A 56,304-nucleotide genomic window follows, 5' to 3' on the forward strand; every position below is an offset into this window, starting at 1 on the left:
ATATGTCCAACTCTCATCCAAGTTCCGTAATGAGCGTTCGCTTCATGTGGCTATCGATATGCTTCAACGCGCTCCAAAGCAGCTGAAGGCATTTCTTGATTATCTGGAACTTTCGGGGTGGGATAGGCCTGGCGAGCCTGATGTTCAGGCAGAATTGACTCGTGATGAGCTGCTGAATGAAGGACATAGTCTGCAGGTGATAAATGCTTTGGTGCAGCGTGGCATTCTGGAAACTTACGACAAAGAGGTGGGGCGCCTGAACTTTGGCGGTGATCCACATCCTGAAAACATAAAACCGCTGAGTCAGCCTCAGCAGGAGGCTTTCAATCAGATACAGTTCTCGTTTCTACAGAAGAACGTAACGCTTCTTCATGGCGTAACATCGAGTGGAAAAACTGAGATTTATATCCACCTGATACAGCAGGCATTAGATAAACATCAGCAAGTGCTATATCTGTTGCCCGAGATTGCCTTAACGGTACAGACAATGCAGCGATTGCAGCGCGTGTTTGGCAATCGTCTTGGCATCTATCATAGCAAATATTCTGATGCAGAGCGTGTGGAAATATGGCAGAAACAGCTCTCTAAGCATCCATACGATGTGATACTTGGAGCCCGTAGTGCAGTTTTGCTGCCTTTCCAGCATTTGGGACTGATTATCATCGACGAAGAACACGTTACCTCGTATAAGCAACAGGATCCTGCGCCACGATATCATGCCCGTTCAGCAGCTATCATGTTGGCGCAGATGTATGGAGCTAAGACGCTTCTGGGCACAGCAACCCCATCGCTCGAAACCTATCATAACGCTAAGACGGGTAAGTACGGACTGGTAGAGCTCTTTCAAAGATACAAAGGTATTGAGCTACCCGAGATTCAGGTGGTTGATATCAAGGACCTTCAACATCGAAAGATGATGAATGGACCTTTCTCTCCATTACTGCTAGCCAAGACTCGCGAGGCTTTAGAACGAGGCGAACAGGTTATCTTCTTTCAGAATCGCAGAGGTTACGCTCCTATGATAGAGTGTAAACAATGCGGATGGGTACCTCATTGCCAGCATTGCGATGTTTCGCTCACGTTTCATCGCAACATGAATCAGCTTACCTGTCACTATTGCGGATATACCTATCAGGTGCCAACAGAATGTCCAGCCTGTGGATGCCATGAGTTACAGACAAAAGGTTATGGCACAGAGAAAATTGAGGATCAGGTGCGTGATATCTTCCCAGAGGCAAGAATCGCTCGTATGGATCTTGATACGACTCGCACTCGTAATGCCTACGAACGTATCATTAGCGACTTTTCGTCTGGTCGCACCAATCTGCTCATTGGTACGCAGATGATTTCCAAAGGTCTCGATTTCGATAAGGTGTCTGTAGTTGGAATCCTGAATGCTGATAATTTGTTGAACTATCCCGACTTCCGTGCTTATGAGCATGCGTATATGATGATGGCTCAGGTGAGTGGACGTGCTGGGCGAAAAGGCAAACAAGGCTTGGTGATTTTGCAGACCAAATCGCCCAATATACCACTTATCCAACAGGTGGTTCAGAATGACTATACAGGTTTCTATCGCTCGCTAATAGCTGAACGACAGCAGTTTAACTATCCGCCATATTATCGTTTGATATATGTATACCTGAAGCATCGCTCAGATGCTGTGGTAGAGACTGCGGGTATCGAGATGAGTAGCAGATTGCGCCAATGGTTCTCATCAAGAGTGATAGGTCCCGACAAACCATCAATAGCCAAAGTAAAATCGTTGTCTATTCGTAAGGTCATTTTGAAACTCGAACTTGGTATCAATATGCCAGAGGTGCGAAAATATTTAGCGCTTGCCCAGCAGCAGATGCTACAAGACAAACGCTATTCATCGCTCCAGATCTACTACGATGTAGATCCGCTATAATCTAAACTTAGAATTTCAGTTCGCAACCTATGCCAAGTACGCGGTTGGTACGTGTGAAGTCATCACTAACGCCAGCCTGTGGGTAGTCGTTGCGCTTGTAGTGATCGTAATTGGTCTGGAAGTATGCAGCCTTCAAGGTAACCTTGTCTGAAGCCTTGTAGTTGAAACCAAAACCAAAACTATAGCTGTTAACAACAAACGACATATCGTTCATATAGGCATCTGTAAGCTGATAACGGGTGAGCTGAGTACCGCCGCTGATAGTCAGTTTGTCAGTAACATCCCACTCTACACCTGCCAGATACTCGTTTGTACCACCACCCAGCAGATCCTGGGTGTTGTTGTACCAGTTAACGTTGGTATCGAAGAAGTGGTGATAACCCAGGTTCAGACGTACATCGTCTGTCATATTCCACATAGCTCCAACTGCAAGCTGAGCAGGAGAGTCTTCATCAATCTTCTCGCCATCACGGAACTTGTTAACTGCAGGAATTTCGCTTGCCTCATTTACAGTCGACTCGTTCTTCATGTGAATCTGAGTTTTGAATTCATATTTAGCTGCAAAGTTGAATTTACCCACTTTATAGTCGATGCCAATAACTGGAGCTACTCCTACGCTCGACTGGTTGCAGAGCAGGTTTACTCCCTGAGAGTATTTCTGCAAAGAGTTGAGGCTCTTCTTAGTACCTTCCAGCTGAGCAAGTTGGTTTGTAAGAATTTCTGGAACAGGAGCACCTGCAGCCTCATATTGTGCAATACCTGCATTTATCTGGCTGATTCCTGCGTCAACTGTTGTTTCTGCTCCCTGAAGGAAACTACCGAAGTCTACGTAACCACCAGCTGTATTAACCATGATATTGCTAATCTTTGCTTTATAGGTAGCAGTACCATAAAGCAGACGCAAACCTCCATATACAGAAAGGTTTGAAATAACCTTGTATGCTGCACCAAGCTGGAATCCGAAGTAGTACTGGCGTCCCTGCATGTAGCCGTCCATATCGTAACCTGTAGCACCTAGAGGCTTAAGTTGGTTGGCTATGCTACCTACTACACTCTCGAATGATCCCAGACCATCGGCAAACTCACATGAGCCACCACCACCAGGTACTGAGAAGTTGAACTGAACGCTCCAATTACCTTTATTGTAGGCAGCCTGGATAGATGGGAGGAATGGTGCATCGGCAATACCTTCGAAGGTCTTAGTCTCAAGACCATCGTTCTTCTTGCCTAGTGCAAAAACGGGGTTGGTAGACTGAATAGTACGAGTCTGGTGAGCATACTGCCAGTTAATACCAAGGTAAAAACCTTCTGGCATGAAGGCTACACCTGCGGGGTTGCTGTATACTCCATCGAGACCAATAGCTGCATCTCGAGCTGGATTACGCAAAAAGTCGATACTCTGGTTGGTGTTGGTTAAGATGCCACCTGCTGTGGCTGTTGTTGTAGCTGCTGTCAGCATTATGCTAGCCAGCAATGCATTAATCTTTTTCATCTTTTAAACAATTTTTTAAAAATCGGCTGCAAAGGTATATGTATTGTTTTAAAATCTTATGTCTACGCACACAAAGTTAACGAAGTTTAACGAAAATTGCACAGAAACCTGCACAAATGTGCAAAAGTGTGCAGTTTTTTGCACACTTTTAGGGGTGTTTGTGCAGGTTTTGTTCTACTTTTTCAGTTCTGGGTAGCTCAAGCGAGTGTGATAGATGGTCTTGAGCTTCTCGATAAGTACGGTCTTAGCGTAAGCAATATCGCGGAATGTGATAGGACAATCTTTAAAGTATCCATCTGCCACCTGTCCGTCAATCAGTCGCTCTACCAGTTCACGAATAGACTTTTCAGTATAGTCGGGAAGCGAACGCGATGCGGCTTCAACCGTATCAGCCATCATCAGTATGGCTTGTTCTTTGGTAAACGGATTTGGGCCAGGATAGGTGAATAGCAGGTCATCAACATCTTCGTCGGGGTGGGCATTCTTGTATTGCACGTAGAAGTACTTGGTTTTGCCTTGTCCGTGGTGAGTAGTTATAAAGTCTTTGATAACATTGGGAAGGTTGTATTTGTCTGCCAGCTTCGTTCCTTCTGTTACATGACTGATAATCATCTGGGCACTATCTATGTTCTCCATCTTTTCATGAGGATTAACGCCCGATTGGTTTTCTGTAAAATAGATCGGGTTCGTCATCTTACCGATGTCGTGGTATAGTGCTCCTGTACGAACCAACTGGCTCTTGGCACCAATTTTGTTCGCTATCTCCGCTGCCAGATTTCCTACCTGTATTGAGTGCTGGAATGTGCCTGGTGCTACCTCACTCATTTTGCGTAGCAATTCTTTGTTCATATCCGATAACTCAATAAGCGTAATGTTTGATGTGAACCCAAATGCTTTCTCAATAACGTAGAGTAGTGGGTATGAGCAGAATAGCAGTACGCCGTTTATAGCCAAATAGTTATATTCGCTATAGCTTATTTTCGACAGGTCATTGATACGTATCCAGTCAAGTGCCAGATTGGTAAGTACTGAAGCGCCGGTAACTGATACGGCAGTCCAGAATAGTTGTGAACGACTTGACAGTTCGCGGAGTGAGAAAATAGCAACCAATCCGGCTACAAGCTCAACTGCCACAAATTCCAAAGGATACTGCAGAAAGCAAGCGCACGTAAGCACCATGGTGGCGTGTGCCATAAAGGCTGTTCTGGAGTCCATAAACACACGTATAAATATAGGCACCATAGCAAACGGAACTATATATACGTGTAGCACACTATGTACCACCATCATCGAGGCTATAATGGTAAATAGCACAATCAGCGCATATATCATGGCTGTAGACCTGACTTTCTCGAAATAGTCTTTTCTGAATAGTGTCAGGAATATGGTGAAGCAGGTAATCAATATAACTGTATACAGTATCTGTCCCATAATGTTCAGGCGTATCTTTTCCTGATCTACATTTTGGCGCTCCATCTCTTTCTTGAATGAAAGCAGCTTGTTATAGGTCTTTCCGTCAACGATATCGCCGCGATCAATAATCTTCTCTCCTCGTTGAACTAAACCACTGGCTAAGGGAATACTGTTTTGAAGGTCGTTCAGGCTGGCTTCACTTCGCTCTTTATCGTAAGTCAGATTAGGGGTGATATAGTCATTAAGATTACACTTTTGAAGTATTTCGCGATGAGTAGCCAGTACTTCATCCTGAAAAATCTGCTCGTAAGCCGATACCACAGAGTATACATTGTTTATTTGGATACTTGTGGCATGCTTACCGTTTACAACACGAATGAATCTCGTGGTGTCTTTGCTTATCTTTGCATAGTCAGAGTTACTCATGATACCCTGATCGTATAACCTGCGTATTCTATTGGATATGATACTCAAGTAGTCATTGTTCAGACCAGGAATTCCGTTTGAATAGTCTTTTGAGAACTGGCGCAGTTGTTTACCTACAATATCGCTGTTCATAATGTAGTAAGGCTCGTATTGCCTCATCAAACTGTCTCGTTCGGCTTTTACTGCTTCATCACTTTTGTAGATAGGGAAATCGAATGGAGCCTTGAGATCAGTATAGATCCAAGGACGTCCTTTTTCTATCTTGAAATTATTCTGACTGCTACGGGGCATCATCCAAACGATGATGGTAACAGTTATGATGACAAGCCCCAAACGGATAAGGAAATCGCGCCAAGTAAGGTCGTTTTTGATGTTAAAACTACTCATTTCTATGTAATTTATGCAATTATGGCGCAAAAATACAAAAAATTCTCAACTTTTTTGTACCTTTGCACACAAATTTAATAAAAGTATGTCAGAAAGAAGAGTAAGAGTACGTTTTGCACCAAGTCCAACGGGTGCATTGCACATCGGCGGCGTACGTACCGCCTTGTATAATTATCTGTTTGCCAAGCAGCATGGTGGCGACTTGGTATTTCGTATTGAGGATACCGATTCTAACCGTTTCGTGCCAGGTGCCGAGGAGTACATTATTGAGTCGTTTAAGTGGCTTGGCATTAAGTTCGACGAGGGTGTAAGCTTTGGTGGCGACAAAGGTCCTTATCGCCAGAGCGAACGTCGTGATATTTATAAGAAATATGTTCAGCAGTTGCTCGAAGCCGATAAGGCATATATCGCTTTTGATACTCCAGAGGAGTTGGAGGCAAAGCGTGCTGAGATTCAGAACTTCCAGTATGATTGTCATACCCGTGGTCAGATGCGCAACTCATTGACTCTCCCTAAGGAGGAGGTTGATAAGCTGATAGCTGAGGGTAAGCAGTATGTGGTTCGCTTCAAAATTGAGGCTGGACAGGAAGTGCTGGTTAACGACCTGATTCGTGGCGAGGTTCGTGTAAAGAGCGATATCCTTGATGATAAGGTGCTGTATAAGAGTGCCGACCAACTGCCAACATATCACTTGGCTAATATTGTAGATGACCATCTGATGGAGATCTCGCACGTGATTCGTGGTGAGGAGTGGTTGCCATCGGCTCCACTGCATGTATTGCTTTATCAGGCTTTTGGCTGGGCTGATACCATGCCTCAGTTTGCTCACTTGCCATTGCTGCTCAAGCCCGATGGTAAGGGTAAGCTTTCAAAGCGCGATGGTGATCGTCTTGGATTCCCGGTATTCCCACTTCTTTGGAAAGATCCTAAGAGTGGTGAGACCTCTCGTGGCTATCGTGAGGATGGCTACTTCCCCGAGGCTGTTATCAACTTCCTTGCTTTGCTGGGATGGAATCCTGGAACTGAGCAGGAGATATTCTCGCTCGATGAACTTGTTCCTCTGTTCGATATCTCTAAGTGTTCAAAGGCTGGTGCTAAGTTCGCTTTCGAGAAGGCTGTTTGGTTCAATCATGAGTATATCCTCAAGAAGTCGAACGAGGAGATTGCTGCTCTCTTTGAGCCTATCGTCAAGGAGCATTGTCCTAACGAGACCTCTGAGCGTGTGCTCAAGGTTACTGAGATGATGAAGGATCGCGTATCATTTGTTCATGAGTTGTGGCCACTTTGCTCATTCTTCTTCGAAGCTCCAACAGCTTACGATGAGAAGACTGCCAAGAAGCGCTGGAAGGAAGACTCAGCTCAGGTGATGACCGAGCTGATCGGTGTACTCGAGGGCATCAACGATTTCTCGCTCGAGAATCAGGAGCAGATTGTTCACGCTTGGGTTGAGCAGAAAGAGTATAAACTGGGTAATGTGATGAACGCTTGGCGACTCACTCTCGTAGGCGAGGGTAAGGGACCTGGCATGTTCGATATCTCAGCCTTCCTTGGTAAGGAGGAGACCATTACCAGAATGAAACGCGCTATTGAAGTATTAGGCTGATGATTTATAACCTGGTTATATATCTGTATCTTCTTGGAGTGGCTATTTATAGTCGCTTCAATGAGAAGGTGCGCAAGATGTGGCGTGGTGAGCGCGAAGTTTTCCGAATTCTCCGTGAGAAGGTGGATCCAAATGCTAAGTATGTTTGGTTCCATGCCGCCTCGTTGGGTGAGTTCGAACAGGGCCGACCGCTTATGGAACAGATGCGCAAGGATCATCCGGAATATAAGATTCTGCTCACGTTCTTCTCGCCATCAGGCTATGAGGTACGCAAAAACTACGAAGGTGCTGATATCATCACATATCTGCCACTAGACACAATTACCAATGCCCGCAGATTCCTGCGCACAGTTCGCCCTGTTATGGCGTTCTTTATTAAGTACGAGTTCTGGTACAACTATTTGCATATACTTAAGCATCGTAATATCCCTGTTTACAGCGTGTCAAGTATCTTCCGTCCAGACCAAGTATTCTTTAAGTGGTATGGTCGCCAGTATGGCAAGGTGCTCAATTGTTTCACCCATTTCTTTGTGCAGAATGACGTGAGCAAGGAACTCTTGGCAAAGATTGGCATCACCAATGTAGATGTGGTTGGCGATACCCGTTTCGACCGTGTGCTGCAGATTAAGGATGCTGCTAAGCAGTTGCCTGTTGTTGAGGCTTTCGTAAAAGATGCTCCTCAGGTGTTTGTGGCTGGTTCGTCATGGCCGCCCGATGAGGAAATTTTCATCAAGTATTTTAACCTTCATAAGAATTGGAAACTGATAATCGCTCCCCATGTTATTGGCGAGGATCATCTGAAGCAGATTGAGAAGTTGCTAGAAGGCCGAAAGGTTATTCGCTATACGGAGGCTACCAAAGAGAATGTACAGGATGCTGAGGTGCTGATTATCAACTGCTTCGGCTTGTTGTCAAGCATCTACCACTATGGCAATGTGGCTTATGTGGGTGGAGGCTTTGGTGTTGGTATCCATAATCTGCTTGAGGCTGCAGTATGGGATGTTCCTGTATTCTTTGGCCCCAATAATCAGAAGTTCCAGGAAGCTCAGGGACTCAAATCCTGTGGAGGTTTTGAAATCAGCAATTATGATGAGTTTGCTGTGCAGATGGATAAGTTCGCATCCGATGCTGAATATCTCCATGAGCAGGGACTTAAGGCTGGTCATTTTGTAAAGGGACAGTCTGGTGCTTCGCAGAAAGTACTTTCTGCTGTTTCTCTCTAACTACTATAATGAAATCTATGTGGATGTTGCTTATCTTATTATTGCCATTGGTGGCTCTAACCTATATTGCTTGGCATATTTGGGTTTTGCTGCCTCTGTCTGCATTGTGGAAATCGCTTATCATAGCGCTTGGCGTACTCTGTTTCGCCATGCTGTTTCTTAATTTCCGTCATGCGTTCGATAGAATGCCGCTTTTTGTGGCACAGATGGCTTACGAGGTTGGAACATCCTCGCTTTTTGTGCTATTATATCTGGTAATGATATTTCTTCTGCTCGATTTGGGCCGTCTGGTCCATCTCGTGTCGAAGAGTGTTCTATATCAAAATGGTTATACAGCCTTGGGCATCTTTGCTTTAGTGCTTGGAATCTTTGTTTATGGTAACCTGCATTATAAAAAAAAGGTACGCGTGCCGATAGAGTTGAAATCGCAGAAACCCTTGCCTCGTGAGTATAAGATAGTGATGGCTAGCGATTTGCATATTGGCTATCACAACCCACGCAAGGAGTTGGCACGTTGGGTGGATATGATCAATGCCGAGAATCCCGATTTTATTCTTATTGCAGGTGATATTATCGATGGAAGTATGCGTCCGATTATCGAAGAACGGATGGCAGAGGAGTTTCGTAGATTGAAGGCCCCAGTTTATGCATGTTTGGGTAACCATGAGTTCTATTCAGGTGTACCAGGAGCCAAACAGTTTTATAAGGATGCTGGTATCCACCTGTTGGTTGATGAGGTTGCTACTGTTGGGCCCGATAGTAGTATCGTTGTGATTGGTCGCGATGATCGTACCAATATGCGTCGCAAGCCTATTCAGGATCTGGTGACACCAGAAAGCCCTTACTCATCACTGCATACTCCTCACTTCTCATATAAGGATTTCTTTTATACTATAGTACTTGATCACCAGCCCTACAACTTAGATCGTGCTGAGGCTGCAGGAGTTGACTTTCAATTAAGTGGCCATACCCATCGAGGACAGGTATGGCCAATATCATGGATTACTGATCGTATTTACGAATGTTCGTGGGGTAGTCATCAGCGTGGCAAAACCCAGTTCTATGTGTCTTCGGGCTTAGGCATCTGGGGCGGTAAGTTCCGCATTGGCACCCAAAGCGAGTACGTTGTAGCTACGCTGAAATAAACTTAGAATTTTGTAGGTTCTGTTTCGCCTTCCTCCAGATAGAATTTGGAGTAAGCCACATAATGCTTGGCATTATCCGTCTGACCTGGACGTACGGGCTTGATGTATTTGGCTGGTACGCCGCCCCATATCTCGCCAGCAGGTATCTTGGTGTTCTGAAGAACCAAGGCTCCAGCTGCTACGATACTGCCTTCGCCCACCTCGCATCCATCGAGCAGGGTTGAGCCCATGCCTATCAGGGCATTATCATGGATGGTGCAGGCATGAACGGTAACATTATGTCCTATGGTTACGTAGTTGCCAATATGCGTAGGACCTGTTTCGTGGGTAACATGCACGCAACTACCATCCTGAATATTGGTGCAGTTACCGATAGTGATAGGAGCCACGTCGCCACGAACCACTGCGTTGAACCACACTGAGCATTCATCGCCCATAGTTACATCACCCACTATCGTGGCATTCTCAGAAAAATAGCAGTCTCGCCCCCATTTAGGAGCGAGACCGCGATATGATTTAATCAAAGCCATACCTAATTACAGGTTTGCATTGTCCTTACCCCAATCCTCAACGGCAGGGATGATACCGAGAGAGATAATCTCGTCGCGCATCTTCTGAAGGTGCTCGTAAGAAGCCTGCAGAGCAGCCATCTCCTCAGCAGTACCCTCAGGCTGAGTGAAGTGTACACCGTCCTTGTCGATAACGGTAGGCATAGCCATCATAACGTTTTTGAAACCATAGGCGTTAACATAGCAACCAGCAGGCCACTTGAATGGCTCACCACCCATAGCGCCCTCGATCATCTTAACAGCCTGATAAGCAGGGCTCTGGAATGAAGAACGACCACGGAGCTTGATGATGTTGCTACCACCCTGTGTAGTCATGTGCTTAATCTCGGCCCAACGCTCAGCAGAGAGTGAGAGCTCTGAGAGAGGCTTACCATCGATGAGAGCCTTGCTAGCGAATACTGCCATCTGCTCACCGTGACCACCGTAAGTGTAAGCGTTAGTAACCTTATCCTGCTGCACACCGAACTCCTGAGCCAACTGCTGCTGCAGACGGGTAGAGTCGAGAGCTGCCAGAGAGGTCAGCTGGTTGGGCTTCAAACCTGAGTGGATCAGAGCTGTAAGAGCTGTTACGTCAGCAGGGTTGAAGATAACTACTACGTGCTTTACGTCTGGGCAGTACTTCTTGATGTTCTCACCGAAGTCAGCTGCAATCTGGCAGTTGCCCTTCAGCAGATCCTCACGGGTCATACCCTCCTTACGAGGAGCACCACCTGAAGAGATGATGTACTTAGCACCTGTGAAAGCCTCCTTAGGATCTACAGTATAAGAAATGTTTGCACCTGGGAAAGCGCAGTGACACATCTCATCGTAAACACCATGAACACCTGGCTCATAGATATCATACAAACAAATGTTGGGAGTAAGACCCAGCATCAGCACACTCTGTACCATGTTAGAACCGATCATACCGCCGGCACCAACAATCACCAATTTCTCGTTAGTTAAAAAAGCCATAATTGTATTTTTTTATTATTTATCTAAAGTGCTGCAAAGTTACAAAAAAGAACTCATATAATGCAGGTTTTTATTATTAATCTGTGTTAATCGTATCATTTTCTGCTGGTTATTTTGTACCTTTGTAATCTCGAAATTACAAAATCAGATAAAGATGACTGTTACTCAACGAATTGAAGCCCTCCGCGAGGTTATGAAGCGCGAGCATCTTGCTGCGTTTATATTCCCAAGTACCGACCCTCATCAAGGTGAATACGTACCCGACCACTGGAAGGGGCGCGAGTTTATTTCTGGCTTTAACGGCTCGGCTGGAACCGCTGTCGTTACGCTAAACTCGGCAGCACTCTGGACCGACTCTAGATATTTCATTGCAGCCGAAGAACAACTAAAGGGTACAGAGTATCAGCTGATGAAGTTAAAGATGCCAGGAACACCTACCATAGCCGAGTGGATAGGCCAAGAATGTGGTGCCGGTGCAGAGGTGGCTGTAGATGGAATGGTTAACTCTGCAAGCTTCGTTAAGGAACTGATTGCCGAACTCCGTCAGCAAGGTGGAATCACACTCCGCACCAATCTCGATCCATTGGCTCAGATATGGACTAGCCGTCCACCCGTCCCAGAGAATCCTGTTGAGATTTATCCGCTGAAATATGCTGGCGAGAGCTGCAGCGACAAGATTTCCCGTATCCGCAAGGCTTTGCGCGAAAAACATGCTGACGGCATGCTGATGTCGGCTCTCGATGATATAGCATGGACTTTGAACCTTCGCGGCACAGATGTTCATTGCAATCCGGTGTTTGTGAGCTATCTGCTCATTTCGTCGAAAGATGTTACATTATATATAAATAAGGTGAAACTAACTCCTGAGGTGGAGGCATATCTTAAGGCCGAAGGAATAGCTGTGGCACCATACGAGGATGTGACCAAAGGATTGAAAGATTACTTTGAGTACAACATCCTGCTCGATCCTAACGAGGTTAACTACACGCTTTATAAGCAGGTGAGCCGCGAAATCATCGAAGCTGAGTCGCCTGTTAAGCGGATGAAGACCGTTAAGAATGCAACAGAAATAGCAGGATTCAAATCTGCGATGCTGAAAGATGGCATCGCGATGGTAAAATTCCTGTGTTGGCTACAAAAAGAACTCCACGCCCCTGTAGGGGAGAGGTCAGGGATGGGGCCTGTATCATTAACGGAAATTTCTGTAGATCAAAAACTTACATCGCTCAGAGCAGAACAACCAGACTTCCGCGATATCTCCTTCGATACCATCGCAGGTTATCAGACTCATGGCGCCATCGTTCACTACGAGGCTACACCAGAGACTGATATTCCTCTGAAACCAGAAGGATTCCTTCTGCTTGATAGTGGCGCTCAGTATCTCGACGGCACCACAGATATCACCCGCACCATCGCCTTGGGCCCATTAACAGAAGAACAAAAGAAGGTATATACCCTTGTGCTTAAAGGCCATATCCAGATAGAACTCTGCAAGTTCCCATCAGGTTCCAGCGGAACCCAGATTGATATTCTGGCTCGAAAGGACATGTGGCGTGAGGGATTGAACTATCTTCACGGCACAGGTCATGGTGTGGGTACCTATCTTAATGTGCACGAAGGTCCTCACCAGTTTCGTATGGAGTGGAAGCCCGCCCCATTGGTAGCAGGAATGACAATAACAGACGAACCTGGCATCTATCTCGAAGGCAAGTTTGGTGTCCGTATAGAAAACACTTTGTTGATAACTCCTTACAAAGAGACAGAGTTTGGTCAGTTCTTGCAGTTCGAGTCGCTTACCCTTTGTCCCATCGACAAGACTCCGATTGTCAAAGAAATGCTTCTGCAAGAAGAAATTGATTGGCTCAACGAGTACCACCAGCAGGTATTTGATATCCTCTCTCCTCATCTCGATGACGAAGAAAAAGCGTGGCTTCGTGAAGCCTGCGCTGCAATATAACAAGAAAAACTATCACCCTCCCGTCTTGCTTTGAAACCTGCTTAAATACAGGGGGTACAGCACGGGAGGGTACTTCTATTTGTCCTCCCGTCTAGCCTCCCGTTTACCCTCCCGTATCGGAATTACAGTCCTCTGCCTAGAGGACTGCAGTCTTTTAGTTAGAGGACTCCAGTCCTTTAGGCAAAGGACTAGGACTTTATGCTCTTGCTGTTGATGATTGAAAGGGGTATAACCATGAAAATGTATGTTTTTGAGTATCAGGAGGGTATGAAAATGCAAGAAATTGATAATTATTTAATAAAAATCGTGTAAAAACTTGGTAGATTTGTAAAAAAGCAGTAACTTTGCACCCGCTTTTCGAGGCGCGATGCCTGAAAGCATTAAGTTTAACATAAAATAATTAAAAGCAAAACAAATGATTATTGTACCAGTAAAAGAAGGCGAGAACATTGAGAAGGCTCTCAAGAAGTTCAAGAGAAAGTTCGAGAAGACAGGTGTTGTAAAGGAGCTGCGTCGTCGTCAGCAGTTTGACAAGCCATCTGTACTGAAGCGCCTTAAGATGGAGCATGCCGTTTACGTACAGCAGCTTCGTACAAACGAGGAATAAAAAAAGTTCCCCGAAAATTTGGTAGTTTCGAGAAATTTCCGTAAATTCGTAGCCGAAAACCTATTGGTCGCGATTTATGATGATTAACCAGTTTCTGGACTACTTGCGCTACGAGCGGAATGCATCTCCGCAGACGGTGCAGACATACGAGGAAAGCCTGAGGGCATTTGAATCGTATCTGACTTTTAGGGATAATGACCTCTCTATGGATTCGGTTGATACCGATCTGATCCGCGACTGGATGGAGAGTCTAATGGATAAAGGAAACTCTGCCTCAACAATTAACAAAAATTTGAGTGCACTGCGTTCCTTTTACCGCTTTGCCCTAAGAAGAGAACTGGTTAAGAAGGATCCCGCCCATGCAGTGACGGGACCTAAGAAGTCAAAACCACTGCCGCAATTCCTTCGCGAAGGAGAAATGGATCGATTGCTCGACGGGCTGGAGTGGGATAGCTCTTTTAATAATGTACGCGCACGTACCATATTATTACTATTTTATGAGGCTGGGTTGAGACGTTCGGAATTAATAGGTCTGGATGATAAAGACATCGATTTCGAGGCGGCACAATTAAAGGTTACGGGAAAAAGAAACAAGCAGCGTATAGTGCCTTTCGGTGCTGAACTGGCAGAGGCACTAAAGAACTATCAGGCTAAACGCCAGGAAGAGTTCGGTGAAACCAGCGGTGCACTGTTTCTGGGTGACAAAGGAGAACGCATTTTGGGAGGTCAGGTTTACCAGATAGTACGTAAGTATCTGTCGATGGTCACCTCGCTGAAGAAACGTTCGCCCCATGTGCTAAGACATACCTTTGCCACTGCCATGCTTAATAACGGTGCTGGGTTGGAAACGATCAAGAGTTTGTTAGGGCACGAAAGTGTTAGCACAACCGAGATTTATACCCATACCACTTTTGAGCAACTAAAGCGAATTTACAAAGAGGCTCACCCTAGAGCCTGAACCTTTTTATTAATAACTATTTAAAATAGGAGGTAATTATGGAGATTAAGATCAAGTCGATCCACTTCGACGCTACCGAGAAGTTAGAGGCGTTCATCGAAAAGAAGGTCGCCAAGTTAGAGAAATCGTTTGAGGATATACAGAAAGTAGAGGTGCAACTAAAAGTAGTCAAGCCTGCCACTGCTCAAAATAAGGAAGCTAGTCTTGAGGTTTTTGTTCCTGGAAACACGCTCTTTGTAGAGAAGACTTGCGACACTTTTGAAGAAGGAATCGACCTTTGTGTAGATTCTATGAGGGCTCAACTGACGAAATTCAAGGAAAAATTGAGAAATAGATAAAAAAAACTCAAAAAAGTTTTGGTAATTCAAAAATAAGTCGTAACTTTGCAGCCGTTTTCCGACAGGTCGTAAATCTGAAACAGAGAACGGCTGCTTAGAAAAGCCTCTTTAGCTCAGTTGGCCAGAGCACGTGATTTGTAATCTCGGGGTCGTTGGTTCGAATCCGACAAGAGGCTCAAAAGAGACTCAGAGGAAAGATAAAGTCAGTCCTCTTAAGGCTCAAAGAAGGGAGGAAAGGATAGCGAAAGCTAATCCACATAGCTCGCAAGAGCAAAAATGGCTTGGGTGTTTTCCAGAGTGGCCAAATGGGGCAGACTGTAAATCTGCTGTCTTTCGACTTCGGTGGTTCGAATCCATCAGCACCCACTTCAAGAGATGTTTGCGGAAATAGCTCAGTTGATAGAGCACTAGCCTTCCAAGCTGGGGGTCGCGGGTTTGAGCCCCGTTTTCCGCTCCACATGCTGTAATAGCTCAGTGGTAGAGCACTTCCTTGGTAAGGAAGAGGTCCTGAGTTCAACTCTCAGTTACAGCTCTCTTGCATATGTTAGGAGGAAACTGAAAATTCGTAATAATTAACAAAATTAATAACAAGTAAAATGGCAAAAGAGAATTTTGTGCGCACCAAACCGCACGTAAACATCGGTACTATCGGTCACGTTGACCACGGTAAGACAACTCTGACAGCTGCTATCACAACTGTGCTGGCAAAGGCTGGACTCTCTGAGGTTAAGTCATTCGATCAGATTGACAACGCTCCTGAGGAGAAGGAGCGCGGTATCACTATTAACACCGCTCACGTTGAGTACGAGACAAAGACTCGTCACTACGCTCACGTTGACTGCCCAGGACACGCTGACTATGTAAAGAACATGGTAACTGGTGCTGCTCAGATGGACGGTGCTATTCTCGTAGTAGCTGCAACTGATGGTCCTATGCCTCAGACTCGTGAGCACGTTCTGCTCGCTCGTCAGGTAAACGTTCCACGTCTGGTTGTATTCCTGAACAAGTGTGATATGGTTGAGGACGAGGAGATGCTGGAGCTCGTTGAGATGGAGGTTCAGGAGATTCTTGCTCAGTACGAGTTCGAGGATGATACTCCAATTATCCGTGGTTCTGCTCTTGGTGCACTGAACGGTGTTGCTAAGTGGGAGGAGAAGGTAATGGAGCTGATGGATACCTGTGACACATGGATTCAGGAGCCTCCACGCGCTACTGACAAGCCATTCCTGATGCCTGTTGAGGACGTATTCTCAATCACAGGTCGTGGTACTGTAGCTACTGGTCGTATCGAGACTGGTGTTATCCACGTAGGTGATGAGGTTGAGCTGCTCGGTCTTGGTGAGGACAAGAAGTCAGTTGTAACTGGCGTTGAGATGTTCCGCAAGATTCTTGATGAGGGTCAGGCTGGTGATAACGTAGGTCTGCTGCTCCGCGGTATCGATAAGAACGAGATCAAGCGTGGTATGGTACTCTGCCACCCAGGTCAGATTAAACCATTCAAGAAGTTCAAGGCTTCTATCTACGTTCTGAAGAAGGAAGAGGGTGGTCGTCACACTCCATTCGGAAACAAGTATCGTCCTCAGTTCTACCTCCGCACAATGGACTGCACAGGTGAGATTTCACTCCCAGCAGGTGTTGAGATGGTAATGCCTGGTGATAACGTAGAGATCACTGTAGAACTGATCTACGCTGTAGCTCTGAACCCAGGTCTGCGCTTCGCTATCCGTGAGGGTGGTCGCACAGTAGGTTCTGGTCAGATCACAGAGGTTTACGAGGACTAATCCTCGGCGCTTCTAGATAATCTAGAAATTCTAGTAACACTAGATAAAAGGGCCCCCGCGAAAGGGCGGGGGCTTATTTACGGGAATAGCTCAGTTGGTAGAGCATCGGTCTCCAAAACCGAGGGTCGTGGGTTCGAGTCCTCCTTCCCGTGCTAAAAAGGAAATATTTATGTTTAAGAAGTTTATCGATTATTGCAAAGCTTGTTACGACGAGCTGGCTCACAAGACAACTTGGCCAAGCCGCAAAGAGTTGACTCACAGTGCAGTAGTGGTGCTTTCAGCATCACTGATTATTGCGCTTGTAGTATGGGCAATGGACTTTGTGTTCAAGTCGGTAATGAGTATGGTTTATCCCGGTTAATTTACGCAGTTTAAGAGATGGCTCAGTCAGGAATGAAATGGTACGTACTCCGCGCAGTTAGCGGTAAAGAGGGCAAGGTAAAGGAATATCTTGAGGCCCTCATGAAGCGTGATTCCTTCCTTCAGTCAAATGTAGGCCAGATTTTGTTGCCTACAGAGAAATATGCTCAGTTGCGTAATGGTAAGCGTGTGGTAAAGGAGAAGCTGTTCTTGCCAGGCTATGTGTTGGTAGAGGCCAACCTTCAGGGTGAGATGGCTCATACACTGCGTTTTATGCCTAATGTGTTAGGCTTCCTGGGCGGTTTGGATAATCCAACCCCAGTAAAACAGAGTGATATTAACAGAATCCTTGGTACAGCTGAGGAAACTGAGATTAAGAGTGAAGAGATAGGAGTACCTTATGCTGTTGATGAGGCAGTTAAGGTTACAGATGGTCCTTTCAGCGGATTCAGTGGAATTATTGAAGAGGTGAATGCCGAGAAGCACAAGCTGAAAGTGATGGTTAAGATTTTCGGCCGCAAGACTCCCCTGGAGCTTGGGTATAATCAGGTAGAAAAGGAATAAGGCGTAAGTTACGATACGCTTGTTCTATATACTGTCGACGGAGGCTTCCACTCCCTAGACTTATATAAAAATTCAATTAATAACAAACAGAAATGGCTAAAGAAGTTGCTGGATTAATCAAATTACAGATTAAAGGTGGCGCTGCGAATCCTTCTCCCCCAGTAGGACCTGCACTGGGTTCTAAGGGAATTAATATTATGGGATTCTGCAAAGAGTTCAACGCCAGAACCCAGGATAAGGCAGGAAAGATTATTCCTGTTGTTATCACCTACTACACTGACAAGTCATTCTCGTTCGAGCTGAAGACTCCTCCCGCAGCTGTACAGCTGAAAGAGGCTGCTAAGCTTAAGAGCGGTTCTGCCGAGCCAAACCGTAAGAAGGTTGCTAAGGTAACTTGGGATCAGGTTCGCGCTATCGCTGAGGACAAGATGAAGGACTTGAACTGCTTTACCATCGAGTCAGCTATGAAGCTGATCGCAGGTACAGCGCGTAGTATGGGTATCACTGTAGAAGGGGAGTTCCCTGGTAAATAATTAATAACTTCAATTAAGACAATGAGTAAACTGACAAAAAATCAAAAGTTGGTCGCTGAGAAGGTTGAAGCAGGGAAAGCATACTCTTTGAAGGAAGCCGCCGCACTGGTGAAGGAAATTACCACCACTAAGTTCGACGCTTCAGTTGATATCGATGTACGCTTGGGCGTTGATCCACGTAAGGCTAACCAGATGGTTCGTGGCGTTGTATCGCTGCCAAACGGTACTGGTAAGGTTACACGTGTGCTCGCTCTCTGTACTCCTGATCAGGAGGCTGCTGCTAAGGAAGCAGGTGCTGACTATGTTGGTCTTGACGAATATATCGAGAAGATCAAGGGCGGTTGGACAGATGTTGATGTTATCATCACAATGCCTTCTTGTATGGGTAAGCTCGGTCCTTTGGGCCGTGTGCTCGGTCCCCGCGGACTGATGCCAAACCCCAAGAGTGGTACTGTTACTATGGATGTTGCTAAGGCAGTTAAGGAAGTTAAGCAGGGTAAGATTGACTTCAAGGTAGATAAGGCAGGTATCGTACATACCTCAATCGGTAAGATTAGTTTCAATGCTGATCAGATCTTCGAGAATGCTAAGGAGTTCATCTCTACCATTATCAAGCTGAAGCCAGCTGCTGCTAAGGGTACATACATTAAGAGTATCTTCCTCTCAAGCACTATGAGCATGGGTATCAAGGTAGATCCTAAATCAGTTGAATAACTCGTTAAAAGATTAGACAAATGAAAAAGGAAGTAAAAGATACTATCATCGTAGAACTTGGTGAGAAGCTGAAGCAGTATCCTCATTTCTATCTTGTAGACCTCGCAGGTCTCGATGCCGCTAAGACAAGCGAGCTCCGTGAGAAGTGCTTCAAGAATGAGGTTAAGCTGCTGATGGTGAAGAACACTCTTCTCCAGAAAGCTTTCGAGGCTTCTGAGATTGATTTCTCACCTCTTTATGAGTGCTTGAAGGGAAACACAGCTGTTATGTTCGCACAGACAGCTAACGTTCCTGCTAAGCTGATCAAGGAGTACAAGAAGGAGGCTGTTCCCGCACTTAAGGGTGCCTATGCTGAGGAGAGCTTCTTCGTTGGTGCTGACAAGCTTGATGAGCTCGTAGCAATCAAGAGCAAGAACGAACTGATCGCCGAGGTTGTAGCTCTGTTGCAGTCTCCAATCAAGAATGTTGTTTCTGGCTTGAACGCTGGTGGCAAGGTTCACGGTCTGCTTGACGCTATCGCTGAGCGTAACAAATAAGCGAAATAAGTAACATTAACATTAAAAACAATTAAAAATTTAAATAAAATGGCAGATATTAAAGCTATTGCAGAAGAGTTGGTAAACCTTACTGTAAAAGAAGTAAACGAGTTGGCAACAGTCCTGAAGGACGAGTATGGAATTGAGCCTGCTGCTGCAGCCGTTGCTGTAGCTGCTGGTCCTGCTGCAGCTGGTGCTGCTGAGGCAGCTGAAGAGAAGACTTCATTCGACGTAGTTCTGAAGTCTGCAGGTGCTGCTAAGCTCCAGGTTGTAAAGGCCGTTAAGGAGGCTTGTGGTCTTGGTCTGAAAGAGGCTAAGGACCTCGTAGACGGTGCTCCTGCTACCGTTAAGGAGGGTCTGAGCAAGGAAGAGGCTGAGAACCTGAAGAAGACCATCGAGGCCGCTGGTGCCGAGGTTGAGCTGAAGTAATCAGTTACAAATTCATAGCAATCGGTTAGGGACTCCCCAGTCGGGGGTTCCTAGCCTTTTTTTTCTAAATTAATATTTATGGCTTCAAAAATAATAGATAACAGAGTAAACTTTGGCAGCGTCAAAAATCCGATGCCATTCCCGGATTTCCTTGATGTGCAATTAAAGTCGTTCAAAGACTTCCTGCAGTTGGATACTCCGCCTGAGGAACGCAAGAATGACGGCTTGTATAAGGTGTTCGCTGAGAACTTCCCTATCACCGACACACGTAATAATTTCGTTCTTGAGTTCTTGGATTACTATATCGACCCGCCCCGTTACAGCATCGACGAGTGCCTGGAGCGTGGTCTTACCTATAGCGTACCTTTGAAGGCTAAGCTGAAACTGTATTGTACTGATCCGGATCATGAGGACTTTGGAACAGTGATTCAGGATGTATTCCTGGGTCCTATCCCTTACATGACCGCCAATGGTACTTTCGTTATCAATGGAGCCGAGCGCGTAGTCGTTTCACAGTTGCACCGTTCACCTGGCGTATTCTTCGGCCAGAGCGTACACGCTAACGGAACTCTGCTGTATTCGGCACGTGTTATCCCATTCAAGGGTTCATGGATCGAGTTTGCTACAGATATTAATAATGTGATGTATGCATACATCGACCGTAAGAAGAAGTTGCCCGTAACAACTCTGCTTCGTGCCATCGGCTTCGAGGCTGATAAGGACATCCTGCAGATCTTCAACCTGGCCGAGGAGGTTAAGGTTAACAAGAAGAACCTGAAGGCTGTACTTGGCTGCAAGCTGGCTGCACGTGTACTGAAGAGCTGGAACGAGGACTTCGTTGATGAGGATACTGGTGAGGTAGTATCAATCGAGCGTAACCAGATGATCATGGAGCGTGAGACTGAGATTACTGAGGAGAACATGATGGAGATCCTTGAGAGTGGCGCACAGACTATTCTGGTGCACAAGGACGAGTCAATCGCTCAGGACTACAGCATCATCTTCAACACACTGGCCAAAGACCCATCTAACTCTGAGAAGGAGGCTGTGCTATACATCTACCGTCAGCTGCGTAATGCCGACCCTGCTGATGATGCCAGCGCACGTGAGGTTATCCAGAACCTGTTCTTCTCTGACAAGCGTTACGATCTGGGTGATGTTGGTCGTTACCGTATCAATAAGAAGCTTGGTCTGAACACCGATATGGATGTTCGCGTACTGACCAAGGAGGATATCATTGAGATTATCAAGTATCTGATCCAGCTGGTAAACTCTAAGGCTACCGTCGACGATATCGACCACCTGTCAAACCGTCGCGTTCGTACCGTAGGTGAGCAGCTGAGCAATCAGTTCTCTATAGGTCTGGCCCGTATGAGCCGTACCATCCGTGAGCGCATGAACGTTCGTGATAACGAGGTGTTCACTCCAACCGACCTGATCAACGCCAAGACTATCTCGAGCGTTATCAACTCGTTCTTCGGTACTAACCCTCTGTCGCAGTTCATGGACCAGACCAACCCACTTGCTGAGGTTACTCACAAGCGTCGTCTGTCTGCCCTGGGTCCTGGCGGTCTTTCTCGTGAGCGCGCCGGATTCGAGGTTCGTGACGTACACTACACACACTATGGTCGTCTGTGTCCAATTGAGAGTCCTGAAGGACCAAACATCGGTCTGATCTCTTCTCTGTGTGTATATGCTAAGATTAATGAGCTTGGATTTATCCAGACTCCTTACCGTAAGGTAGAGAATGGTGTGGCTGATCTGAGCAACGAAGGTATTGTTTATCTGACAGCTGAGGAAGAGGCTGAGCACATCATCGGTCAGGGTAATGCACCTCTGAACGACGATGGTACCTTTATCCGTTCGGTTGTTAAGTGTCGTCAGGATGCTGACTTCCCTGTAGTTCCACCTTCAGAGGTTGATCTGATGGATGTATCTCCACAGCAGATTGCCTCTATCGCTGCATCTCTGATTCCATTCCTCGAGCACGACGATGCTCACCGTGCACTGATGGGATCTAACATGATGCGTCAGGCTGTACCTCTGCTCCACAACGAGGCTCCTATCGTAGGTACCGGTATCGAGAAGCAGGTATGTGAGGATTCACGTACCATGGTTACTGCCGAGGGTGATGGTGTTATCGAGTATGTTGATGCTACAACCATCCGCATTCTCTACGATCGCACCGAGGACGAGGAGTTTGTAAGCTTCGAGCCAGCCCTGAAGGAGTATCGTATTGCTAAGTTCCGTCGTACCAACCAGAATATGACCATCGACCTGCGCCCAATCTGTGAGAAGGGACAGCGCGTAAAGGCCGGTGATATCCTGACTGAGGGTTATGCTACTGAGGATGGTGAGCTGGCTCTGGGCCGCAACTTGCTGGTAGCCTACATGCCTTGGAAGGGTTATAACTATGAGGATGCTATCGTACTGAACGAGCGCATCGTTCGCGAGGATATCCTCACCTCAGTTCACGTTGATGAGTACTCACTCGATGTACGTGAGACCAAGCGTGGTGTTGAGGAGTTCACTGCCGATATTCCTAACGTAAGCGAGGAGGCAACAAAGGATCTGGACGACAACGGTGTTATCCGTGTTGGTGCCCGTGTTGAGCCAGGCGACATCCTGATCGGTAAGATTTCACCTAAGGGCGAGAGCGATCCTTCACCTGAGGAGAAGCTGCTCCGTGCCATCTTCGGTGATAAGGCTGGCGATGTGAAGGATTCTTCACTCAAGGCTAACCCATCACTGAGTGGTGTTATTATCGATAAGAAGATGTTCCAGCGTGCCATCAAGGATCGTAAGTCAAAGCAGCAGGATAAGGTTCTGCTGGCTAAGATCGACGAGGAGTACGAGGCAAAGGTTGAGGATCTGAAGGACATCCTGATCGACAAGCTGCTTGAGCTTACCAAGGGTAAGACCTCACAGGGTGTTAAGGACTATACAGGTGCCGAGATCATCACCAAGGGTAGCAAGTTCACTGCTACTGCCCTGCGCAACCTTGAGTATGGCGATGTACAGATCAGCAACTGGACTACTGATGAGCACAAGAACGAGCTCATTGCCAAGCTGATTATCAACTTCATGAAGAAGTATAAGCTGCTCGATGCAGAGATGAAGCGTAAGAAGTTCGCTATCACCATCGGTGATGAGCTGCCAAATGGCATCCTGCAGATGGCTAAGGTATATGTTGCTAAGAAGCGTAAGATCGGTGTAGGTGATAAGCTGGCCGGACGTCACGGTAACAAGGGTATCGTTTCTAAGGTAGTACGTCAGGAGGATATGCCATTCCTCGAGGATGGTCGTCCTGTCGACCTGGTACTGAACCCACTGGGTGTGCCTTCTCGAATGAACCTTGGACAGATTTTCGAGGCTATCCTCGGTGCTGCCGGTAAGAAGCTGGGCGTTAAGTTCGCTACTCCTATCTTCGACGGTGCTAAGCTCGATGACCTGGCTGAGTGGACCGACAAGGCAGGTCTGCCACGTCTCTGCTCTACCCACCTCTATGATGGTGAGACAGGTGAGCGCTTCGACCAGCCAGCTACAGTAGGTATCACTTACTTCCTGAAACTCGGTCACATGGTTGAGGACAAGATGCACGCCCGTTCAATCGGTCCGTACAGCTTGATTACTCAGCAGCCTCTCGGTGGTAAAGCTCAGTTCGGTGGACAGCGTTTCGGAGAGATGGAGGTTTGGGCCCTCGAGGCCTTCGGTGCCAGCCATGTGCTCCAGGAGATTCTGACTATCAAGTCTGATGATACTGTTGGACGTTCTAAGGCTTACGAGGCTATCGTTAAGGGTGAGCCAATGCCTACACCAGGTATTCCTGAGTCTCTGAACGTGCTGCTGCACGAGTTGCGTGGTCTTGGTTTGAGTATCACACTCGACTAAGTGAATTGATAATTGAAAATTGACAATTGATAATTTGAAATATGGCTTTCAAAAAAGATTCAAAAGTAAAGAATAATTTTACGAAGATTACCATCGGACTTGCTTCGCCCGAAGAGATCCTAGAGAGCAGCTTCGGTGAGGTTACCAAACCCGAGACCATCAACTATCGTACCTATAAGCCTGAGCGCGATGGTTTGTTCTGCGAGCGCATCTTCGGTCCTACCAAGGACTATGAGTGTGCCTGCGGTAAGTACAAGCGCATCCGTTATAAGGGTATTGTCTGCGACCGTTGTGGTGTTGAGGTAACAGAGAAGAAGGTTCGTCGTGAGCGTTCTGGTCACATCGAGCTCGTAGTGCCCGTAGCTCATATCTGGTACTTCCGTAGTCTTCCAAATAAGATCGGTTATCTGCTGGGTCTGCCCACCAAGAAGCTCGACGCAATTATCTACTACGAGCGCTACGTGGTTATCCAGCCAGGTGCCATGGCAGGTAAGAAGGATGCCGACGGCAATGATGCCCTTGGTTCAAATGCCTACGACCTGCTCTCTGAGGAGGAGTACACCGAAATCGTAGAGAACCAGCTCTCACCTGATAATGATTATCTGGACGACAGCGATCCCAATAAGTTCATCGCTAAGATGGGTGCCGAGGCTATCTACGATCTGCTGACTCGTATCGACCTTGATTCACTTTCATACGAACTGCGCGACCGCGCTAACAGCGACTCATCAGTACAGCGTAAGAACGAGGCACTGAAGCGTCTGCAGGTAGTTGAGGCCTTCCGCGGTAGCGTTGAGAAGGGTATCAACCGTCCTGAGTGGATGATCATGAAGATTATCCCTGTCACACCTCCTGAGCTCCGTCCTCTGGTGCCACTGGATGGTGGACGTTTCGCAACATCGGATCTGAACGACCTCTATCGTCGTGTCATCATCCGTAACAACCGTCTGAAGCGACTGATGGAGATCAAGGCTCCTGAGGTTATTCTCCGCAATGAGAAGCGTATGCTGCAGGAGGCTGTCGACTCACTCTTCGACAACTCTCGTAAGTCGAGCGCTGTTAAGAGCGATTCTAACCGCCCATTGAAGTCACTCTCTGACTCACTGAAAGGTAAGCAGGGACGTTTCCGTCAGAACTTGCTCGGTAAGCGTGTTGACTACTCAGCCCGTTCGGTTATCGTTGTAGGTCCTGAGCTGAAGATGGGTGAGTGCGGTCTGCCAAAGCTGATGGCTGCCGAGCTCTACAAGCCATTCATCATCCGTAAGCTCATCGAGCGCGGTATCGTGAAGACTGTAAAGAGCGCTAAGAAGATTGTTGACCGTCGTGAGCCGGTTATCTTCGATATCCTTGAGAACGTGATGAAGGGTCACCCAGTTCTGCTGAACCGTGCTCCAACACTTCACCGTCTGGGTATCCAGGCTTTCCAGCCTAAGATGATCGAGGGTAAGGCTATCCAGCTGCACCCACTGGCATGTACCGCGTTCAACGCCGACTTCGATGGTGACCAGATGGCTGTTCACCTCCCACTTTCAAACGAGGCTATTCTTGAGGCACAGTTGCTGATGCTTCAGAGTCACAATATCCTGAACCCTGCTAACGGTGCTCCTATCACCGTGCCTTCACAGGATATGGTACTTGGTCTTTACTATATTACCAAGATCCGTCCAGGTGCAAAGGGTGAGGGACTTACCTTCTACGGACCTGAGGAGGCTATCATCGCCCACAACGAGGGCAAGTGTGATCTCCACGCTCAGGTAAAGGTTATGGTCGACGATATCGTCGACGGCAAGGCCGAGCGTCACATGGTTGAGACCTCAGTAGGTCGCGTCATTGTGAACGGCATCATTCCAAAGGAGGTAGGTTATGTAAATAAGGTTATCTCTAAGAAGAGTCTGCGCGACATCATCGCAGCCGTTATTAAGAATGTAGGTTTCGCCGAGGCTTGTGAGTTCCTTGATGGTATCAAGAACCTTGGTTACCGCATGGCTTATCTGGCTGGTCTGTCGTTCAACCTCGACGATATCATTATTCCTAAGGAGAAGGCAGAGCTGATTGCCAAGGGTAATGACGAGGTACAGCAGATTACCGACAACTATAACATGGGATTCATCACCGACAACGAGCGTTATAATCAGGTTATCGATACCTGGACCCACGTCAACAACGATATCGGTAACATCCTGCTGAAGCAGATGACCGAGGCCGACCAGGGATTCAACGCTGTATTCATGATGCTTGACTCAGGTGCCCGTGGTAGTAAGGACCAGATTAAGCAGCTTTCAGGTATCCGTGGTCTGATGGCTAAGCCTCAGAAGGCCGGTGCCGAGGGTCACCAGATTATTGAGAACCCAATCCTTTCTAACTTTAAGGAGGGTATGTCAGTGCTCGAGTACTTTATCTCTACTCACGGTGCTCGTAAGGGTCTGGCTGATACGGCCATGAAGACTGCCGACGCTGGTTATCTGACACGTCGTCTGGTTGACGTATCTCACGATGTGATCATCACCGAGGAAGATTGTGGTACCCTGCGTGGTCTGCAGTGCACCGCTCTGAAGAATGGCGATGAAGTTATCTCAAGTCTGTCTGAGCGTATCCTGGGTCGTGTATCAGTTCACGATGTTATCAATCCTAAGACTGGTGAGGTTATCGTTGCTGCTGGTGAGGAGATCACCGAGGCTGTTGCCGATGCCATCGAGGCTTCAGATATCGAGAGCGTTGAGATCCGTTCAGTGCTCACTTGTGAGTCGAAGAAGGGTGTCTGCATGAAGTGTTACGGACGTAACCTCGCTACCCGTCGCATGGTACAGAAGGGTGAGGCTGTTGGTGTGATTGCCGCTCAGGCTATCGGTGAGCCAGGTACTCAGCTTACACTTCGTACGTTCCACGCCGGTGGTGTTGCTGCCAACGCAGCTGCTAATGCAAGCATCGTATCTAAATATGATCGCGCCATGATCGAACTCGAAGAGGTTCGTACCGTTCCATTCGATGAGGATGGCCGCGACTGCCAGATGGTAGTTAGCCGTCTTGGTGAAATGCGCTTCGTTGATCCAAATACCAAGATCGTTCTGTCAACAGTGAACGTTCCTTACGGTTCTTCACTCTACTTCAGCAATGGCGACGAGGTTGCCAAGGGCGACAAGATTGCTCAGTGGGACCCATTCAACGCCGTTATCGTTACCGAGTATGCTGGTACACTGAAGTTCAACGACGTTATCGAGGGTGTTACCTTCCGTGCCGAGACCGACGAAACAACCGGTCTGACCGAAAAGATCGTTACCGAGTCGCGTGATAAGCTCAAGGTTCCTACCTGTGATGTTGTTGATGCCAACGGTGAGGTCATCGGTACATATAACTTCCCAGTGGGTGGTCACGTAGTAGTTGAGGATGGCCAGACCGTTAAGACTGGTGAAACCCTCGTTAAGATTCCACGTGCAGCTGCCAAGGGTGGTGATATCACCGGAGGTCTGCCTCGTGTAACCGAGCTCTTCGAGGCTCGTAACCCATCTAACCCTGCTGTTGTATCTGAAATCGATGGTGAGGTAACCATGGGTAAGGTAAAGCGTGGTAACCGTGAGATCATCGTAACCTCTAAGACTGGCGAGCAGCGCAAGTATCTCGTATCTCTGTCAAAGCAGATTCTGGTACAGGAGCACGATGCCGTTCGCGCTGGTACTCCACTTTCTGATGGTGTTATCACTCCAGGCGATATCCTCGCCATCAAGGGTCCTACCGCTGTTCAGGAGTACATCGTTAACGAGGTTCAGGACGTTTACCGTCTGCAGGGTGTAAAGATCAACGACAAGCACTTCGAGATTATCGTTCGTCAGATGATGCGTAAGGTACAGATCAACGAGCCAGGTGATACCTCGTTCCTCGAGCAGGAGATTGTCGACAAGCTCGACTTCTCTGAGGAGAACGACCGTATCTGGGGTAAGAAGGTGGTTACCGATGCCGGTGACTCTGAGAACCTTCAGAAGGGTCAGATCGTTACCGCTCGCAAGCTGCGCGACGAGAACTCTATGCTGAAGCGTCGTGACCTCCGTCTGGTTCAGGTTCGTGATGCCGTTCCTGCTACATCTACCCAGATTCTCCAGGGTATCACACGTGCTGCCCTCCAGACCAAGTCGTTCATGTCGGCTGCATCGTTCCAGGAGACAACCAAGGTACTTAACGAGGCTGCCATCCGTGGTAAGGTCGATCATCTGGTAGGTATGAAGGAGAACGTTATCTGCGGTCACCTGATTCCTGCAGGTACTGGTCTGCGTGAGTTCGAGAAGATTGTTGTAGGTTCTAAGGAGGAGTATGAGCGCATCCAGGCTAACCGCAAGAACGTGCTCGACTTCGCTGAGGAGACTATTCTCGAGGAGAAATAAGGCATTACCTTATTACTATCATATTCAGAGAGTGCTGCATGCTGTATGCAGCACTCTTTTTTCTTTCATTTGCGAGCAATATGCTATTAATAATTCTAAAAATAGTTATATCTTGTTAAATTGAGGCTTGCAAAGAATATTTTCTCCATATAAGTTAGGTGGAATCGGAAAATAGTTGTACCTTTGCAGCCCGAAACACCCCTATTAAGCGAGATAGGGCGTGTAAAGCGCTGATTATAAACAAAATAACATATATAAATTAATTAAGTTAAAGTATTATGCCTACAATTTCACAATTGGTAAGAAAAGGCAGAAAGGTAATTGTTGACAAGTCAAAGTCACCTGCTTTGGACAACTGTCCTCAGCGTCGTGGTGTCTGCGTACGTGTTTACACAACAACACCTAAGAAGCCTAATTCGGCTATGCGTAAGGTAGCCCGTGTTCGTCTGACAAATCAGAAGGAAGTTAACTCTTACATCCCTGGAGAGGGACACAACCTGCAGGAGCACTCAATCGTGCTTGTTCGCGGTGGTCGTGTAAAGGACCTGCCAGGTGTACGTTATCACATCGTTCGCGGTACTCTTGATACTGCTGGTGTAGCAAATCGTACACAGCGCCGTTCTAAGTATGGTGCTAAGCGTCCAAAGGCTAAGAAGTAAAATGACCGGAGATGGTCAGTCAGGCCAAACAAAGAAACAAAATTTAATCCGTTTTGCTGGAGATGTTATAAGGTTGAGTAAATGTCCAAGCGAAGGACGTTGAAGAACAAGTAAGAACAGCCCTCAAGCAGAATTTTAATTCAAAAACAAAATGAGAAAAGCAAAACCAAAGAAGCGTGTGATCCTTCCAGATCCCGTTTTCAACGACCAGAAGGTGTCTAAGTTTGTAAACCACCTGATGTTTGATGGTAAGAAGACCAAGTCGTATGAGATCTTCTACAATGCACTGGAGACAGTGAAGACTAAGATGAACAATGAGGAGAAGTCTGCTCTTGAGATTTGGAAGCAGGCTCTCGACAACATTACCCCACAGGTTGAGGTAAAGAGCCGCCGTATCGGTGGTGCTACTTTCCAGGTTCCAACCGAGATTCGTGCTGACCGTAAGGAGAGCATCTCAATGAAGAACATGATTCAGTTCGCTCGTAAGCGTAGCGGTAAGTCAATGGCTGATAAGCTGGCTGCCGAGATCATGGATGCCTTCAACAACCAGGGTGGTGCCTTCAAGCGTAAGGAGGATATGCATCGTATGGCTGAGGCTAACCGCGCATTTGCTCACTTCCGTTTCTAATAAATTAAGGTAAGAAGTAAAAGGATACAAAACAATGGCAAATCGCGATTTACATTTAACAAGAAATATCGGTATTATGGCTCACATCGATGCCGGTAAGACTACCACTTCTGAGCGTATTCTGTTCTACACAGGTAAGACTCATAAGATTGGTGAGGTGCACGATGGAGCTGCTACCATGGACTGGATGGCTCAGGAGCAGGAGCGTGGTATTACTATTACCTCTGCTGCTACAACTTGTAACTGGAACTACAACGGTAAGCAGTACAAGATTAACCTGATCGATACTCCGGGACACGTTGACTTTACCGCTGAGGTAGAGCGTTCACTGCGTGTACTCGATGGTGCTGTTGCTACATACTCTGCAGCTGATGGTGTTCAGCCTCAGTCTGAGACTGTATGGCGTCAGGCTGATAAGTACAACGTACCACGTATCGGTTATGTTAACAAGATGGACCGTTCAGGTGCTGACTTCTTCGAGACTGTTCAGCAGATGAAGGACATCTTGGGTGCTAACCCTGTTGTTATCCAGGTGCCCATCGGTGCTGAGGAGAACTTCAAGGGTCTGGTTGACCTGATTAAGATGAAGGCTATCCTGTGGCACGATGAGACCATGGGTGCTGAGTACGATGTTGAGGATATCCCTGCCGACCTCGAGGCTGAGTGCGACGAGTGGCGTAACAAGCTGCTCGAGGCTGCTGCTGAGTACGACGAGGCTCTGATGGAGAAGTACTTCGACGATCCTAACTCTATCACTGAGGAGGAGATCATCGCTGCTATCCGTAAGGGTACTATCTCAATGGCTTGTACTCCAATGCTGCTCGGTTCTTCATATAAGAACAAGGGTGTGCAGCCTCTGCTCGACTACGTATGTGCATTCCTGCCCGCACCTGTTGACGTAGAGGTTATTAAGGGTACTAACCCTGATACCGACGAGGAGGAATCTCGTAAGCCTTCTGAGGATGAGCCTACATCGGCTCTGGCCTTCAAGATTGCTACCGATCCATATATGGGACGTCTGGTGTTCTTCCGTGTTTACTCAGGTAAGATCACTGCCGGAAGTTACGTATTCAATCCCCGTTCTGGTAAGAAGGAGCGTATCAGCCGTCTGTTCCAGATGAACTCAAACAAGGAAATTCCTATGGAGAGCATTGACGCTGGTGATATCGGCGCAGGTGTAGGTTTCAAGGATATCCGCACTGGTGATACTCTCTGCGACGAGGGCGCACCAATTGTACTTGAGTCTATGTCTTTCCCCGACACTGTAATCTCTATTGCAGTTGAGCCAAAGAGCCAGGCCGACGTTGCTAAGCTCGACAATGGTCTTGCTAAGCTCGCCGAAGAGGACCCAACATTCACCGTTCGTACCGACGAGCAGAGTGGTCAGACCATTATCTCTGGTATGGGTGAGCTTCACCTCGATATCATTATCGACCGTCTGAAGCGTGAGTTCAAGGTTGAGTGTAACCAGGGTAAGCCTCAGGTTAACTACAAGGAGGCCATCACCAAGACTGTTAACCTCCGTGAGGTTTATAAGAAGCAGTCAGGTGGTCGCGGTAAGTTCGCTGATATCATCGTAAACGTTGGTCCTGTTGACGACGATTGGGATATCGCTAAGGACGGTGGTCTGCAGTTCGTTAACGAGGTTAAGGGTGGTAACATTCCTAAGGAGTTCATCCCATCTATCCAGAAGGGATTCGAGAACGCTATGAAGAATGGTATCCTCGGTGGTTACCCAATGGATTCACTGAAGGTAACTGTACTCGACGGTTCATTCCACCCAGTTGACTCTGACCAGCTCTCATTCGAGATCGCTGCTCTGCAGGCATACAAGAACGCATGTGCTCAGGCTAAGCCAGTACTGATGGAGCCTATCATGAAACTCGAGGTTGTAACACCTGAGGAGAACATGGGTGACGTTATCGGTGACCTGAACAAGCGTCGTGGTCAGGTAGAGGGTATGGAAGAGGCTCGTAGCGGTGCCCGTGTCGTTAAGGCTCAGGTTCCTCTGTCAGAGATGTTCGGTTATGTAACCGCTCTGCGTACCATCACTTCTGGTCGTGCCACCAGCTCAATGGAGTACGATCACCACGCACCTCTGTCTAGCTCAATCGCTAAGACTGTGCTCGAGGAGGTTAAGGGCCGTGCAGACCTCGTTTAATTAATTGACAATTGATAATTTACGGAGTGCCGCTGAGCAAATGACTCTTTAGCGGCCTCCTTACATTAAATATTAAATATTAAAAATTAAAGACATGAGTCAGAAAATTCGTATTAAGCTGAAGAGCTACGACCACAAGCTCGTAGACAAGTCAGCAGAGAAGATTGTGAAGGCTGTAAAGGCTACAGGTGCTATCATCAGCGGTCCTATCCCCCTTCCAACTCACAAGCGTATCTACACCGTTAACCGCTCAACCTTCGTTAACAAGAAGGCTCGCGAGCAGTTCCAGCTTTCAGACTACAAGCGTCTGATCGACATCTATAGCTCAACTGCTAAGACTGTTGACGCTCTGATGAAGCTCGAGCTCCCAAGTGGTGTTGAGGTAGAGATCAAGGTATAGTATTATCCTTTATCTTTAAGATAGACAGCGTATCCTCCAAAGGGTGCGCTGTTTTTTTGTGCCTTTGCCCCAAAAATCTGTTAAAACCACTCTTAACTAATTAATTTAGTTTAAAAACTAGATGCTTTAGTTGTATATAACGAAAACTTTTAGTTACTTTGCACTCAGATATTGATAAACGACGTGCAAATTGATTGCGAAACTTAAAACAAACTGTAGTAGAAATGAAAAAGTTGACTAACAAGGAAAAGGAGATAATGGATCTGTATTGGCAGCATGGCCCCATGTTCGTTAAGGAACTCTTAGAGTACTACGACGAGCCCCGCCCGCACTTCAATACACTGTCCACTATGGTACGCATTCTTGAGAAGGAAGGTTATCTCGACCATAAGCAGTTTGGTAACACCTACCAGTACTATCCTCTGATTACCGAGGCTGAGTACGGACGCAAGTCAATAGCCGGCGTTATCAAGAACTACTTCAACAACTCTTACCTCTCGGCAGTATCATCCTTCGTCAAGGAAGAGAAGATCTCTGTAGAAGAACTTAAAGAACTGATAGACCAAATAGAAAGCAACAATGATTGAATTCCTGACCTACGACCTGAAGGTGGCAGTGCTGCTGGCGGTATTTTACATGTTCTACCGCCTCATGCTGGCCCGCGAGACGTTCCACCGTGTTAACCGCATCGTGCTGCTTCTCACAGCGGTAGCCTCATTCGTACTCCCGCTATGTGTCATCACATTCCACGAAACGGTACCCCTGGAGCTTCCAATGGATTTCATTACCCCTCCTGAGGTAGGAGGGGATAGGGGTGGTCTGAGCAATCTGCCAGCCGAAGAGCCCCAAACGCCCCTCTGGCAAATCCTGCTGCCCATACTCTTTATTATGGGTATGGTGGCAACTCTTGGTCACACCCTCTGGTCGTTGTTCAGGATTGTATCTCTGATTAGTAAAAGCGAAAAGCACCCCCAGGACGATGGCACCGTTATCTGTGTAACCGGTAACGCAGATATGGCTCCATTCAGCTGGATGCTCTTTATAGTGATGAACCGTCATGATTACGAACAGCGTGACTCTGCGATTCTCACTCATGAACGGGGACACATACGTCTTCACCATTCGTGGGACCTTCTCCTCGTCGATACCCTCACCGCCCTCCAGTGGTTTAATCCCGCCATTTGGATGCTGCGCAGCGATCTGCGTGCCGTCCACGAATACGAGGCCGATGGTGTAGTACTCTCACAAGGGATCAATGCACGTCAATATCAATACCTGTTAATCACAAAAGCCGCGAGCATTGGTGGGTACTCCCTTGCCAACGGTATTAGTCATAGTACCCTAAAAAACCGAATTAATATGATGTTACATAAAAAATCTAACCCCAGCAGACTGTTCAAGCTCTTAGCATTAGTGCCCATCGTGGCAGTGGCCTTGGCCGTTAATGCCGAGACGGTTACCGACTATGTATATGGCGAGCCCGAAACTCAGCAGCCCATCAAGAAGGGCAAGAAGGCCGGCACCATCAAGATTGGCAACCAGGAAATCAAGATTGAGGAATCTGCTACCGAGGCCAAAGACGAGCAGCCAGGCGAAAAGTTTATCGCCAAAGGATTTGTGTACGACAAGGATGCTGGCACTTCTTCGCCTGTAGTTGGTGCCGTGGTGGTTGTCGAAGGCACTAAAAAGGGTGCTGTTACCGACTTTGATGGTAACTTCCAGCTTGAGGTGTCTGTGGGCGATAAGCTTGCTGTATCCTATGTGGGCTACGAAACCGTAACTATTGGCGTAAGCAAGGCCTTTAGCACAAAGAGTACTGGCGAAAACAGATATTTCGTAGGTCTCAGTAAGGAGACTGGCGAGCCTAATCCTAACAAGGTGTTCGATGTAGTAGAGCAGATGCCTCAGTATCCTGGTGGTCAAGTGGCACTGTTCCAGTACTTGGCAATGAGTGTAAAGTATCCAGCCGAGGCCGAAAAAGCCGGCGTTCAGGGCCGTGTCATCGCTACATTCGTAGTAGAGAAGGATGGAAGCATCTCTAACGCCAAGGTAGTTAGGAGCATACATCCTGCCCTCGATGCTGAGGCACTCCGCGTGATTAATGGCATGCCCAACTGGAATCCTGGTACGCAGAATGGCGAGCCTGTACGCGTAAAATACACTGTGCCTGTTACATTCCGCCTGCAGGGTGGGGCAGCTATTCCTGCCGATAACGAGAAACGAGTTAACCAATTAAGCGAAACCGTTGTGGTTGGTTATGGTCAGGAACCAGCACACCATCATCCTCTTGTAGTAATCGATGGTAAAACTGTGGATTTCGAAAAGATGAAAGATGTCGATCCTAAGACTATTGAGAGTATAGACGTACTTAAGGATAAGTCGGGTATCGAGAAATATGGTGAGAAAGCTAAGAACGGAGTCATCGTTATCACCACAAAGAATAAGAAATAAGAATCTCTCTCAAATTATTTTAATGAAACAGATACTAACTGTTATTACACTCGCCCTCCTGACGGTTATCCCCGTCAGGGGCGAGGTTTTGGCTAAAAAGAAGAATGTTGAGTCCGCTGTGGTCGACTCGTTGCAGCTGTTGCTGCAGGCTGGCGACAGCTGCATGAAGGAGTTTAATACCTTCGAGGCGCTGCAGTATTTCCAGCAGGCCTACCAGAAGGCTGATAGTCGTAATGTGCGTATCAAGTTGGCCGACTGCCATTACAAGCGCGCCAACTACCACCAGACAGCTGAACTCCTGAAGAACGTTCCCGAGGATAGTCTCTCGCACGAAGCCTTCCGACAGTTAGCACTCAGTTATCATAAGCAGGGCGACCTCGACTCGTATATCTATTGGGGCACTCAGCTGGTAAAGCGCTATCCTATGGATGGCGAGATAGTGGCCAACCTGACGCTTGCCTATGCCCAAAAGAACCAACCGGAAATCGGACTGAAGTACGGCCTTAACTATAGTCTGAAGGACATGAATAATATCATGGTAAATCGTGCCATTGCCGATGCCTTCTTCTTGAAGCGCGACTTTACAGCAGCATCCATCTGGTATCAGGGGCTGATGGAGCAGGGCGACTCCACCTTCAATACCATTTATTCGGCAGGCATGTGCTATTCGCAGATACAAGACCTGAACCGTGCCTATAAGTATCTGCAGTTGGCCTTGATAAAGAGCGGTATGCAGCACTTTGGCTGCGCCTATCGCCTCGGCATCGTGTGCAACGATCTGCATAGCTACGACGAGGGGCTTAGCTATCTCGACCTGGCCCTAGAGATTCAGAAACCCGATACCGCCATTATGAAGGCCATCACCCTGTCGCAAGGCGAGGCCTATTACTTAACCAAGCAGTACGATAAAGCCGTTGAGGCCTGGAAGCACCACCTGGAGTATAACCCTGGCTCTGTGGCTACCTACTACAACATAGCCAATGCTTATTACTACTTCCTGAACGATCACCAGCAGTCGAGAGCTTACTTGGAGAAGTTCCTGCAGGTGGCCCGCAAGGAAGAAAAGCCCACCGCGCAACTCAAGGATATGATGGAGAAATCCGAAAAGCTGCTGCGCACCAGCTTCGGCTCAAAGTCTAAGCGGAAATAAAGCCTAGGCCTTCCATTCGTAAATTATGTTAAATTGCAGAAAATTCGTATAATTATTATATGGATTATCCAGAATTATATTATCTTTGCATTAAGAATTTTGCGGGTCTATTGTCTGCTAACTCCACGAGCCATAGGCTCGTTAACTACAGTTAACTCCCGTTTACTCCTTGCAAGCAGAGCTTGCAAAAGTTGAATTAAATTATTTATCAAACTAAATTAAAAATGAAAAAGCAAGTATTGAAGTATGCTGCCTTGGTTATTGGGGCGGTGTTTCCTACAATGTTGTATGCACAACTTAATCCTAAACCTGGTTTCATTATCACCAATCAGAACGATACCATCTATGGCACCATCGACTATCTGTCGGACAAGAAGTGTGCCCAAGAGTGTCTCTTCCAGGCCAATGGTGAAACCGCCTACAAGACATACCAGCCTGGCGACATCAGTGGATATCGTTTTACCGACGATGGTGTTTTCTACGTTACCAAGACCTTTAATATCGATGGTGCTCAGAAAACGTTCTTTGCCGAATATTTGTTGCAAGGTGGTGTGAGCCTGTTCCGTTACGAAGAGGGTGGGGTAGACTACTATTTCTTTATCGACGAGCAGGGCAAGGTTGCTACTATCAGGGATGACGGCAGCTATTCTAAGCCGGCTACTGATGAATATACCAAGAAAATGCAGTCGGCCCAGAGGCGTGAAGCACTGGGCGAGGTATCGCAGGTTTTTGCAGAAAGCGATAAGGCCATACACGATTTGTGGATAAAAGAAACCAATTCCAAGAACCTGACGCAGATTACCCACGACTACGACATGGAATACTGTACATCGTCTGGCGACTGTGTGGTGTTCCGCTACAACGAAAAAGCTACGCGTAATATCGCTGTTAAGTTGCTACTTAAAGCCGGAATCGCGCAAGGAACCAACAAATTGTTGGGACATATAGATATTATGGGTCACCGTTACTGTAATAACCATACTATGAAGACTACCGTTAAAGAATTTGGAGTTGGAGCAGATTTTACTTTCCCTCGTCTCAACAAGCATTTGTCGGTAGAAGTGTTAGCTCTTATCAACAAATGGAATATGTCTGACGAATATCAGCCATATTCAAACACTAACTGGAAAACAAATATTAGTTTGAAGTATTGGGATTTAGGATTCCAGGTAGGTCCCACCTATAGTTTTATTCCCGAATCTAAGTTCTCCCCAGTATTGCGTGTAGGTTACGCGACAGATATTCCTTTTTCTATCGAAAAGACAAACTTTCAGTATCTCCAGTTTGATCAGGAGATCAATCCAGCTATCCATTGCCATGGATTCTATGCCGGTGCAGGTGTCGATATTGCTATCCAGAAGCACATACTCCGCTTGTCAGCCGAGTACCGTTGGACTCACTCCTTCAACAAAGAAGTCGACATCACCCGTCTGGGTCTCTCCGCCGAGTTCCGCTTCTAAGCACATTTAAAGTTTCTGATTTAATAACTCGTGGGGGTGGGGTATGTTCGGGTCGTAGTTGACGTTTCTTTCGCTCGAATCTCAGTCACTTTGCGGTCGTAGATGAATCACTTTACCCCCCTAAGATGACTTCGGAACGAGTCGTAGATGACTGCGGAACGGATCGTAGATGACTTCGGAACGACCTGAAGATGACGCTAGGACAACCCTAAACTGCCCCAACCGCCATAATAACCTAATAATCTTTGTAACTTGTTAATTTTCAGATAATTAGCACTCTACTGGTGATGTAGTGATATAGACATGTGCAAACTTATTATGCAAAAATAAAAATGTACCACTTTTTTATTATTTATATAATAGTTTATTATTTATTATGTCACTATATCACCTTTACATTTTTGGAGGTAACTCAAGTTGCTGAGAATCAGGTTCTTGCGTTGTAGCGGCATGTACCGATTACCAAAGCAGCATCGACGAGTTGGACAATCGCGTGGACGAGATTGAACGGCTCGTGACGAAGCTTGAGGGATTGAACGGTGATATTGCCGCTATCAAGCAGATTGTGGATGCGCAGGAGCAGGCTGGCTATATCACAGGCGTGACACAGACCGCTGATGGTTATCAGTTCACAATGTCGAACGGAACGCTTATTAACCTGCGAGATGGTAAGGACGGCAAGGACGGTATCAATGGTACTGACGGCACTAATGGTACTGACGGTACGAACGGTCAAGACGGTATCACCCCGCAGTTGCGTATCAACGCCACCACGCAGATGTGGGAGGTGAGCTATGACAGTGGTACTTCTTGGACATCGCTTGGCGTGAAGGCCCAGGGTGAAAAGGGTGACGATGGCGATGCCTTCTTCCAGAGCGTTGTAGTAGGTGAGACCGAAGTGACCTTTACGTTGGCCGACGGAACCACGACCTTCAAACTGCCTCTGATGGACACATTCAAGAAGGTGCGCGACCGCGTGATGCCTGAGGTAGTGGCAACAGCTCTTGCTTCCAATTATGCCAGCACTCTATCGTTTATTGGTGAGGAAGTGGCCGTAACTCGCGGTTTAGCAGTCTCGGCGGGTATCACCATCAATGGTGTTACTAACGAAGGTAATGGCAGACTGGCGCTCACGGTTACACCAAGTGGCATGACCGCTGGAAAGGGCTATGCCTTTGCACTAGTGATGAACGACGGTACATCTATGTACAGTACTGCCTATACGTCGGTATTCTATGCCGTACCTCCTGTTGCTATTGGCATTGCTGCTGACGGCATCCTGGCAGGAAACGGCAACGTGAGCGTGGGCACCACAGTACAACTAATTGCCTTGCTTGTGCCAACGGACACGAATATGAAGAACGTACAGTGGACTACATCGGATGCGAATGTTGTTACTGTTGATGCCAATGGTCTGGTTACGGCTCGCAACAATGGTACTGCCACCATCACGGTGACTTCTGTTGCTGCACCTACTGTCAGCAAGAGCATCACCGTCACCGTGAGCGACGGCAACATCACACTGAACACCGATGAACTAGTTTCACAAGGTGATGCGGAATAATTTGCTCATGCAATAAGAAATGGTTTTGAAAAGAGAGCCTCGCGTCATCACGACGCGAGGCTCTTATGTTATTTCCCTATATTTAATTCTACGTTCAAGTCATCGGTAGAACTCGATACGTTTGTATCTACCTGGTTAGTGTCTGTGAGCAGACTCTGGACTTTGGGTCTGAAAAGCACTTCGTGGGTTGAACTCACGAATAGCATCAGCATATCGGTTGTTTCTTGATCCACGTTGTTGTCAACCAGTCGTTTGCGAACCATATTCTCCATGGCTTCTTTGAACTCTGTCATTAGCACTGCCGCCTCGGGGTTGTTCTCCTCATTGCCGGCAATGTGCAACAGGAAACCCTTGCACATCTGTTCGCCCATGCCTTCCATAAACCACTCACGGAAATCCTCTATGTTTGTAGGAAGAATATCTTCTGGTAGATTAGTATCGGTAAGAACGTATCGATAGCTATCGAAGACTGGCCAGAATGCATCAATATGATTCTTCATAATGTTGGGTAGAGCATCTTTATAAAGCTGATAGCTCACCTTGCTTACATCGGCTATTGATGGAATCGACTTGATATACTGGGTGCTGATGTCCCACTTCTTGAAGCTGCCGTTTACCTTGATGATACGCCACCCGTTAGGGTGCGTCAACAGAGAGCCTGTCTCTACTTCAACCAGACTGTCAACCCCTGCATCCAGTTCTTTGCGATACTACGCAATGTCGGGGATATGGGCGTGGCCGGAAAATACAAGATGTATACCGCTCTTCATCATCTTGTCGGTTACATCCTCATAATTTACAAGTACATTTTCTTTCTGCAAGCTACTCTTTCCATCGTAGTGCTCCATCACGTTGTGGTGCTGCATGACAACCACCTGCTTACTCTGTTCGTGTGCCTTGTCGGTCTCATCCAGCATCCACTTCATGGTAGAATCGCCGATGGTGCCCGTAGAAGTGTCGACACATAGCAGTACCAGTCCGTCGAATGGTTCACAGGCATACGATAGCGATGCCTGATCTTTGGCATAAGCCATATTGAATCCACAATCCTTATACAGTTCTGCAAACTTCTGTGGCGTTGTGGAACCATCGGCATTATCCACGTCGTGGTTGCCTGGTATCACCACCACCTTTATACCCTCGCTCACCAACTGGCCCAGTGTATTGGCTACCAGCTCGTGACTCTTCTGATCGCCAAGCTCTGTCAGGTCGCCTGTTATCAACATCATATCGGGCTTGGCGCTCAGCGCATCGCCCACCAGCTTGTCAAGAATCTCGGTGCTGTATAGCATCAATTTCGGGTCTTTGGTTGCGTCGTCGGCCTGGTATTGGTCGTTTAGCAAGTCAGGAGCCATCGCATGGATGTCGCTCAGCACCCATATCGTCCTTTCGGTTTGTTCCTGAGCATCATCATCGTTATTATTCACAGCGTTGTCGGCAACGAATGTACACGATGTCACAGCAACTCCACACACCAGTACCGCCAGCATGTTGCGAGTAAATCTTGAAAAAAAGTTTTTAGTCATATTCGTAAAATTATTAGATGTAGTATAATGATCAGTTTTTTCTCATTTCGGTTTTCTAAGTATCCACTCCATATAATAGCCGATGCCAGCCTTACCACCATCATACCCCAACCAGCCCAGAATATGGTTGTTTACAAACTGCTTGGGCATGAGGGCGTACTGCAACTTCCACAACCAGGGATGATTCATGGTTCTGTTGGCACTATGCTGCAGGTGTTTCAGGTCGGGTAACGTCTCTTTAGTATAATTTGTCATCTTTTCAATCTCAAACCCACAGTTGGTGTAGTGGGTGTTCAGTTCGTCAAGCGATTCGAATAGGGCAGCCGATCCTCCCTTCGACGTCAGGGCTATTGCCATCTGGAGTTTAGGATCGTAGGTGTCGAAACTGGCTGCCAGAGCATAATCGTAGATGATCATCACGCCTCCAGGTTTCAGCACGCGATTTACCTCACGGTAGATTTTCTCCTTATCGGTATTATGAACAATCGTCTCAACGGCATAACACACATCAACTGAATTGTCGGCCAACTGGGGAATGCTACTATAGTCTTGTTCGTAAATCGTCACATTCTGCGGCATCTTGTTTTTCTTCAGAGGAATAAGGTCTACACCAACAAAGCGCGACTCGGGGAAACCATAGGCAAGATACATGATGTTGGCACCTTGTCCGCACCCCAGCTCCAGCACCGTATCGCCATCCTTGATATAATCGGCAATGGTATCGGGCTGATAATAGATATCCTCATCGGTAAAGACGCCACTCTTTGAAATCCGGAAATGCATGAAGCCGTCTTGCGAATGGAATATTTTATAGGCCCAATGGCTGACTCGGAAGTAATTGCGTATCTGCGCCAAGGAATTTTTCTCACCATTTATTACTTCTTCCAGATCGATGAACTTTGACATGGCATCAATCTTGGAATGAATCCGATAAATATAATACCCTTTATTCATATGTTACTCCTTGATGTCGTCGAGACGGCTCCTTACTATCTGGCCATCAGTCCAGCGCGCCTCGTTAACGTTTTTAATGACTCTTTCGTCCATACTGATTAAATTGTTCGTGATGCAAAGATAGATAAATATTTGTTTGTAGTACATAAAAAATATGCACGCATTTGGGATGGGGACCAAATGCGTGCATAAATGTATGTAAAATATTACAGTTTGTCCTTATACTTTGTTGGCGTTACTCCATATGTGCGTTTGAACAGTTCGCGGAAGTTTGAAGGCCAAAACCTAGGGTCTTGGCTATGGCGGAGATGGTAAGGCCGGGTTCGTCGTGAAGCAAACGGAGTGATTCCTCAAGTAGGATGGAGTTGATGTACTGTGGAAACGACAGTCCGTCGGCATATTGTGTTTATACCTATAATAATATAGAGGTTTTGTTTCAATAGCGTAGTATTTTTGGTGCAGATATACGTGTTGTTCCTATAGATAATACCCAAAAAGGATAAGTAAAACATAAAAAAACTTAAAAGTTATATTATGGGATTAATTATATTTGTGTATATTATATAATATTAGTACCTTTGCACCCGCAAAAGTGAGTATTGCGCTGGCCATGGAGCTAACAATACCCTGATAAAGAGCAACTTAGCCTTCAAAAATGAAGCAGTTGAAGTTCCTTTTTAAGTGGGTTTGTGTGCTTCGCAGTTGCGAGAAACGCTTAGAAATGAACATTATATATTATAAACATTATTAATTTTTAAACTGAAATGCCAGGATTAATTGGAAGAAAAATCGGAATGACATCCGTTTTCAGTGCCGACGGTAAGAATGTACCGTGCACTGTTATCGAAGCTGGTCCTTGTGTTGTAACTCAGGTTAAGTCTGTTGAGAAGGACGGCTATGAGGCTGTTCAGCTCGCCTTCGGAGAGAAGAAGGAGAAGAATACCACAAAAGCAATGATGGGTATCTTCAAGAAGGCTAACACGACACCAAAGGCCCACTTGGCCGAGTTCAAGTTTGATACCGAGTTGAACCTCGGTGACACCGTTACAGTCGACATCTTCGAGGGTGCCGAGTTTGTTGACGTTGTTGGTACATCAAAAGGTAAAGGATTCCAGGGCGTTGTGAAGCGTCATGGTTTTGGTGGTGTAGGCCAGGCTACTCACGGTCAGGACGACCGTCTGCGTAAGCCAGGTTCTATCGGTGCTTGTTCTTATCCCGCCAAGGTATTCAAGGGAATGCGCATGGGCGGCCAGATGGGAGGCGACAGAGTTACTACTCAGAACCTCAAAGTGTTAAAGGTAATCCCAGAGCACAACCTTATTCTTGTGAAGGGTAGCTGCGCTGGTTATAATGGTTCAACTGTAATAATCAACAAGTAAGATGGAAGTTAGCGTATTGAATATCAAAGGTCAGGAGACCGGACGTAAGGTAACTCTGAACGAGGCTATCTTCGGCATTGAACCAAATGACCACGTTCTTTATCTGGACGTAAAGCAGTATCTCGCTAACCAGCGTCAGGGTACAGCTAAGTCTAAGGAGAGAAGCGAAATCTCTGGTTCTACTCGTAAGCTTGGACGTCAGAAGGGTGGCGGCGGTGCCCGTCATGGAGATATCAACTCGCCTCTGCTGCGTGGTGGTGGTCGCGTGTTTGGTCCTACACCTCGTGACTACAGCTTCAAGCTGAATAAGAAGGTTAAGGCACTTGCTCGTAAGTCAGCCCTTTCATACAAGGCTCAGGAGAATGCAATCGTTGTAGTTGAGGACTTCACTCTGGAGGCTCCAAAGACTAAGGAGTTTGTAAACATTGCAAAGAACCTGAAGGTAGACGGCAAGAAGAGCCTCTTCGTAATGTCAGAGACTAATAACAATGTATACATGTCGGCTCGCAATCTGCAGAACGCAGAGGTGATGGAGGCTTCGCTGGTTAACACCTACAAGGTGCTGAACGCTGATGTCCTGGTTATCACTGAGAAGTCGCTCGAGACTATCGACGGTATCTTAAACAAGTAAAAGGAGGACTAAGGATATGGCATTTATCATTAAACCTATGGTCACTGAGAAGATGACCAAGATTACAGACAAGTCTTCTGTAGAGAAAACTTATAAGGTAAAGGGCGAGGAGCGTACCAAGAAGGCTGAGGCCAAGTATGGTTTCATCGTTCGTCCTGAGGCTAATAAGCTTGAGATTAAGAATGAGGTTGAGAGTCTGTACAATGTTACAGTAATCGACGTGAACACAGTTCGTTACGCCGGCAAGCGTAGCTCACGCTACACTAAGGCTGGTCTGATCAAGGGTCAGAAGAACGCGTTCAAGAAGGCAATCGTTACTCTTAAGGAGGGCGATGTAATTGATTTTTATAGCAATATTCAGTAATAAAAATGGCAGTACGTAAATTAAAGCCCGTAACTCCGGGTCAAAGACACAAGATTATTGGCACGTTCGAGGATATTACTGCATCCGTGCCAGAGAAGTCTCTCGTTTACGGTAAGCGTTCAACCGGTGGTCGAAACAACACCGGTAAGATGACTGTTCGCTACATGGGCGGTGGTCACAAGAAGAAGTATCGTCTGATCGACTTCAAGCGAGAGAAAGATGGTGTTCCAGCTGTAGTAAAGACAATTGAGTACGATCCAAACCGTTCGGCTCGTATCGCACTTCTTTTCTACGCTGATGGTGAAAAACGTTATATCATTGCTCCTAATGGACTGCAGGTTGGTGCAACTCTGATGTCGGGTGCAGACGCAGTACCTGAGGTAGGTAACGCTCTGCCACTGGCTAACATCCCTGTTGGTACAGTGATCCACAACATCGAGATGCGTCCCGGTCAGGGTGCCAAGCTCGTTCGTTCGGCTGGTAATTTCGCTCAGTTGACTTCTCGTGAGGGTAGCTATTGTGTTATCAAGCTCCCTTCAGGCGAGACTCGTCAGATTCTCTCAGCTTGTAAAGCTACTGTAGGTAGTGTAGGTAACTCAGATCACGCTCTCGAGGCATCAGGTAAGGCTGGTCGCTCTCGCTGGTTGGGTCAGCGTCCTCACAACCGTGGTGTTGTTATGAACCCACATGATCACCCAATGGGTGGTGGTGAAGGACGTCAGTCTGGAGGTCACCCACGTTCACGTAAGGGCTTGTACGCTAAGGGTCTTAAGACTCGTGCACCTAAGAAGCTTTCAAACAAGTACATTATTGAAAGAGCTAACAAGAAGTAAACAAGTTAATTAGAGTAAATTATGAGTCGTTCATTAAAGAAGGGTCCATACATCAACGTATCACTCGAGAAGAAGATTCTCGCTATGAATGAGAGTGGTAAGAAGAATGTCGTTAAGACATGGGCCAGAGCATCAATGATCTCACCCGATTTCGTGGGACACACTGTTGCAGTTCATAACGGTAACAAATTTATCCCTGTTTACGTTACAGAAAACATGGTTGGTCACAAGCTCGGAGAGTTTGCACCTACCCGTCGTTTCGGTGGTCACGCCGGTAACAAGAAGTAATCCCAGGGAAAATTGAAAATTTTAAAATTAAAGAATTAAAATGGGAGCAAGAAAACATATTAAGGCTGAAGAAAGAAAAGCAGCACTTAAGACACAGTATTTTGCAAAGCTGAAAGGCTGCCCCTCTTCACCTCGCAAGATGCGCTATGTAGTGGACATGATCCGCGGCATGGAGGTAAATCGCGCACTGGGTGTTCTGAGATTCTCAAAGAAGGCAGCTGCAGCTGATGTAGAGAAACTCCTCCGTTCGGCTATTGCCAACTGGGAAGCCAAGAATGATCGCAAGGCTGAGGATGGAGAGCTTTATGTAACCCGCGTTTTCGTTGACGAGGGCGTTACAATGAAGAGAATGAGACCTGCACCACAGGGTCGTGGATATCGTATCCGCAAGCGTTCTAATCACGTGACTCTGTTTGTTGATGCTAAAACTAATGATGTAAAAGAATAAGTATGGGACAGAAAGTTAATCCAATTAGCAACCGTCTTGGAATCGTAAGAGGTTGGGATTCAAATTGGTTCGGAGGCAAGGACTTCGGAGACAACCTGGTAGAGGATCAGAAAATCCGTAAGTACCTGAACGAGCGTCTGGCTAAGGCTAGCGTTTCTAAGATTGTCATCGAGCGCACATTGAAGCTGGTTACCATTACTATTTGCACAGCCCGTCCAGGTCTCGTCATTGGTAAAGGTGGACAAGATGTCGACAAACTGAAGGAAGAACTGAAGAAGCTCTACGACAAGGAGATTCAGATTAATATCTTCGAGGTAAAGCGCCCTGAGCTCGATGCCACGATTGTTGCCAACAACATCGCTCGCCAGGTAGAGGGCAAGATCGCTTACCGCCGTGCCATCAAGATGGCTATCCAGAACACTATGCGTGCTGGTGCCGAGGGTATCAAAGTTCAGATCTCAGGTCGTCTTAACGGAGCAGAAATCGCACGTAGCGAGATGCTGAAGGAGGGTCGTACTCCTCTGCACACATATCGTGCTGATATTGACTACTGTCACTCAGAGGCTCTTACCAAGGTTGGTATTCTGGGTATTAAGGTATGGATTTGCCGTGGTGAGATTTACGGCGACGTTGATCTCGCACCTAACTTCACTCAGGAGAAGACTGGTGGTCGCTCAAACGGCGGTAATGGCCGTGACAGAAAGTTCCGTAATAAGAAGAAGTAATTAATTTATTTAAAGTAGAAGCTTATTATGTTACAGCCTAAAAGAGTTAGATATAGAAGACCTCAGGATGGACGCGGCAACAAAGGCAACGCCCACAGAGGAACAACACTGGCTTTCGGATCATTCGGCATCAAGACAATGGATGCAAAGTGGATCGACAGCCGTCAGATTGAGGCAGCCCGTGTTGCTATCAATCGTTATATGAACCGTGAAGGTCAGGTATGGATTCGCATCTTCCCTGATAAGCCTATCACCCGCAAGCCTGCTGATGTGCGAATGGGTAAAGGTAAGGGAGATCCCGCAGGATGGGTTGCACCTGTTACACCAGGCCGTATTCTCTTTGAAGTAGAGGGCGTTCCTTTCGATATTGCTAAAGAGGCTCTGCGTCTCGGTGCACAGAAACTGCCCGTTAAGACTAAGTTTGTTGTTAGACGTGATTTCGATAAAAACGCTTAATTGAGTATGAAGATTAAAGAAGTAAGAGAGCTCGAGACCAAGGACTTGGCAGAGCGCATTGAGGCTGAGGTTGCAAAGTACAATCAGATGAAGTTGAACCACGCAATCACTCCACTTGAGAATCCATCTCAGATTAAGGCCGCTCGTCGCGACATCGCACGTATGAAATCAGAACTTCATCAGAGAGAACTTAATAAATAACAATGGTCCAGATGGAAACAAGAAATTTAAGAAAGACAAGACAGGGTGTCGTTATCAGCAACAAAATGGATAAAACCATTGTTATTGCAGCCAAGTTCAAGGAGAAGCACCCTATGTATGGTAAGTTTGTCCAGAAGACAAAGAAGTATCACGCACACGACGAGAACAACGAGTGCAATGTAGGTGATACAGTGCTCATTATGGAAACCCGTCCTCTGTCAAAGACAAAGAGATGGAGATTAGTTAACATCGTAGAAAAAGCTAAGTAATTATGATACAGACAGAATCAAGACTTACAGTAGCTGACAACAGCGGTGCACGCGAGGCTCTCTGCATCCGTGTATTGGGCGGTACCAAGCGCCGTTATGCCAGCGTAGGTGATATCATCGTTGTGTCTATCAAGAACGCGATCCCTACAAGTGATGTAAAGAAGGGTGCAGTATCAAAGGCTTTGGTTGTTCGCACTAAGAAGGAAATCCGTCGTGCTGATGGTTCTTACATCCGCTTCGACGACAATGCCTGCGTACTGCTGAACAATGCAGGTGAGCTCCGCGGTAGCCGTATCTTCGGCCCTGTGGCTCGTGAGCTCCGTGCCGTGAATATGAAGGTCGTTTCTTTGGCACCTGAGGTACTTTAATAATTTAATTGATTAAAAGAAATGGCAAAGTTCAATATTAAGAAAAACGATACAGTCATCGTTCTGGCCGGTGAGGACAAGGGCAAGACTGGTAAGGTGCTGAAGGTCCTGACCGACAAGCAGCGCGCACTCGTTGAGGGCATCAACATGGTGAACAAGAGTGCTAAGCCAAGTGCCAAGAATCCTCAGGGAGGATTTGTGAAGATGGAGGCTCCTATTCACATTTCAAATATTAGTTTGATTGATCCAAAGAGTGGCAAGGCTACCCGTGTTGCTATCAAGCGCGAGGGCAAGAAGGTCGTTCGTATCGCTAAAAAGTCAGGAGAGGAGATTAAGTAATGGCAAATACAGCACAGTTAAAGAAAGAGTACAAGGAGAAGATTGCTCCTGCTCTTCAGAAGCAGTTCAACTACACTTCTGCAATGCAGATTCCTGTCCTGAAGAAGATTGTAGTAAACCAGGGTCTTGGTGACGCAACTCAGGATAAGAAGATTATCGAGGTAGCCATCAACGAGATTACCGCTATCTGCGGTCAGAAGGCTGTTGCAACATATTCTAAGAAGGATATTGCAAACTTCAAGCTTCGTAAGAAGATGCCTATCGGTGTTATGGTAACTCTGCGCCGTGAGCGTATGTACGAGTTCCTTGAGAAGCTCGTTCGCATCGCTCTTCCTCGTATCCGCGACTTCAAGGGTATCGAGAGCAAGTTCGACGGTCGTGGTAACTACACACTGGGTATCCAGGAGCAGATTATCTTCCCAGAGATCAATATCGATTCAGTAGACCGCATCCAGGGTATGAACATCACCTTCGTAACATCAGCTCAGACTGACGAGGAGGGATTCGCACTGCTCAAGGCTTTCGGTCTTCCATTCAAGAACGCTAAAAACGATTAAGAGATATGGCAAAAGAATCAATGAAGGCCCGCGAGGTAAAGCGCGCTAAGCTCGTTGCTCGTTATGCTGAGAAGCGTGCAGCTCTGAAGAAGGTGATCGCTACTAGCGAGGATCCCGCAGAGGCTTATGAGGCAGCTCGCAAGTTGCAGAGCATTCCCAAGAACGCTAACCCAATCCGTCTGCACAACCGTTGCAAGATCACAGGTCGTCCAAAGGGATATATGCGTCAGTTCGGTCTTTCTCGTATCCAGTTCCGTGAGATGGCTTCAAACGGCCTGATCCCTGGAGTAAAGAAGGCTAGCTGGTAATCCACTCGATTTAAGCAAAAAGAGATTTATTAATTTAATATTGTCGGGGTAGTCCCGATTAATTAAAAACTTTATTTTATGACAGATCCAATAGCAGATTATCTGACAAGACTCAGAAACGCCATCATGGCACATCACCGTGTCGTAGAGGTTCCTGCGTCAAACTTGAAGAAAGAGATCACTAAGATCCTCTTCGAGAAGGGTTACATCCTGAACTACAAGTTCATCGAGGATGGTCCTCAGGGTACAATCAAGGTTGCCTTGAAGTACGACCCAGCAACTCGTGAAAACGCCATCAAGTGCCTGAAGCGAGTTTCAACACCAGGTCTTCGCCAGTATACTGGTTACAAAGACATGCCGAGAGTAATTAACGGACTTGGAATCGCAATCCTTTCCACGTCTAAAGGTGTAATGACAGACAAAGAGGCCGCAGCCCTGAAGATCGGTGGTGAGGTTCTTTGTTATGTATATTAATTGGAGGATAGAATATGTCAAGAATAGGAAAATTGCCAATTAGTATCCCTGCAGGCGTTACTGTTGCTCAGGACAAGGACGGTGTTGTTACCGTTAAGGGTCCAAAGGGAGAGCTGACACAGAAGGTTGACCCCTCTATCAAGATGACTATCGAGGATGGTCAGGTTAAATTTGAGATCGACGAGAACAGCCCTGTAAATGTTAAGCAGAAGCAGGCTTTCCATGGTCTTTATCGTGCGCTTGTTAATAATATGGTTGTAGGCGTAAGCGAAGGTTACAAGAAGGAGATGGAGCTCGTAGGTGTTGGTTACCGTGTATCAAACCAGGGTAACATCATCGAGTTCGCACTCGGTTATACTCACCCCATCTTCATCCAGCTTCCTCAGGAGGTTAAGGTTGAGACTAAGTCAGAGCGTAACCAGAACCCTCAGATTATCCTCGAGTCATGCGACAAGCAGCTGCTCGGTCTGATTTGTGCTAAGATTCGTTCTTTCCGTATGCCTGAGCCTTATAAAGGAAAGGGTATTTTGTTCAAGGGTGAGGTTATCCGTCGCAAGTCGGGTAAGTCAGCATCAGCTAAGTAATTTTAATTGATTTACGATTATGACAACAAAGAAAGTAGAAAGACGAATTAAGATTAAATATAGAATTCGTAAGAACGTTTTCGGTACAGCCGAGCGTCCTCGTCTGAGCGTTTTCCGCAGCAACAAGCAGATCTATGCTCAGGTAATCAATGATTTGGAAGGTAAAACACTTGCTTCTGCATCATCACTTGGTCTTGAGGCTATGCCAAAGATCGAGCAGGCTGAGAAGGTAGGTGAGCTGGTAGCCAAGAAGGCTCAGGAGGCTGGCGTTACTGCCGTTGTCTTCGACCGTAACGGTTATCTGTATCACGGCCGCGTAAAGTCGCTTGCAGACGCAGCTCGTAAAGGTGGACTTAAATTCTAAACGATTATGGCAATGAACAAAGTTAAAATAAGTAGTGACGTAGAGTTGAAAGACAGACTGGTTGCCATCAACCGTGTTACCAAGGTAACAAAGGGAGGTCGCACCTTTACATTCGCAGCTATCGTAGTTGTCGGCGACGGCAACGGTATCATCGGCTGGGGTCTTGGTAAGGCTGGTGAAGTAACAGCAGCTATCGCCAAGGGTGTTGAGGCAGCTAAGAAGAATCTTGTTAAAGTTCCTGTACTCAAGGGCACCATCCCTCATGAGATGGAGGCTCGCTTTGGCGGTGCACAGGTATTCCTGAAGCCAGCTGCTGCTGGTACCGGTCTTGTTGCCGGTGGTGCTATGCGTGCCGTTCTGGAGAGTGTTGGTATTAAGGATGTGCTCGCTAAGTCAAAGGGCTCATCTAACCCTCACAACCTGGTAAAGGCTACTATCGTAGCTCTGAGCCAGATGCGTGATGCCTACACTGTAGCAGGTACTCGCGGAATCAGTATGGATAAAGTATTTAGAGGTTAAGGAGAATAAACTATGGCAACAATTAAGGTAAAGCAGATTAAGAGTAAGATCGGTTATCCAGTAGATCAGAAGCGCACTCTCCAGGCTCTGGGCCTGCGCAAGATCTCTCAGGTTGTTGAGGTAGAGGACACTCCTTCAATCCGTGGTATGATCCGTAAGGTACACCACCTGGTGACCGTCGTTGAGTAATTAACAATTTAAAAGTAGATTAGATTATGAAACTGAATAATTTAAAGCCGGCTGAGGGTTCTACCCACTCAAGTCGTCGTATCGGTCGCGGACCTGGTTCAGGTCTGGGTGGTACTTCTACTCGTGGTCACAAGGGAGCCAAGGCTCGTTCTGGTTATAAGAGAAAGATTGGTTTCGAAGGTGGTCAGATGCCTCTCCAGCGCCGTGTTCCAAAGGCTGGTTTCAAGAACATCAACCACAAGGAGTACTTTGCAGTTAACCTCTCTACACTTCAGAAGCTTGCTGAGGAGAAGAACCTCACCAAGATCGGAATTGCAGAGCTTATTGCTGCCGGTCTTACCAATGGCAAGGAGCTGGTAAAGGTTCTTGGCAACGGTGAGCTGAAGGCTAAGGTTGACGTAGAGGCTAACGCTTTCTCAAAGACTGCTGAAGAGGCAATCAAGGCAGTAGGTGGTAACGCAACAAAAATCTAACATTAAAAATGAAGAAGTTAATAGAGACACTGAAGAACATTTGGAAGATTGAGGACCTGCGCCAGCGCATCCTCATCACTCTCCTGTTCGTAGCAATTTATCGTTTTGGTTCGTTTGTGGTACTTCCTGGTATCAATCCAGCCATGTTAAGCCAACTGCAGTCACAGACTGCCGGCGGTCTGATGTCATTGCTCGATATGTTCTCCGGTGGTGCATTCTCCAACGCGTCTATTTTTGCGCTTGGAATCATGCCTTACATCTCTGCTTCTATCGTAATGCAGCTTCTTGCTGTCGCTGTTCCCTACGTTCAGAAAATGCAGCGTGAGGGTGAGAGCGGCCGCAAGAAGATCAGCATGTACACCCGCTGGCTCACTGTAGCCATCCTGATGTTCCAGGCACCGGGGTACTTGATGAACCTGAAGATGACTTCGGGAGCTGCTCTGGCAACAGGTATCTCTTGGTCATACTTCATGGTTCCTGCTGTCATCATCCTTGCTGCAGGTAGTATGTTCATCCTGTGGCTCGGTGAGCGCATTACGGATAAGGGTATAGGTAATGGTATCTCGCTGATTATTATGATCGGTATCATCGCCCGCCTGCCTCAGGCTTTCATCCAGGAGGTTAGCTCGCGTTTCACCGCTATCACTGGTGGTGGACTGGTTATGTTCTTGGTCGAGATCATCATTCTCTATGCAGTTGTTTGCGCATCTATTGTTCTGGTTCAGGGCGTTCGCAAAGTGCCCGTTCAGTATGCAAAGCGCCTCGTAGGTAATAAGCAGGTAGGTGGTGCACGTCAGTATATCCCACTGAAGCTGTTCGCTGCCAACGTGATGCCAATCATCTTTGCTCAGGCACTGATGTTCATTCCGTTGACTATCGTTCAGTATTCAGCTCCTGAAAATGCAAGTTGGTTCGTTCGCACGATGCTCGATCATCACAGCTGGACCTACAACATCATTTTCGCTGTATTGATCATCGCCTTTACTTATTTCTATACAGCTATCACTCTGAATCCTACTCAGATGGCTGAGGATATGAAGCGTAACAATGGTTTCATCCCTGGCGTTAAGCCTGGTAAGGAGACCGCTGAGTATATCGATACAGTCATGTCTCGTATCACTCTTCCCGGTTCATTGTTTATTGCTTTCATCGCTATTATGCCTGCTCTCGCAGGTTTGCTGAATGTTCAGGATGCGTTCTCTCAGTTCTTCGGTGGAACATCTCTGCTGATTCTTGTTGGTGTAGTACTTGATACACTTGCACAGATCGAGAGTCACCTGCTGATGCGTCACTATGATGGCCTGCTCAGTTCTGGTCGTATTCATGGACGTGGAATGGCTGCTTATTAATCTTCTATGAAGATATTCCTGAAGACTGAAGATGAAATAGAGCTGATGCGCCAGGCTAACCAACTCGTTGGTCGTACGCTTGGTGAATTGGCAAAACATATTAAGCCTGGTATAACGACCCTCCAGTTGGATAAGATAGCGGACGAGTTCATTAGAGATAATGGTGCTATCCCAACTTTCAAGGGTTTCCCCAATCCATATGGAGGGCCGTTTCCTGCCAGCATCTGCACATCGGTGAATGATGTAGTCGTACATGGTGTGCCCAATGCAGAGACAGTTCTGAAAGAGGGTGACATTATATCTGTAGACTGCGGAACACTGTTGAATGGCTTTAACGGAGACTCTTGTTACACATTCTGTGTAGGCGAGGTGTCGGACGAAGTCAAACAATTGCTGAAGACAACCAAAGAGTCGCTTTACCTTGGTATCAAGAATGCCGTAGCGGGTAATCATCTTGGTGACATCAGCAGTGCAGTGCAGGAACACTGTGAGGCACAGAAGTACGGCATCGTGCGCGAGCTTACCGGTCATGGTATCGGTCGCGACATGCACGAAGATCCACAGGTGCCTAACTATGGTAGGAGAGGTAATGGTATCATGCTGAAAGCCGGTATGTGTTTAGCTATAGAGCCTATGGTAACTATGGGTAATCGCGCTATCTGGATGGATGCTGACCGCTGGACAATACGTACTCGTGACGGTAAGCCAGCTGCTCATTTCGAGCATACCATCGCTGTTAGAAAAGGTCAGGCTGAAATCCTGTCTTCTTTCGAAGAAGTTGAAAAACTAGAAGGTAATATTTATTAAAAATACTGTATGGCAAAGCAATCCGCTATTGAGCAGGACGGAACAATTGTAGAGTCGTTGTCGAATGCGATGTTCCGAGTAGAACTTGAAAATGGAGTCCAGATAATTGCGCATATCTCTGGTAAGATGAGAATGCACTATATCAAGATCCTCCCCGGAGATAAGGTTAAGGTGGAGATGAGTCCATATGACCTGACAAAGGGACGAATTGTATTCAGATACAAATAAACAATTTGAATTAATATGAAGACAAGAGCATCATTGAAGAAGCGTACCCCAGACTGCAAAATCGTACGTCGTAAGGGCCGCCTGTTCGTTATCAACAAGAAGAACCCAAAGTATAAAATGCGTCAGGGTTAATGTTAAATAAGCATAAAATTGCGGAGAATTGAAAAATTCTTCGTACCTTTGCATGCTTTTTAGCGAGAAATGTAATTTTTAAAGTAATTTATTTTTATCTTTTTAATTAACAATGGCAATAAGAATTGTTGGAGTAGATTTGCCCCAGAATAAGCGTGGCGAAATCGCATTGACTTATATCTATGGTATAGGTCGAAGTAGTTCAGCAAAGATATTGGACAAGGCAGGTGTCAGCCGTGACCTGAAGGTTAGCGAGTGGACTGACGACCAGGCAGCCAAAATCCGTGAAATTATCGGCGCTGAATTCAAAGTAGAAGGTGATCTCCGTTCAGAGATCCAGTTGAATATCAAGCGACTGATGGATATTGGTTGCTATCGTGGCGTACGTCATCGTAACGGTCTTCCCGTTCGCGGTCAGAGCACCAAAAATAATGCTCGTACTCGTAAGGGTAAGAAGAAGACTGTTGCTAATAAGAAGAAGGCTACGAAGTAATTCCTAAATTAAACATTAAACATTAAAGAATTAAAGTTTAAGAATTATGGCAAAGAAAACAGTCACTTCAAAGAAGAGAAACGTGAGAGTAAACGCTATCGGCCAGCTCCACGTTCACAGTTCTTTTAATAATATTATTGTGTCGCTGGCTAACGACGAGGGTCAGATCATCTCTTGGTCATCAGCTGGTAAGATGGGCTTCCGTGGCTCTAAGAAGAATACTCCTTATGCTGCTCAGATGGCTGCTGAGGATTGTGCTAAGGTTGCTTACGACCTGGGTCTTCGCAAGGTTAAGGCTTATGTTAAGGGTCCCGGTAACGGTCGTGAGTCTGCTATCCGTGCTATCCACGGTGCTGGTATCGAGGTTATGGAGATTATCGATGTAACTCCACTGCCACACAACGGATGTCGTCCTCCAAAGCGTCGTCGCGTATAATTATTAGAAGGATTATTAAGAAGAAACATATTTTATTATTATGGCAAGATATTTAGGACCGAAATCAAAAATTGCGCGTCGTTTTGGTGAGCCCATCTTCGGCGCAGACAAAGTTTTGTCTAGGAGAAACTTCCCTCCTGGACAGCATGGCAACAACCGTCGTCGTAAGATGTCTGAGTATGCCGTCATGCTGGCAGAGAAGCAGAAGGCCAAGTATACTTATGGAGTACTTGAGCGTCAGTTCCGTAATATGTTCGAAAAGGCTGCTAAGGCCGAGGGTATCACCGGTGAGGTTCTGCTCCAGAACCTCGAGAGTCGTCTTGACAACGTAGTGTTCCGTCTTGGTATTGCTCCTACCCGCGCTGCTGCTCGTCAGCTCGTTGGTCACAAGCACATTACCGTTGATGGTCAGGTTGTTAATATCCCTTCTTATGCTGTTAAGCCTGGTCAGGTAGTTGCTGTTCGTGAGAAGTCTAAGTCTCTTGAGGTTATTGAGGCTGCTCTTGCAGGTTTCAATCACAGCAAGTATCCTTGGATCGAGTGGGATGAGAATGTTAAGGGCGGTAAGTTCCTGCACAAGCCAGAGCGCGCTGACATCCCCGAGAATATTAAGGAACAGTTAATCGTTGAGTTGTACTCTAAGAACTAAAATCATTTAAATTAATGGCGATATTAGCATTTCAAAAACCCGATAAAGTCGTAATGTTGGAGGCCAACGACAAGTTCGGCAAGTTCGAATTTCGTCCTTTGGAGCCCGGCTTTGGTGTAACCATTGGTAACGCCCTGCGCCGCATTCTACTTTCATCACTCGAGGGTTATGCTATCAATACCATCCGTATTGCTGGTGTTGAGCATGAATTCTCTTCAGTTCCCGGTGTAAAGGAAGATGTAACCAACATTATCTTGAATCTGAAGCAAGTTCGATTCAAGCAAGTAGTAGAAGAATTCGAGAACGAGAAAGTCAGTATCACGGTCGAGAATTCTACCGAATTCAAAGCCGCTGACATCGGCAAGTATCTGACTGGATTTGAAGTGTTAAATCCCGATTTGGTGATTTGTCATTTAGATTCCAAAGCATCGATGCAGATTGATCTTACAATCAACAAAGGTCGCGGATATGTTCCCGCTGATGAGAATCGCGAGTTCTGCACCGACGTGAATGTAATTGCAATCGATTCTATTTACACTCCGATCCGTAACGTAAAGTACACTGTTGAGCCATATCGCGTTGAACAGAAGACTGACTATGACAAGTTGGTACTCGAGGTTACTACGGACGGTTCCATTCACCCAAAGGACGCTCTGAAAGAGGCTGCCAAGATTCTTATCTATCACTTCATGCTGTTCTCTGACGAGAAGATCTCTCTTGAGACTTCAGAGACTGAGAGCAATCAGGAGTTCGATGAGGAAATCCTGCACATGCGCCAGCTGCTTAAGACTCGTCTCGTTGACATGAACCTCTCAGTTCGTGCCCTCAACTGCCTCAAGGCTGCTGATGTTGAGACTCTTGGCGATCTGGTACAGTATAATAAGACTGACCTCCTGAAGTTCCGTAACTTTGGTAAGAAATCGCTCACTGAGCTTGATGATTTGCTCGAGAGTCTGAATCTGTCGTTTGGAACTGATATTTCAAAATACAAACTGGACAGAGAGTAATCTCCTGCCCAATAAAAGTACAAAAGAAAAATGAGACATAATAAGAAATTCAATCATCTCGGTCGTACTGCATCTCACCGCAGTGCCATGCTCGCTAACATGGCTATCTCTCTGATCATGCACAAAAGAATCACTACGACCGTTGCAAAGGCTAAGGCCCTGAAGAAGTATGTAGAGCCCCTTATCACTAAGGCTAAGGAGGATTCTACCAACTCTCGTCGTGTAGTATTCAGCTACCTTCAGAACAAGGACGCTATCAAGGAGCTCTTCTCAACTGTAAGTGAGAAGGTTGGTGATCGTCCCGGTGGATACACTC

The 56,304-nt window shown here is 46.6% G+C and carries 62 protein-coding genes and 5 tRNA genes (2 of these 67 running past the window's edge); 60 read left to right on the forward strand and 7 right to left on the reverse strand.

What is annotated here, in order from left to right; translation table 11 throughout:
• Positions 1–1,912 carry the 3' portion of a primosomal protein N' gene (gene priA / locus BUB86_RS06405; RefSeq protein WP_073207164.1) on the forward strand. The gene continues 344 nt to the left of window position 1, outside the view, so the window shows 1,912 of its 2,256 coding nt (coding positions 345–2,256); its start codon lies beyond the left edge, outside the window; the stop codon is at positions 1,910–1,912.
• A 7-nt stretch (positions 1,913–1,919) separates the two neighbouring features.
• On the opposite strand, the gene BUB86_RS06410 is transcribed toward priA, so the two are convergent.
• Together BUB86_RS06410 and BUB86_RS06415 are read right to left on the reverse strand one after the other, a co-directional pair.
• A complete protein-coding gene (locus BUB86_RS06410; RefSeq protein ID WP_073207167.1) occupies positions 1,920–3,404 on the reverse strand; it encodes an OmpP1/FadL family transporter in 1,485 nt (494 codons plus the stop codon).
• Between the two features lie 174 nt (positions 3,405–3,578).
• On the reverse strand, positions 3,579–5,630 hold the full coding sequence (locus BUB86_RS06415) for an HD family phosphohydrolase (protein WP_073207170.1): 2,052 nt from the start codon (positions 5,628–5,630) through the stop codon (positions 3,579–3,581).
• Between the two features lie 85 nt (positions 5,631–5,715).
• Here BUB86_RS06415 and gltX point away from each other — a divergent pair, with 85 nt between their 5' ends.
• The 3 genes from gltX to BUB86_RS06430 are packed head-to-tail and all read left to right on the forward strand — an operon-like array spanning position 5,716 to position 9,601.
• Positions 5,716–7,233 carry a glutamate--tRNA ligase gene (gene gltX / locus BUB86_RS06420; protein ID WP_073207173.1) on the forward strand — a complete coding sequence of 506 codons (1,518 nt, stop codon included), beginning with the start codon at positions 5,716–5,718 and terminating at the stop codon, positions 7,231–7,233.
• A complete protein-coding gene (locus tag BUB86_RS06425) occupies positions 7,233–8,456 on the forward strand; it encodes a 3-deoxy-D-manno-octulosonic acid transferase (RefSeq protein ID WP_073207177.1) in 1,224 nt (407 codons plus the stop codon). Before gltX ends, BUB86_RS06425 begins: the two co-directional genes overlap by 1 nt.
• An 8-nt stretch (positions 8,457–8,464) precedes the next feature.
• On the forward strand, positions 8,465–9,601 hold the full coding sequence (locus BUB86_RS06430; RefSeq protein ID WP_073207181.1) for a metallophosphoesterase: 1,137 nt from the start codon (positions 8,465–8,467) through the stop codon (positions 9,599–9,601).
• Between the two features lie 2 nt (positions 9,602–9,603).
• Here BUB86_RS06430 and BUB86_RS06435 read toward each other — a convergent pair whose 3' ends face one another.
• Both BUB86_RS06435 and BUB86_RS06440 read right to left on the reverse strand, forming a co-directional pair.
• Positions 9,604–10,131, reverse strand: a complete 528-nt coding sequence (locus BUB86_RS06435; RefSeq protein ID WP_073207184.1) for a gamma carbonic anhydrase family protein — start codon at positions 10,129–10,131, stop codon at positions 9,604–9,606.
• Between the two features lie 6 nt (positions 10,132–10,137).
• On the reverse strand, positions 10,138–11,124 hold the full coding sequence (locus BUB86_RS06440) for a malate dehydrogenase (RefSeq protein WP_073207188.1): 987 nt from the start codon (positions 11,122–11,124) through the stop codon (positions 10,138–10,140).
• 154 nt (positions 11,125–11,278) lie between these two features.
• On the opposite strand from BUB86_RS06440, the gene BUB86_RS06445 reads away from it, so the two are divergent.
• The 27 genes from BUB86_RS06445 to BUB86_RS06575 all read left to right on the forward strand — a co-directional run bounded on the left by BUB86_RS06445 (position 11,279) and on the right by BUB86_RS06575 (position 38,638).
• Positions 11,279–13,081: an aminopeptidase P family protein gene (locus BUB86_RS06445; protein ID WP_175549426.1), complete on the forward strand. Its 1,803-nt coding sequence runs from the start codon at positions 11,279–11,281 to the stop codon at positions 13,079–13,081.
• A 415-nt stretch (positions 13,082–13,496) separates the two neighbouring features.
• Positions 13,497–13,688 (forward strand): 30S ribosomal protein S21, encoded by a 192-nt coding sequence (gene rpsU, locus BUB86_RS06450; protein ID WP_028902393.1) that lies wholly within the window; start codon positions 13,497–13,499, stop codon positions 13,686–13,688.
• 76 nt (positions 13,689–13,764) lie between these two features.
• The gene (gene xerA / locus BUB86_RS06455; protein WP_073207195.1) at positions 13,765–14,646 is read left to right on the forward strand and encodes a site-specific tyrosine recombinase/integron integrase; all 882 of its coding nucleotides are present in this window, start codon (positions 13,765–13,767) and stop codon (positions 14,644–14,646) included.
• Between the two features lie 38 nt (positions 14,647–14,684).
• Positions 14,685–14,984, forward strand: coding sequence for a ribosome hibernation-promoting factor, HPF/YfiA family (hpf, locus tag BUB86_RS06460; protein WP_073207198.1), 300 nt, complete (start codon positions 14,685–14,687; stop codon positions 14,982–14,984).
• Positions 14,985–15,086: 102 nt separating this feature from the next.
• A tRNA-Thr gene (locus tag BUB86_RS06465) sits at positions 15,087–15,160 on the forward strand.
• Positions 15,161–15,267: 107 nt separating this feature from the next.
• Positions 15,268–15,350 (forward strand) — tRNA-Tyr (locus BUB86_RS06470).
• A gap of 15 nt (positions 15,351–15,365) precedes the next feature.
• A tRNA-Gly gene (locus BUB86_RS06475) sits at positions 15,366–15,441 on the forward strand.
• Between the two features lie 3 nt (positions 15,442–15,444).
• Positions 15,445–15,516: transfer RNA gene (locus BUB86_RS06480), tRNA-Thr, on the forward strand.
• 64 nt (positions 15,517–15,580) lie between these two features.
• Complete coding sequence (tuf, locus tag BUB86_RS06485) at positions 15,581–16,765, forward strand: elongation factor Tu (RefSeq protein WP_028902390.1); 1,185 nt, start codon at positions 15,581–15,583, stop codon at positions 16,763–16,765.
• A 79-nt stretch (positions 16,766–16,844) separates the two neighbouring features.
• Positions 16,845–16,917, forward strand: a tRNA-Trp gene (locus tag BUB86_RS06490).
• A 17-nt stretch (positions 16,918–16,934) separates the two neighbouring features.
• Complete coding sequence (gene secE / locus BUB86_RS06495) at positions 16,935–17,126, forward strand: preprotein translocase subunit SecE (protein ID WP_013063860.1); 192 nt, start codon at positions 16,935–16,937, stop codon at positions 17,124–17,126.
• Positions 17,127–17,143: 17 nt separating this feature from the next.
• Entirely contained in the window at positions 17,144–17,689 is a 546-nt protein-coding gene (gene nusG, locus BUB86_RS06500) for a transcription termination/antitermination protein NusG (RefSeq protein WP_073207202.1), read from the forward strand.
• A 92-nt stretch (positions 17,690–17,781) separates the two neighbouring features.
• Positions 17,782–18,222, forward strand: a complete 441-nt coding sequence (gene rplK, locus BUB86_RS06505) for a 50S ribosomal protein L11 (protein WP_028902388.1) — start codon at positions 17,782–17,784, stop codon at positions 18,220–18,222.
• Between the two features lie 21 nt (positions 18,223–18,243).
• Positions 18,244–18,936 carry a 50S ribosomal protein L1 gene (rplA, locus tag BUB86_RS06510; RefSeq protein ID WP_073207207.1) on the forward strand — a complete coding sequence of 231 codons (693 nt, stop codon included), beginning with the start codon at positions 18,244–18,246 and terminating at the stop codon, positions 18,934–18,936.
• Positions 18,937–18,956: 20 nt separating this feature from the next.
• Complete coding sequence (rplJ, locus tag BUB86_RS06515) at positions 18,957–19,472, forward strand: 50S ribosomal protein L10 (protein ID WP_073207211.1); 516 nt, start codon at positions 18,957–18,959, stop codon at positions 19,470–19,472.
• Between the two features lie 48 nt (positions 19,473–19,520).
• Complete coding sequence (rplL, locus tag BUB86_RS06520; protein ID WP_028906905.1) at positions 19,521–19,901, forward strand: 50S ribosomal protein L7/L12; 381 nt, start codon at positions 19,521–19,523, stop codon at positions 19,899–19,901.
• A gap of 78 nt (positions 19,902–19,979) precedes the next feature.
• Positions 19,980–23,792: a DNA-directed RNA polymerase subunit beta gene (rpoB, locus tag BUB86_RS06525; protein WP_073207216.1), complete on the forward strand. Its 3,813-nt coding sequence runs from the start codon at positions 19,980–19,982 to the stop codon at positions 23,790–23,792.
• A 41-nt stretch (positions 23,793–23,833) separates the two neighbouring features.
• Positions 23,834–28,165 carry a DNA-directed RNA polymerase subunit beta' gene (gene rpoC / locus BUB86_RS06530; protein ID WP_073207218.1) on the forward strand — a complete coding sequence of 1,444 codons (4,332 nt, stop codon included), beginning with the start codon at positions 23,834–23,836 and terminating at the stop codon, positions 28,163–28,165.
• Positions 28,166–28,443: 278 nt separating this feature from the next.
• Complete coding sequence (rpsL, locus tag BUB86_RS06535) at positions 28,444–28,824, forward strand: 30S ribosomal protein S12 (RefSeq protein WP_013063973.1); 381 nt, start codon at positions 28,444–28,446, stop codon at positions 28,822–28,824.
• A gap of 151 nt (positions 28,825–28,975) precedes the next feature.
• Positions 28,976–29,452: a 30S ribosomal protein S7 gene (rpsG, locus tag BUB86_RS06540; protein WP_073207221.1), complete on the forward strand. Its 477-nt coding sequence runs from the start codon at positions 28,976–28,978 to the stop codon at positions 29,450–29,452.
• Positions 29,453–29,486: 34 nt separating this feature from the next.
• Positions 29,487–31,613, forward strand: a complete 2,127-nt coding sequence (fusA, locus tag BUB86_RS06545) for an elongation factor G (RefSeq protein ID WP_073207224.1) — start codon at positions 29,487–29,489, stop codon at positions 31,611–31,613.
• Between the two features lie 94 nt (positions 31,614–31,707).
• Positions 31,708–32,013 (forward strand): 30S ribosomal protein S10, encoded by a 306-nt coding sequence (gene rpsJ, locus BUB86_RS06550; protein ID WP_013064715.1) that lies wholly within the window; start codon positions 31,708–31,710, stop codon positions 32,011–32,013.
• A gap of 224 nt (positions 32,014–32,237) precedes the next feature.
• Positions 32,238–32,600, forward strand: a complete 363-nt coding sequence (locus BUB86_RS06555; protein ID WP_073207227.1) for a BlaI/MecI/CopY family transcriptional regulator — start codon at positions 32,238–32,240, stop codon at positions 32,598–32,600.
• Positions 32,593–34,464 carry a M56 family metallopeptidase gene (locus tag BUB86_RS06560; protein ID WP_073207230.1) on the forward strand — a complete coding sequence of 624 codons (1,872 nt, stop codon included), beginning with the start codon at positions 32,593–32,595 and terminating at the stop codon, positions 34,462–34,464. The genes BUB86_RS06555 and BUB86_RS06560 overlap by 8 nt, the downstream gene beginning before the upstream one ends.
• A gap of 22 nt (positions 34,465–34,486) precedes the next feature.
• Complete coding sequence (locus BUB86_RS06565) at positions 34,487–35,614, forward strand: tetratricopeptide repeat protein (protein ID WP_073207234.1); 1,128 nt, start codon at positions 34,487–34,489, stop codon at positions 35,612–35,614.
• A gap of 224 nt (positions 35,615–35,838) precedes the next feature.
• Positions 35,839–37,074 carry an outer membrane beta-barrel protein gene (locus tag BUB86_RS06570; RefSeq protein WP_073207237.1) on the forward strand — a complete coding sequence of 412 codons (1,236 nt, stop codon included), beginning with the start codon at positions 35,839–35,841 and terminating at the stop codon, positions 37,072–37,074.
• Positions 37,075–37,555: 481 nt separating this feature from the next.
• Entirely contained in the window at positions 37,556–38,638 is a 1,083-nt protein-coding gene (locus tag BUB86_RS06575; protein WP_073207241.1) for a PL29 family lyase N-terminal domain-containing protein, read from the forward strand.
• 68 nt (positions 38,639–38,706) lie between these two features.
• On the opposite strand, the gene BUB86_RS06580 is transcribed toward BUB86_RS06575, so the two are convergent.
• The 3 genes from BUB86_RS06580 to BUB86_RS06590 are packed head-to-tail and all read right to left on the reverse strand — an operon-like array spanning position 38,707 to position 41,118.
• Positions 38,707–39,288, reverse strand: a complete 582-nt coding sequence (locus BUB86_RS06580) for a hypothetical protein (RefSeq protein WP_073207244.1) — start codon at positions 39,286–39,288, stop codon at positions 38,707–38,709.
• Between the two features lie 60 nt (positions 39,289–39,348).
• Complete coding sequence (locus tag BUB86_RS06585; RefSeq protein ID WP_081373134.1) at positions 39,349–40,164, reverse strand: metallophosphoesterase family protein; 816 nt, start codon at positions 40,162–40,164, stop codon at positions 39,349–39,351.
• A gap of 42 nt (positions 40,165–40,206) precedes the next feature.
• On the reverse strand, positions 40,207–41,118 hold the full coding sequence (locus tag BUB86_RS06590) for a class I SAM-dependent methyltransferase (protein ID WP_081373135.1): 912 nt from the start codon (positions 41,116–41,118) through the stop codon (positions 40,207–40,209).
• Positions 41,119–41,882: 764 nt separating this feature from the next.
• Between BUB86_RS06590 and rplC the strand changes: the two genes are divergently transcribed.
• The 29 genes from rplC to rplQ form a co-directional block, all read left to right on the forward strand.
• Positions 41,883–42,497: a 50S ribosomal protein L3 gene (rplC, locus tag BUB86_RS06595; RefSeq protein ID WP_073207258.1), complete on the forward strand. Its 615-nt coding sequence runs from the start codon at positions 41,883–41,885 to the stop codon at positions 42,495–42,497.
• A 1-nt stretch (position 42,498) separates the two neighbouring features.
• A complete protein-coding gene (gene rplD / locus BUB86_RS06600; RefSeq protein WP_073207260.1) occupies positions 42,499–43,128 on the forward strand; it encodes a 50S ribosomal protein L4 in 630 nt (209 codons plus the stop codon).
• 16 nt (positions 43,129–43,144) lie between these two features.
• Positions 43,145–43,492 (forward strand): 50S ribosomal protein L23, encoded by a 348-nt coding sequence (gene rplW / locus BUB86_RS06605; RefSeq protein WP_073207262.1) that lies wholly within the window; start codon positions 43,145–43,147, stop codon positions 43,490–43,492.
• A 5-nt stretch (positions 43,493–43,497) separates the two neighbouring features.
• Positions 43,498–44,325: a 50S ribosomal protein L2 gene (gene rplB / locus BUB86_RS06610; protein WP_013064908.1), complete on the forward strand. Its 828-nt coding sequence runs from the start codon at positions 43,498–43,500 to the stop codon at positions 44,323–44,325.
• A 21-nt stretch (positions 44,326–44,346) separates the two neighbouring features.
• Positions 44,347–44,613: a 30S ribosomal protein S19 gene (gene rpsS / locus BUB86_RS06615; RefSeq protein ID WP_013065476.1), complete on the forward strand. Its 267-nt coding sequence runs from the start codon at positions 44,347–44,349 to the stop codon at positions 44,611–44,613.
• Between the two features lie 40 nt (positions 44,614–44,653).
• Positions 44,654–45,061, forward strand: coding sequence for a 50S ribosomal protein L22 (rplV, locus tag BUB86_RS06620; RefSeq protein WP_073207265.1), 408 nt, complete (start codon positions 44,654–44,656; stop codon positions 45,059–45,061).
• 2 nt (positions 45,062–45,063) lie between these two features.
• Positions 45,064–45,786, forward strand: coding sequence for a 30S ribosomal protein S3 (gene rpsC / locus BUB86_RS06625; protein WP_073207267.1), 723 nt, complete (start codon positions 45,064–45,066; stop codon positions 45,784–45,786).
• A gap of 27 nt (positions 45,787–45,813) precedes the next feature.
• Positions 45,814–46,242 carry a 50S ribosomal protein L16 gene (gene rplP, locus BUB86_RS06630; RefSeq protein WP_028902374.1) on the forward strand — a complete coding sequence of 143 codons (429 nt, stop codon included), beginning with the start codon at positions 45,814–45,816 and terminating at the stop codon, positions 46,240–46,242.
• A gap of 6 nt (positions 46,243–46,248) precedes the next feature.
• Positions 46,249–46,443 carry a 50S ribosomal protein L29 gene (gene rpmC / locus BUB86_RS06635; RefSeq protein WP_013065209.1) on the forward strand — a complete coding sequence of 65 codons (195 nt, stop codon included), beginning with the start codon at positions 46,249–46,251 and terminating at the stop codon, positions 46,441–46,443.
• A gap of 2 nt (positions 46,444–46,445) precedes the next feature.
• Positions 46,446–46,712, forward strand: coding sequence for a 30S ribosomal protein S17 (gene rpsQ, locus BUB86_RS06640; protein ID WP_013063072.1), 267 nt, complete (start codon positions 46,446–46,448; stop codon positions 46,710–46,712).
• A 2-nt stretch (positions 46,713–46,714) separates the two neighbouring features.
• The gene (gene rplN, locus BUB86_RS06645; RefSeq protein ID WP_013065032.1) at positions 46,715–47,080 is read left to right on the forward strand and encodes a 50S ribosomal protein L14; all 366 of its coding nucleotides are present in this window, start codon (positions 46,715–46,717) and stop codon (positions 47,078–47,080) included.
• A 21-nt stretch (positions 47,081–47,101) separates the two neighbouring features.
• Entirely contained in the window at positions 47,102–47,419 is a 318-nt protein-coding gene (gene rplX / locus BUB86_RS06650; RefSeq protein WP_073207269.1) for a 50S ribosomal protein L24, read from the forward strand.
• Positions 47,419–47,976 (forward strand): 50S ribosomal protein L5, encoded by a 558-nt coding sequence (gene rplE / locus BUB86_RS06655; protein ID WP_013065667.1) that lies wholly within the window; start codon positions 47,419–47,421, stop codon positions 47,974–47,976. Before rplX ends, rplE begins: the two co-directional genes overlap by 1 nt.
• Positions 47,977–47,981: 5 nt before the next feature.
• Complete coding sequence (rpsN, locus tag BUB86_RS06660; RefSeq protein ID WP_073207272.1) at positions 47,982–48,284, forward strand: 30S ribosomal protein S14; 303 nt, start codon at positions 47,982–47,984, stop codon at positions 48,282–48,284.
• A gap of 78 nt (positions 48,285–48,362) precedes the next feature.
• Positions 48,363–48,758, forward strand: a complete 396-nt coding sequence (gene rpsH, locus BUB86_RS06665; protein ID WP_028902369.1) for a 30S ribosomal protein S8 — start codon at positions 48,363–48,365, stop codon at positions 48,756–48,758.
• 14 nt (positions 48,759–48,772) lie between these two features.
• Positions 48,773–49,342, forward strand: a complete 570-nt coding sequence (gene rplF, locus BUB86_RS06670) for a 50S ribosomal protein L6 (RefSeq protein WP_073207274.1) — start codon at positions 48,773–48,775, stop codon at positions 49,340–49,342.
• Between the two features lie 19 nt (positions 49,343–49,361).
• Complete coding sequence (rplR, locus tag BUB86_RS06675; protein WP_028906922.1) at positions 49,362–49,706, forward strand: 50S ribosomal protein L18; 345 nt, start codon at positions 49,362–49,364, stop codon at positions 49,704–49,706.
• 6 nt (positions 49,707–49,712) lie between these two features.
• Positions 49,713–50,225: a 30S ribosomal protein S5 gene (gene rpsE, locus BUB86_RS06680; protein ID WP_073207276.1), complete on the forward strand. Its 513-nt coding sequence runs from the start codon at positions 49,713–49,715 to the stop codon at positions 50,223–50,225.
• 12 nt (positions 50,226–50,237) lie between these two features.
• The gene (rpmD, locus tag BUB86_RS06685) at positions 50,238–50,414 is read left to right on the forward strand and encodes a 50S ribosomal protein L30 (RefSeq protein ID WP_073207279.1); all 177 of its coding nucleotides are present in this window, start codon (positions 50,238–50,240) and stop codon (positions 50,412–50,414) included.
• A gap of 26 nt (positions 50,415–50,440) precedes the next feature.
• Entirely contained in the window at positions 50,441–50,887 is a 447-nt protein-coding gene (gene rplO, locus BUB86_RS06690; RefSeq protein WP_028902365.1) for a 50S ribosomal protein L15, read from the forward strand.
• Positions 50,888–50,895: 8 nt separating this feature from the next.
• A complete protein-coding gene (gene secY, locus BUB86_RS06695) occupies positions 50,896–52,236 on the forward strand; it encodes a preprotein translocase subunit SecY (protein WP_073207283.1) in 1,341 nt (446 codons plus the stop codon).
• Positions 52,237–52,242: 6 nt separating this feature from the next.
• The gene (gene map / locus BUB86_RS06700) at positions 52,243–53,043 is read left to right on the forward strand and encodes a type I methionyl aminopeptidase (RefSeq protein WP_073207286.1); all 801 of its coding nucleotides are present in this window, start codon (positions 52,243–52,245) and stop codon (positions 53,041–53,043) included.
• 9 nt (positions 53,044–53,052) lie between these two features.
• Complete coding sequence (infA, locus tag BUB86_RS06705; RefSeq protein WP_004341775.1) at positions 53,053–53,271, forward strand: translation initiation factor IF-1; 219 nt, start codon at positions 53,053–53,055, stop codon at positions 53,269–53,271.
• A 15-nt stretch (positions 53,272–53,286) separates the two neighbouring features.
• A complete protein-coding gene (rpmJ, locus tag BUB86_RS06710; RefSeq protein WP_009160995.1) occupies positions 53,287–53,403 on the forward strand; it encodes a 50S ribosomal protein L36 in 117 nt (38 codons plus the stop codon).
• Between the two features lie 112 nt (positions 53,404–53,515).
• Positions 53,516–53,896 (forward strand): 30S ribosomal protein S13, encoded by a 381-nt coding sequence (rpsM, locus tag BUB86_RS06715; RefSeq protein ID WP_073207290.1) that lies wholly within the window; start codon positions 53,516–53,518, stop codon positions 53,894–53,896.
• A gap of 46 nt (positions 53,897–53,942) precedes the next feature.
• Positions 53,943–54,332 (forward strand): 30S ribosomal protein S11, encoded by a 390-nt coding sequence (rpsK, locus tag BUB86_RS06720; RefSeq protein WP_013063216.1) that lies wholly within the window; start codon positions 53,943–53,945, stop codon positions 54,330–54,332.
• Positions 54,333–54,372: 40 nt separating this feature from the next.
• Positions 54,373–54,981, forward strand: coding sequence for a 30S ribosomal protein S4 (gene rpsD, locus BUB86_RS06725; protein ID WP_013064747.1), 609 nt, complete (start codon positions 54,373–54,375; stop codon positions 54,979–54,981).
• 14 nt (positions 54,982–54,995) lie between these two features.
• A complete protein-coding gene (locus tag BUB86_RS06730; protein WP_073207293.1) occupies positions 54,996–55,988 on the forward strand; it encodes a DNA-directed RNA polymerase subunit alpha in 993 nt (330 codons plus the stop codon).
• A 30-nt stretch (positions 55,989–56,018) separates the two neighbouring features.
• Positions 56,019–56,304: the 5' portion of a 50S ribosomal protein L17 gene (rplQ, locus tag BUB86_RS06735; protein WP_073207297.1), read on the forward strand. Its footprint extends 215 nt past the window's final position; only the first 286 of its 501 coding nucleotides appear in the window; it begins with the start codon at positions 56,019–56,021; its stop codon lies beyond the right edge, outside the window.

Origin of the sequence: Xylanibacter ruminicola (genome assembly GCF_900142525.1) — a bacterium.
In the GTDB taxonomy this organism is placed as follows: Bacteria; Bacteroidota; Bacteroidia; order Bacteroidales; family Bacteroidaceae; genus Prevotella; species Prevotella ruminicola_A.

Excerpts from the sequence above, each read along its gene's own strand:
- rpoB (WP_073207216.1), top strand. The coding sequence starts at position 19,980 with ATGGCTTCAAAAATAATAGATAACAGAGTAAACTTTGGCAGCGTCAAA.
- rpsN (WP_073207272.1), top strand. The coding sequence starts at position 47,982 with ATGGCAAAAGAATCAATGAAGGCCCGCGAGGTAAAGCGCGCTAAGCTC.
- hpf (WP_073207198.1), top strand. The coding sequence starts at position 14,685 with ATGGAGATTAAGATCAAGTCGATCCACTTCGACGCTACCGAGAAGTTA.
- infA (WP_004341775.1), top strand. The coding sequence starts at position 53,053 with ATGGCAAAGCAATCCGCTATTGAGCAGGACGGAACAATTGTAGAGTCG.
- fusA (WP_073207224.1), top strand. The coding sequence starts at position 29,487 with ATGGCAAATCGCGATTTACATTTAACAAGAAATATCGGTATTATGGCT.
- rpmJ (WP_009160995.1), top strand. The coding sequence starts at position 53,287 with ATGAAGACAAGAGCATCATTGAAGAAGCGTACCCCAGACTGCAAAATC.
- rplN (WP_013065032.1), top strand. The coding sequence starts at position 46,715 with ATGATACAGACAGAATCAAGACTTACAGTAGCTGACAACAGCGGTGCA.
- secE (WP_013063860.1), top strand. The coding sequence starts at position 16,935 with ATGTTTAAGAAGTTTATCGATTATTGCAAAGCTTGTTACGACGAGCTG.
- rpsM (WP_073207290.1), top strand. The coding sequence starts at position 53,516 with ATGGCAATAAGAATTGTTGGAGTAGATTTGCCCCAGAATAAGCGTGGC.
- rplC (WP_073207258.1), top strand. The coding sequence starts at position 41,883 with ATGCCAGGATTAATTGGAAGAAAAATCGGAATGACATCCGTTTTCAGT.
- rpsJ (WP_013064715.1), top strand. The coding sequence starts at position 31,708 with ATGAGTCAGAAAATTCGTATTAAGCTGAAGAGCTACGACCACAAGCTC.
- rpmC (WP_013065209.1), top strand. The coding sequence starts at position 46,249 with ATGAAGATTAAAGAAGTAAGAGAGCTCGAGACCAAGGACTTGGCAGAG.
- BUB86_RS06430 (WP_073207181.1), top strand. The coding sequence starts at position 8,465 with ATGAAATCTATGTGGATGTTGCTTATCTTATTATTGCCATTGGTGGCT.
- rplK (WP_028902388.1), top strand. The coding sequence starts at position 17,782 with ATGGCTAAAGAAGTTGCTGGATTAATCAAATTACAGATTAAAGGTGGC.
- rpmD (WP_073207279.1), top strand. The coding sequence starts at position 50,238 with ATGGCAACAATTAAGGTAAAGCAGATTAAGAGTAAGATCGGTTATCCA.
- BUB86_RS06585 (WP_081373134.1), bottom strand. The coding sequence starts at position 40,164 with ATGACTAAAAACTTTTTTTCAAGATTTACTCGCAACATGCTGGCGGTA.
- rplP (WP_028902374.1), top strand. The coding sequence starts at position 45,814 with ATGTTACAGCCTAAAAGAGTTAGATATAGAAGACCTCAGGATGGACGC.
- secY (WP_073207283.1), top strand. The coding sequence starts at position 50,896 with ATGAAGAAGTTAATAGAGACACTGAAGAACATTTGGAAGATTGAGGAC.
- rpsC (WP_073207267.1), top strand. The coding sequence starts at position 45,064 with ATGGGACAGAAAGTTAATCCAATTAGCAACCGTCTTGGAATCGTAAGA.
- map (WP_073207286.1), top strand. The coding sequence starts at position 52,243 with ATGAAGATATTCCTGAAGACTGAAGATGAAATAGAGCTGATGCGCCAG.
- BUB86_RS06590 (WP_081373135.1), bottom strand. The coding sequence starts at position 41,118 with ATGAATAAAGGGTATTATATTTATCGGATTCATTCCAAGATTGATGCC.
- rpsG (WP_073207221.1), top strand. The coding sequence starts at position 28,976 with ATGAGAAAAGCAAAACCAAAGAAGCGTGTGATCCTTCCAGATCCCGTT.
- rplJ (WP_073207211.1), top strand. The coding sequence starts at position 18,957 with ATGAAAAAGGAAGTAAAAGATACTATCATCGTAGAACTTGGTGAGAAG.
- rplX (WP_073207269.1), top strand. The coding sequence starts at position 47,102 with ATGGCAAAGTTCAATATTAAGAAAAACGATACAGTCATCGTTCTGGCC.
- rplB (WP_013064908.1), top strand. The coding sequence starts at position 43,498 with ATGGCAGTACGTAAATTAAAGCCCGTAACTCCGGGTCAAAGACACAAG.
- BUB86_RS06440 (WP_073207188.1), bottom strand. The coding sequence starts at position 11,124 with ATGGCTTTTTTAACTAACGAGAAATTGGTGATTGTTGGTGCCGGCGGT.
- rpsL (WP_013063973.1), top strand. The coding sequence starts at position 28,444 with ATGCCTACAATTTCACAATTGGTAAGAAAAGGCAGAAAGGTAATTGTT.
- rplV (WP_073207265.1), top strand. The coding sequence starts at position 44,654 with ATGGGAGCAAGAAAACATATTAAGGCTGAAGAAAGAAAAGCAGCACTT.
- rplE (WP_013065667.1), top strand. The coding sequence starts at position 47,419 with ATGGCAAATACAGCACAGTTAAAGAAAGAGTACAAGGAGAAGATTGCT.
- rpsS (WP_013065476.1), top strand. The coding sequence starts at position 44,347 with ATGAGTCGTTCATTAAAGAAGGGTCCATACATCAACGTATCACTCGAG.
- BUB86_RS06565 (WP_073207234.1), top strand. The coding sequence starts at position 34,487 with ATGAAACAGATACTAACTGTTATTACACTCGCCCTCCTGACGGTTATC.
- rplD (WP_073207260.1), top strand. The coding sequence starts at position 42,499 with ATGGAAGTTAGCGTATTGAATATCAAAGGTCAGGAGACCGGACGTAAG.
- BUB86_RS06415 (WP_073207170.1), bottom strand. The coding sequence starts at position 5,630 with ATGAGTAGTTTTAACATCAAAAACGACCTTACTTGGCGCGATTTCCTT.
- rplR (WP_028906922.1), top strand. The coding sequence starts at position 49,362 with ATGACAACAAAGAAAGTAGAAAGACGAATTAAGATTAAATATAGAATT.
- rplF (WP_073207274.1), top strand. The coding sequence starts at position 48,773 with ATGTCAAGAATAGGAAAATTGCCAATTAGTATCCCTGCAGGCGTTACT.
- BUB86_RS06730 (WP_073207293.1), top strand. The coding sequence starts at position 54,996 with ATGGCGATATTAGCATTTCAAAAACCCGATAAAGTCGTAATGTTGGAG.
- BUB86_RS06560 (WP_073207230.1), top strand. The coding sequence starts at position 32,593 with ATGATTGAATTCCTGACCTACGACCTGAAGGTGGCAGTGCTGCTGGCG.
- rpsD (WP_013064747.1), top strand. The coding sequence starts at position 54,373 with ATGGCAAGATATTTAGGACCGAAATCAAAAATTGCGCGTCGTTTTGGT.
- BUB86_RS06555 (WP_073207227.1), top strand. The coding sequence starts at position 32,238 with ATGAAAAAGTTGACTAACAAGGAAAAGGAGATAATGGATCTGTATTGG.
- rpsU (WP_028902393.1), top strand. The coding sequence starts at position 13,497 with ATGATTATTGTACCAGTAAAAGAAGGCGAGAACATTGAGAAGGCTCTC.
- BUB86_RS06425 (WP_073207177.1), top strand. The coding sequence starts at position 7,233 with ATGATTTATAACCTGGTTATATATCTGTATCTTCTTGGAGTGGCTATT.
- rplO (WP_028902365.1), top strand. The coding sequence starts at position 50,441 with ATGAAACTGAATAATTTAAAGCCGGCTGAGGGTTCTACCCACTCAAGT.
- nusG (WP_073207202.1), top strand. The coding sequence starts at position 17,144 with ATGGCTCAGTCAGGAATGAAATGGTACGTACTCCGCGCAGTTAGCGGT.
- rplW (WP_073207262.1), top strand. The coding sequence starts at position 43,145 with ATGGCATTTATCATTAAACCTATGGTCACTGAGAAGATGACCAAGATT.
- BUB86_RS06445 (WP_175549426.1), top strand. The coding sequence starts at position 11,279 with ATGACTGTTACTCAACGAATTGAAGCCCTCCGCGAGGTTATGAAGCGC.
- rplA (WP_073207207.1), top strand. The coding sequence starts at position 18,244 with ATGAGTAAACTGACAAAAAATCAAAAGTTGGTCGCTGAGAAGGTTGAA.
- BUB86_RS06410 (WP_073207167.1), bottom strand. The coding sequence starts at position 3,404 with ATGAAAAAGATTAATGCATTGCTGGCTAGCATAATGCTGACAGCAGCT.
- rpoC (WP_073207218.1), top strand. The coding sequence starts at position 23,834 with ATGGCTTTCAAAAAAGATTCAAAAGTAAAGAATAATTTTACGAAGATT.
- xerA (WP_073207195.1), top strand. The coding sequence starts at position 13,765 with ATGATGATTAACCAGTTTCTGGACTACTTGCGCTACGAGCGGAATGCA.
- rpsH (WP_028902369.1), top strand. The coding sequence starts at position 48,363 with ATGACAGATCCAATAGCAGATTATCTGACAAGACTCAGAAACGCCATC.
- gltX (WP_073207173.1), top strand. The coding sequence starts at position 5,716 with ATGTCAGAAAGAAGAGTAAGAGTACGTTTTGCACCAAGTCCAACGGGT.
- BUB86_RS06435 (WP_073207184.1), bottom strand. The coding sequence starts at position 10,131 with ATGGCTTTGATTAAATCATATCGCGGTCTCGCTCCTAAATGGGGGCGA.
- rplL (WP_028906905.1), top strand. The coding sequence starts at position 19,521 with ATGGCAGATATTAAAGCTATTGCAGAAGAGTTGGTAAACCTTACTGTA.
- rpsK (WP_013063216.1), top strand. The coding sequence starts at position 53,943 with ATGGCAAAGAAAACAGTCACTTCAAAGAAGAGAAACGTGAGAGTAAAC.
- tuf (WP_028902390.1), top strand. The coding sequence starts at position 15,581 with ATGGCAAAAGAGAATTTTGTGCGCACCAAACCGCACGTAAACATCGGT.
- rpsE (WP_073207276.1), top strand. The coding sequence starts at position 49,713 with ATGGCAATGAACAAAGTTAAAATAAGTAGTGACGTAGAGTTGAAAGAC.
- BUB86_RS06570 (WP_073207237.1), top strand. The coding sequence starts at position 35,839 with ATGAAAAAGCAAGTATTGAAGTATGCTGCCTTGGTTATTGGGGCGGTG.
- rpsQ (WP_013063072.1), top strand. The coding sequence starts at position 46,446 with ATGGTCCAGATGGAAACAAGAAATTTAAGAAAGACAAGACAGGGTGTC.